Genomic DNA, 57,671 nt, shown 5'->3' with positions numbered 1-57,671 from the left:
CTTTTTGAACGAAATGATGTTGCTATATATAATTCAATCCCTACTGTTGAAGGAACAATTATGATGGCAATTCAACATACCGAATTTACGATACATGGATCAACTGTAGCCATTCTTGGTCTAGGAAGAGTTGGCATGAGTGTTGCAAGAGCATTTCATCATTTAGGAGCGAAAGTAAAGGTAGGTGCAAGAAAAACTGAACATATTGCACGTATTGAAGAAATGGCTCTTAAACCATTTCATTTAAAAGAGTTAGATTTGGAAGTGAAGGATATTGATATATGTATTAATACTGTTCCGCAATTAATTGTGAATGCCGCAGTTATTCAAAAAATGCCAACACATACGTTGATTATTGATTTGGCATCTAAACCGGGTGGGACAGATTTTCGCTACGCAGAAAAACGTGGAATTAAAGCATTATTAGCACCAAGTTTGCCAGGCATCGTTGCACCAAAAACCGCAGGGCAAATACTTGGTAACGTATTAACTCAGCTAATTGATGAAGATGTAATAAAAAGAAAGGGGAATGAACAATGAGCTTAGAGGGGAAACGAATTGGTTTTGGATTAACAGGATCCCATTGCACATATGATGCAGTTTTTCCAGAAATAGAGAAATTAGTTGAAGTAGGGGCAGAGGTTGTACCGATCGTAACGTTTACTGTTAAAAATACAGAAACGAGATTCGGAAAAGGTGAAGACTGGATTGAAAAAATTGAATCAGTCACAGGAAGAAAGGTAATTGATTCAATCGTTGAGGCAGAGCCACTTGGACCCAAATATCCTTTAGACTGTATGGTCATTTCACCATTAACAGGAAATTCAATGAGCAAATTAGCGAACGCATTAACAGATTCTCCCGTTCTAATGGCCGCAAAGGCAACGATTAGAAATCAAAAACCAGTAGTTTTAGGAATATCAACAAATGATGCACTGGGCTTGAATGGGGTAAATCTTATGAGATTAATGGCAACGAAACATATTTACTTTATTCCATATGGGCAAGATGACCCGATAAAGAAACCCAATTCAATGGTAGCAAGAATGTCCTCCTTACAAGATACAGTTAAAGCTGCACTGGAAGGACGACAACTCCAGCCTGTTATCGTCGAAAGATTTCGGGATGAATAAACTTACGAACCAGGTACAACTAAAGGCGTACCTGGTTCTTATGAATATAGACGTCAGAAAAAATCCTTTACTAAAATAATAGAAAAAAGTATAGCGCCGACCATATATATGATAAAATAAACTTTATCATTGCTTAGATGATAGAATAAGTTATAAGTGAATTTGGAAGGGGAATGTTTATGGCAACAACCGGTTTTCATGTAGCTGTTGTAGGCGCAACAGGTGCAGTTGGACAACAAATGCTTCTTACATTAGAAAAGAGAAACTTTCCAATAAGAAAGCTTACTCTTTTATCTTCCTCAAGATCAGCAGGTACAGTTTTAAAATATAAAGATGAAGATATCGTTGTTCAAGAAGCAAAACCTGATAGTTTTCAAGATGTTGATATCGCCCTTTTAAGTGCCGGCGGAAATATTTCGAAATTATTTGCACCAGAGGCTGTTAAACGTGGTGCTATTGTTATAGATAATACGAGCGCATACCGAATGGACCCTGAGGTTCCGTTAGTAGTTCCGGAGGTAAATGAAGAAGATTTAAAACTACACAATGGTATTATAGCTAATCCTAATTGCTCTACAATTCAAATGGTGGTTGCACTTGAACCTATTCGCAAAGCATATGGATTAGAGAAAGTTATTGTATCCACTTATCAAGCTGTATCCGGAGCGGGAGCCGCAGCAATAGATGAATTGAAAAATCAAACTCGTGCGATTATTGAAGGTGAAACCATTGAACCGAAAATTTTACCGGTCAAAGGTGATAAAAACCACTATCAAATTGCCTTTAATGCGGTTCCACAAATCGATAAGTTTGAAGAAAATGGTTATACATTTGAAGAAATGAAAATGATAAACGAAACGAAGAAAATCATGCATATGCCACAATTAAAGGTAGCGGCTACATGTGTGCGGTTACCTGTAGAAACTGGTCATTCAGAATCTGTGTATTTTGAAATAAACCGTGAGGGAATTGACGTAGAAAATATCCGCACATTATTAGGTGATGCCGATGGTATTATTCTTCAAGATAATCCAAATGAACAATTGTACCCTATGCCTGCATATGCTGTAGGGAAGAAGGATGTATTTGTAGGAAGAATTCGTAAAGATTTAGATGAGGAAAATGGTTTTCATATGTGGGTAGTTTCAGATAATTTATTGAAGGGTGCGGCTTGGAACTCCGTTCAAATTGCTGAAAGCTTAGTGAAACTTGGATTGGTAAAATAAAGTGGCTATTTAATAATTAGTCAGAGTTAAAGTAAAATTTAGAGGTGTTATGATGAAACTGATTGTGCAAAAATTTGGTGGTACATCAGTACGCGATGAAAATAGTCGCTTACATGCATTAAAGCATATAGAAAAAGCATTAGATGACGGCTATAAAGTTGTTGTAGTAGTATCCGCTATGGGGAGAAAAGGCGATCCATATGCAACAGATACATTTTTGTCATTAGTAAACGGTTCAAAAACATGTTTAAATAAACGTGAACAAGATTTACTTCTATCCTGTGGTGAAGTTATATCAAGTTTAGTTTTTTCAAATATGCTACAGGAGAAAGGGATTAAAGCGACGGCATTAACAGGTGCCCAAGCTGGGTTTCGAACAAATTCCGAACATACAAATGCAAAAATTATCAATATGAAGTGTGATCGTTTGCTAAAAGAACTTAAAATGCATGATGTCATCGTAGTTGCTGGTTTTCAAGGTGCCACTGCAAGTGGAGATGTGACGACAATTGGGCGTGGTGGTAGTGATACCTCTGCGGCTGCCCTTGGTGTTGCCTTAAACGCGGAGTGGATTGATATATTTACAGACGTTGATGGAATCATGACAGCGGATCCGAGAATAGCGGAAAAAGCAAGACGCTTGCCGATTGTAACCTACACAGAAGTGTGCAATATGGCCTATCAAGGTGCAAAAGTTATTCATCCACGTGCAGTAGAGATTGCAATGCAAGCAAAAGTGCCTATTAGAATTCGTTCGACGTACTCAGATGATTTAGGCACTTTAGTTACCTCCGTCAATCGGCAAAATAAAGGAACAGATATCATAAGGGAACGTCTTATTACAGGAATAGCTTATGTACCAAAAGTTGCTCAAATCAAAGTTTTAGAAAAGGATGGGCAATACAATTTACAATCTGTAGTATTTAAAGCAATGGCAAGTGAAAAAATTAGCGTAGATTTTATTAATATTTCACCGACTGGGGTTGTGTACACAGTTGCGGAAGAGCTAATTGATCGAGCTGTTATTGTCTTAAAAGATCTTGGCTATAATCCGATTGTTGAAAGAGGATGTGCAAAAGTGTCCGTTGTTGGTGCAGGCATGAATGGTGTGCCGGGAGTTACTTATAAAATCGTATCTGCACTTTCTGAAAAGGGCATTCGCATATTACAATCGGCAGATAGTCATACAACCATATGGGTGTTGGTTAAGGAGCAAGATTTAGTCGAAGCAGTTAATGCCCTTCATGATGTATTTAATCTTCAGGAGGAATTAACGGGAGTAATGAAATAAAGGAGTGAGTTGGATGGCTCATTTTGGTCGGGTTGCCACCGCTATGGTTACACCTTTCGATAAGAAAGGAAATATTGATTTCCAAAAAACTAGTCAATTAATTGAATACTTAATAGATAACGGTACAGATTCATTAGTTGTAGCTGGAACAACTGGAGAATCCCCAACTTTAACAACGGAAGAAAAATTAGCTCTCTTTCGTTTTGTTGTTAAAACAGTTAATGGGAGAATCCCGGTCATCGCAGGAACAGGAAGTAATAATACGTATGCTTCCATTGAATTAACAAAAAAAGCTGAGGAAATCGGTGTAGATGCTATTATGATTGTTGCACCATATTACAATAAACCAAATCAGGAAGGGATTTATCAACACTTTAAAACGATAGCAGAATCTACTTCCCTACCAGTTATGGTTTATAATATTCCCGGGCGGTCTGTTATTAATATTGAACCTAGCACGATTATTAAACTTTCGCAGATACCGAATATCATTGCTGTTAAAGAGGCGAGTGGAAGTTTAGATGCTATGACTGAAATCATTGCTAATACGGATGAAAATTTCGAATTATATAGCGGAGATGATGGGATAACATTACCAGTATTATCAATTGGCGGGCAAGGAATTGTATCTGTTGCATCACACGTGATTGGAAATGAAATGCAAGAAATGATTCAGTCCTTTTTAGATGGGTCCATTGAAAAAGCAGCAAAAATGCACCAAAAGCTTTTACCGATTATGAAAGGATTGTTTCAAGCGCCAAGCCCTGTACCAGTGAAAACGGCACTTCAACTTAAAGGATTGGATGTTGGTTCAGTACGTCTTCCGCTAGTACCATTAACGGAAAATGAACGACTTGAATTAACTAATTTACTAAAAAATTAATAAATGAAAAGGACTGATAAAAAAATCAGTCCTTTTTTTAATGCTTTTGTCCAAATTTCTGAAAATAATGGTAATATATATACATATACTTTTGTAGAGGAAGATAGTAGTGCAGCAGGCTTTTATTTACATATTTGCTTATTTCATCGGGCAATTATTATTTGCTCATATTATAGGAGTACTTTTCTATCGCAAAAATGTATTTCATTTAGGGAGTGGAAATCCGGGTGCAAGGAATGCTGGACGCTCATTTGGAAAATGGGGATTTCTACTTGTTCTGATTGGAGATATGCTTAAGGCATTTTTAGTATGTTTGTTAGCCGATAGAGCAGGTATAGGAATTATTGGACAATCTATCGCATTAATTCTTGTATTATTAGGGCATATGTACCCAGTAATCTATAAATTTAAGGGAGGGAAAGGAGTAGCTTCCTATATCGGGGGATTATTATATATTTCTCCTTTCTCAACTTTTAGTTTTATTGGTGTGTTTATCATATTGTTTCTTATTTATCGCTCATTTACGAAATCTGGTCTTATAGCAATCATGACGACACCAATTTTCTTATATTTGTATGAACGTAATTTATGGGTAAGTATTGCTATTACCATAATTGCAATCATCATTATATTAAGACATACAGATAAAAAAGTAATTGTGGGGGATGAACAATGAGTTATATTGTTAAGATGGCACGGGAAAAAGAAGAAGTTGATCAAATATTGAATTTAAACTATGAGACTTTTGTTGAAGAAATTCCACAACATCAAATAAACGATAAGAGAAAGCTTTTAGACCGTTTTCATGAAGAAAATGAATACATCATCTGTAAGGAAAATTCTGAAGTAATTGGAATGTTGGCCTTACGGGATACTCGTCCTTTTTCACTTGATGAAAAACTAGGTTCAATTGAAAGTCACTTAAATATTAGCTTTTCTAAACCTTGTGAAGTTCGTTTATTAGCCGTAAAGAAGCACTATCGAAATGGAAGGGTATTTGCAGCTTTAACAGGGGGATTGATTCGTTATTGTTTACAACGCGGCTATGATATTGCTTTTATTTCCGGGACAACAAGACAAAGTAAATTATACCGTCACTTAGGTTTTGAATCCTTTGCCTATTTAGTTGGATCAGAAGATGCGTTGTTTCAGCCAATGTATTTAACTAAAAAAACGTATATGAAAAACAAAAATTTACACGCATTCACACAAATTTCTTCTTATTTACCCGGACCGGTAACCATTGATGATGAAGTGAAAGCCGCCTTTGATGATCAACCAGTTTGGCATCGTTCTGAAGAACACTCTTCTATTGTTCACTCGGTAAATAAGAAATTAACAGCATTGACTAATGCTCAAAATGTTGTCGTACTAACTGGCTCAGGAACATTAAGTAATGATGCTGTAGCTGCTCATTTATCGGGATTAGGGACAAATGGGGTAATTATATCAAATGGTGAATTTGGAGAGCGATTAGTCGATCATGCTAAACGATTCCAACTACAATTTGATCATTTATCCTATCGATGGGGAGAGAAATTTGATCTTTATAAAATTGAAGAGCAGTTATCGAAAAAGAATTATGATTGGCTATGGTTTGTTCACTGCGAAACTTCTACAGGAATGGTGAATGATTATTTTTCTTTAGAAAGGCTATGTAGGAATTATTCAATCAAACTATGTGTTGATGCCATTAGTTCAATCGGAGCGGTGCCGTTAAATTTTGATTCTATTTATTTGGCTACTGGTGTATCGGGGAAAGCAATTGGAAGCTATACAGGGTTATCATTTGTGTTTTTTAATAGGCTTGAGGACACAAATTACCACGTTCCTCGTTATTTAGATATAAAGTATTATCAAAATAGTAACGGGATACCGTTCTCGCAAAATTCAAATTTATTTTTAGCGCTTAATACTGCACTTAATAAGTTTTCTAAAACGGACTTTTATAATGAGAGACGTTCCGTTTATTTTCAAGCATGTGAATTATTTAAGGAAAAGGGATTTACGTTTGTCATTGAAGAGCAAATTTCATCTCCTTGTGTGATTACGATCAAATTGCCAAAAGAGCTTTCATCACTTGCATTTGGCGAGGATTTATATTTAAATGGATTTTTAGTACATTACCGGAATCGATATTTAGTTGAAAAAAATTGGCTGCAAATTGCATTAATGAATTTTGACAGTGATTTTAAAAAAATTAACATGTTAAGCAATACGATGGAACTTCTTTTAAATGATCAATTACAGTTAATTTAAGGAATTTGTCACACCTTTCAGCTTTGCTGGGAGGTGTAGTTTTTAGTAAAAAGTTTTGAGGGATATTAAAAATTTCATAAAAACAAATAATCGTTAATATTTAAAAATTAAATTATAGATTGATGTGTAAATTCGATTTCGATTATAATGGCTATAACTGATTTAGTTCGGAAATTCATCCTAGGAGGAACAAAGTTTTGAAAAAGAGAAAAAATGAAACGATAAAAATAATACCGCTTGGAGGAGTAGGTGAAATTGGGAAAAATATGTATGTACTAGACATCGATGACGATATTTTTGTTATAGATGCGGGATTAATGTTTCCTGAGAATGAAATGCTAGGTATCGATATCGTTATACCTGATATTACATATTTGGAAAATAATAAGGAGCGTATCAAAGGTATTTTCCTTACACACGGACATGAAGATGCAATAGGTGCTTTACCATATATTTTAATGAAAATTAATGTACCTGTCTATGGAACAAAATTAACCATTGCATTAGCAAAAGAGAAATTAAAAGAAATAAAAGTAAAAAGACAGGTTGAATTTGTTATCATTCATTCCGATTCTTTATTACAATTTGAAACAGCTGATATTAGTTTTTTTAAGACAACGCACAGTATTGCAGATTCAGTCGGGATCTGTATTCATACGTCTGAGGGGAATATTGTTCATACCGGTGATTTTAAATTTGATCAAGGTGTGCAAGGTGCATATCGTGCGGAGATAGGCAAAATGGCGCAAATTGGTGAACAAGGTGTTCTCTGTCTTTTATCCGATAGTACCGAGGCTGAACACCCGGGGTTTAATATATCAGAAACATTAGTTGCTACCGAAATGTCAAATGCTTTTCACTCGGCAAAAGGTAGGATTGTATTAGCTTGTTTTGCGTCAAATCTACTTCGTATTCAACAAGTTTTTGATGCAGCATTTGAGAATGGAAGAAAAGTGGCACTTGTTGGAAAAAGCTTAGAAAGAATAAACGATATTGCATTTAAACTTGGCTATTTGCATGTGAAAGCGGAAGACCTAATTATCCCTGTCCAAGATATAGAAAAATATGATGACGATAAAATCGTTGTTTTAGCTACAGGTAATCAAGGAGAGCCATTTGCAGTTTTACAAAAAATGGCCAAGCGTAATCACAAACATATTAATATTAAACAAGGGGATACGGTTATTATTACAGCAAGTCCTTCTCCGGGTTTAGAGTTATTTATGTCCAAAACAATCGATATGTTGTATCGTGCAGGTGCAACTGTTCTATCCGGTTCAAATAAAGTGCATGTAACTGGACATGGACTGCAAGAAGATTTGAAATTAATGTTAAATTTAATCAAACCAAAATATTTTATTCCGGTTCAAGGTGAATACCGGATGTTAATTGCCCATGGTAAGCTTGCTGCACAAGTTGGAATTACGAGAGACCGCATATTCATTCCGGAAAAAGGAGAAGTTCTTGAATATAAAAATGGGAAAATGAGTGTTGGAGGAAGGGTTCCTTCAGGAAATGTATTAATCGATGGAATTGGTGTTGGTGATGTCGGAAATATCGTATTACGTGACCGTAGACTATTATCTCAAGACGGAATCCTCATTGTTGTTGTTACATTAAATAAGACGAAAAAAATGATTGCTTCAGGTCCGGAAATTATTTCACGCGGGTTTGTATATGTAAGAGAATCCGAACAATTAATGGGTGAATCAACAAAACTAGTTCGTGATATCGTTGAAAAAAATATGTCTAAAGATGCCTTTGATTGGTCCAGCATTAAACAAGAAATTCGCGATCAATTAAATTACTACCTATATGACAAAACAAAGCGCAGACCAATGATTCTGCCGATTATTATGGAAGTTTAATAAAGAATTAAAATTATCAGGTGATTATTGTCACCTGGTTTTTTTATGAATGAAAAATGAATGTCAGCAAATACTATAGTTTAATGAAATATTTGTCAATGATAAAGGAGTTTTGAGATGGAAAAAGATATTAGGATGGAACAACCATCCCCAGAAAAACAGGATGAAAATAAGGATAAATCGGCATTAGTAGATAAGATTCAACAACTTGGACAAACGAATGTTCCGCAACTTTCACAAGACACCAATATTCATTGCTTAACAATTGTTGGTCAAATTGAGGGTCATATGCAGTTACCGCCACAAAATAAAACAACTAAATATGAACATGTGATTCCGCAAATTGTAGCAATCGAACAAAATCCAAAAATTGAAGGTCTTCTAGTTATTTTAAATACGGTTGGTGGTGATGTTGAAGCTGGTTTGGCTATATCGGAAATGCTCGCCTCCTTATCAAAGCCAACTGTATCTATTGTATTAGGAGGAGGCCATTCAATCGGCGTACCGATAGCCGTCTCTTGTGATTACTCATTTATTGCCGGAACTGCGACAATGACGATCCATCCAATTAGACTAACAGGCCTTGTCATTGGAGTTCCTCAAACATTTGAATACCTTGACAAAATGCAAGAAAGAGTAATAAATTTTGTTACCAAACATTCAAATATTAATGAAGATGTTTTTAAAGAATTGATGTTTGCAAAAGGAAATTTAACGAGAGATATTGGAACGAATGTAGTAGGAATCGATGCGGTAAAAACGGGATTAATCAATGAGGTCGGTGGCGTTGGGGAAGCAATGAAAAAGCTAAATGAATTAATTGATTTGAATAAATCTCAAAACAGTACTGAAGGTATGATTCAATGATTCTTTATACGACAACACCACATGAATTGATTTTTCCATGTGATCAAACTGCATTTGAAAACTATAAAACGATTTCCTATCAAGGTGTGCCGATAGTCGTTGAACAAACAGAAAATCATTATCGAATCGTGCAAGTTTTGAGCAGTAATCCAAATGATTTTATGAAAGATGAATTGGCACCGGGACAACTAATTTCGTTCATATAATTTGCTAGAATTTCCCCTACCAAAGTAGCTTATGCTATAATAAGGAAAAATGAAAGCAGCCACGACTGGCTGCTTTCTTATATAATTTAAGGTTTTGTGAGGGTGAAATAGATGGCGAAAAGGAAAAGGCGGAGTAAAAAATCACAGCAAATAAAAACGAATATCCGTTTTGAATTGATTGGTATCATTTTAATAGCGCTTAGTTTAATTTCAATCATAAAGCTTGGAGCTGTTGGTAAATCCCTTGTATATTTTTTTCGCTTTTTTCTTGGTGAATGGTACATGGTCGCTTTAGTTTGTATGATTTTTCTTGCAGTTTATTTAATGGTTAGAAGAGATTGGCCATTCTTTTATAGTCGCAGGCTATGGGGTGTATATGTGGCGATGATAAGTTTACTCCTCTTAAGCCATGTGAAATTATTTGAACAATTAACAAGGTCAGGACATATTAAAAATCCAAGTGTTATTAAAAATACTTGGGATTTGTTTTGGCAAGAGATTAAGGGCGAGACGTCAACACCTGATCTCGGAGGTGGAATGATTGGTGCTGTTTTTTTCGCTGTTTCCCATTTTTTATTTGACTCATTAGGAACGAAAATACTCTCCATTGTTTTACTTGTTATTGGATTTGTTTTAATTACCGGTAAATCGGTTGGGGTATTATTCGAAAAAATTGGTCATCGCACAAAAGAATTTGCCGGTCAGCAATGGGAAGCATCTAAAAAGGAGTTACATGAATGGAAGGCGGAAAGAAAAGAAAGAAAAGAGCAAAAAGAACAAAAGCCTTTCGTAGATATACATAATCACGAGGAAAAACAATCTATGACTCCTGATCATGATAATGAAATCAAGCCAATCATCTCAAGTTTTACTGAAAGAGCATTTCCATTAGTTGAAGAGGAAAAAATAAAACAAGATTTATCTAAAAACGAAGCTATTCAAAAGAAAACGAATGAAGAGATAGTTGAAGATGATATTACTCCTAACATAACTTTTACAGAAGTAGAAAACGAGGATTATCAATTACCGGCAATAACTTTATTAAAAAGACCGAAAGCAACGGATCAAAGCAAAGAATATCATTTAATTCATGCGAATGCTGCAAAGCTTGAACGAACTTTTCAAAGCTTTGGGGTGAAAGCACGGGTGACCCAAGTGCATTTAGGGCCTGCAGTTACAAAATACGAAGTACACCCCGATGTCGGGGTAAAAGTAAGCAAAATAGTTAGTTTAAGCGATGATATCGCCTTAGCTTTAGCTGCAAAAGATATCCGGATGGAAGCGCCGATTCCTGGTAAATCAGCAATAGGGATAGAAGTTCCAAATTCAGAAGTAGCTGTCGTATCTTTACGTGAAGTATTGGAAGCGAAAGAGTTAGATAATCCGGAATCAAAGTTGCAAATTGGCTTAGGCAGAGATATTACCGGGGAGGCGGTCCTTGCCGAATTAAATAAAATGCCGCATCTCCTTGTTGCCGGTGCTACAGGAAGTGGAAAAAGTGTATGTATTAATGGAATCATCACAAGCATTTTAATGAGGGCAAAACCACATGAAGTTAAGTTAATGATGATCGATCCTAAGATGGTTGAATTAAATGTTTATAACGGTGTTCCACATTTGTTAGCTCCCGTTGTAACCGATGCAAAAAAAGCATCACAAGCCTTAAAAAAAGTAGTTAGTGAAATGGAAAGAAGATATGAATTATTTTCCCATACAGGGACACGAAATATCGAAGGCTATAATGATCATGTGAAGCGCCATAATGTTGAAACTGGTGAAAAACAACCGTTATTACCGTATATAGTAGTGATTGTGGACGAGCTTGCAGATTTAATGATGGTAGCCTCAAATGATGTGGAAGATTCAATTACACGATTAGCGCAAATGGCACGTGCTGCAGGAATCCATTTAATTATTGCTACACAAAGACCTTCAGTTGATGTTATTACAGGTGTTATTAAAGCAAATATTCCATCAAGAATTGCCTTTGCCGTTTCTTCGGCGACTGACTCTCGTACGATTCTTGATATGGGCGGGGCGGAGAAATTATTGGGGAGGGGGGACATGCTCTTCCTACCTGTTGGTGCCTCAAAACCGGTGCGTGTCCAAGGAGCTTTTTTATCAGATGATGAAGTTGAAGAAGTCGTTGATTTTGTCATATCTCAACAAAAAGCCCAATATCAAGAAGAAATGATTCCTGATGATACACCGGAAGTGGTTGAAACTGTCGATGACGAATTATATGATGATGCCGTTCAATTAATAGCTGAGATGCAAACTGCTTCGGTATCCATGTTACAAAGACGATTTAGAATTGGGTATACAAGAGCAGCTAGATTAATTGACGAGATGGAAGTTAGAGGAGTAGTGGGACCGTATGAAGGTAGCAAGCCACGTACGGTCCTAGTCCCTAAACCATCCGAAGAACAAAGTTCATAGTTATTTGCAAGCGGAAATAAATGATTTTCCGCTTGTTTTATTGTCTGAGTATAAACAATTTTTCCTTTAAGTCGCTTTTTTTCGACAAAACGAAAAATTTGTATTTATACTAATCGAAAAAAATGTTATAGTATTTTCGATTAGTAGGAATAATTGATCAGAGGTCTGATGTCTTAAGAAAGTTTGGTGGGTTCATTATGTTAATTAAAACAGATAGCCGACATTTATATCTGCAGGTAATTGATCGTCTAAAAAAAGACATCGAAGCAGGAATTTATAAGGAAAAAGAGAAACTGCCATCTGAATTTGATTTAGCAAAACAACTTGGTGTCAGTCGTGCAACATTGCGCGAGGCTCTCCGGATATTAGAAGAGGAGAATGTGATTACTCGCCGACATGGTGTCGGTACATTTGTTAATCCTAAGCCTATTTTCACTTCAGGAATCGAACAATTGTATAGTGTGACCGACATGATTAAACAAGGTGGAATGGAACCGGGAACCATTTTCTTAAGTTCAAAGACCCAAGTACCATCAGAGGAAGATATTCATCGTTTTTCATGCAATGAGGAAGAGGAGATTGCGGTTATTGAAAGAGTACGAACTGCCAATGGGAATCCAGTCGTCTATTGTATTGACAAAATTCCTAATAATCTTTTTCCTTGGGAGTTTTCATACAATGATGGCTCCATCTTTGATATTTTAGAACAAAAAAATGGTAAGAAGATCACACATGCCGTAACTCAAATAGAACCAATCGGGTATCACGATAAGGTATCCCAAATTTTGGAGTGTGATCCGGAAACTGCTTTATTAGTTCTAAAACAACTTCATTACAATGAAAATGATGAACCAGTTCTATACTCTGTGAATTATTTTAAAGCGGATAGTTTTAGTTTTCATGTAGTTAGAAAACGGATCTAGCTTTATTCTATTATTCTACTAAATCAAAATTATAGGGGGTTCAAAAAGTGAAAAAGCGTAAAATTGGATTCGCTCTCTCACTAGTATTAGCTGCAGGAACATTATTAGGAGCTTGCGGTACAAGTGACAAAGAAGGTACGTCAGGGAAAAATGACAAAAATGACAACTTCACTGTTGCATTAGTAACCGATGTTGGTGGTGTTGATGATAAATCATTTAACCAATCAGCATGGGAAGGTCTAAAAAAATTTGGGGAAGACAACGGGTTAAAAAAAGGTACGAAAGGTTTCGATTACTTCCAATCAAAATCTGATGCAGATTACAAAACAAATCTTAATACAGCAGTTCGTAACGGCTTCGACTTAACTTATGGTATTGGTTATAAGTTAAAACCTGCAATTGAAGAAATTGCCGGTCAACGTAAAAATAGTCACTTCGCTATTGTTGATGACGTTATTAAAGATAAAAAGAATGTTGTAAGTATTACATTTAAAGAGCATGAAGGATCATTTCTTGTTGGTGTAGTAGCTGGATTAACTACTAAAACAAACAAAGTTGGTTTCATTGGTGGAACCGATAGTGACTTAATTAATAAATTTGCTGCCGGTTTTCAAGCTGGCGTGAAGGCGGTTAATCCTAAAGCTGATATCAAAATCGATTTTGCGGGTGCATTTGACAAAGCAGACAAAGGGCAATCAATGGCATCAGCAATGTACAATTCCGGTGTTGATATTATTTATCATGCAGCTGGTGGAACAGGTAACGGTGTGTTCACAGAAGCTAAAAACATTAAACAAAAAGATCCTAATAAAAATGTATGGGTAATCGGTGTTGACCGTGACCAGGTTGATGAAGGTAAAGTTTCTGTAAATGGTAAAGATTACAATGTAACACTCACTTCCATGATCAAGCGTGTAGATTTGGCTGTTCAAGATTTGTCTAATAAAGCTAAAGACGGCAAATTCCCAGGTGGAGAACAAATTGAATACGGCCTAAATGAAGATGCTGTAGGCATTTCTCCATCAAAAGACAATGTATCGGAAGATGTGCTAAAAGCAGTAGATGAGTGGAAACAAAAAATTATTAAAGGTGAAGTAAAAGTACCATTAAAACCGACGAAATAATTTCTTATGTGGGATTGATGCATCGCTTCAATCCCACAAATAAGTTTTAACTGAAGAGTAAAAGTCTACCATTTTTACTTTTCATTTAGAACTTTGTTTTGAGTATTCCGATACAAAATTATTTAGATAAACGAAGGTTTTGCGAGGAGTGGATAGGGTGGAATTTGTCATTGAAATGCTAGGTATTCGCAAAGAATTTCCAGGTATTGTTGCTAATGATAATATTACTTTGCAAGTGAGAAAAGGCGAGATTCACGCGCTGCTTGGAGAAAACGGTGCCGGAAAATCGACTCTTATGAATGTTCTCTTTGGTTTATATCAACCGGAAAAAGGAGAAATTCGTGTTAATGGAAAGTCAGTAAAAATAACCAATCCTAATATTGCTAATGATTTAGGGATTGGTATGGTTCATCAGCATTTTATGTTAGTCGATACGTTTACTGTCACTGAAAATATTATTCTAGGAAAAGAGCCAAAATCCGGGGGAACAATCGATATTAAAAAAGCGGAGAAAGAGGTTCAGGAGATTTCGCAAAGATATGGACTAGCTGTTAACCCGAAAGCGAAAATAGCTGATATTTCAGTAGGAATGCAACAAAGAGTTGAAATATTAAAAACATTATATCGTGGTGCGGAAATTATTATTTTTGACGAGCCAACTGCGGTTTTAACACCACAAGAGATTACTGAACTCATACAAATTATGAAAACGTTAATCAAAGAAGGCAAATCTATCATTTTAATTACTCATAAGTTAAAAGAAATTATGGAAGTTTGTGATCAAGTAACGGTTATTCGTAAAGGAAAAGGAATTGGAACAGTATCAGTTAAGGAAACAAATCCGAACGAACTCGCTAACTTAATGGTTGGACGTGAGGTTGTTTTTAAAACTGTAAAAAAAGAAGCAAGTCCAAAAGAAAATGTACTTGAAATAAAAGATTTAGTCGTCAAAGATACAAGAGGGATTGAATCGATAAAAAGTTTAAATCTTAATGTACGAGCGGGTGAGATCGTCGGTATTGCCGGTGTAGATGGGAATGGACAAACGGAACTAATTGAAGCCATTACGGGATTAAGAAAATCAGAAAGTGGATCAATTAAATTAAATGGAAAAGAAGTACGAAACTTAAAGCCGAGGAAGATTACGGAAGCTGGTGTGGGACATATTCCGGAAGATCGTCATAAACATGGACTAGTACTCGATTTTCCGATCGGCGAAAATATCGTTTTACAAACGTACTATCAAAAGCCCTATTCAAAAGGGGGGATATTAAATTTTAAACAAATATACAACAAGGCATCGAAAATTATCCAAGAATTCGATGTTCGTACGCCTAGTGAATATACTTTAGCACGTTCATTATCGGGTGGAAACCAACAAAAAGCAATCATTGGGCGTGAAGTGGATCGGAATCCTGATCTATTAATTGCCGCACAACCGACTAGAGGTTTAGACGTAGGAGCGATTGAGTTTATTCATAAACGTTTAATTGAACAGCGCGATAATGGAAAGGCAGTGTTATTAATTTCCTTTGAACTAGATGAGATCTTAAATGTAAGTGATCGGGTAGCGGTAATTTATGAAGGGAAAATTGTAGCAGTTGTCGATCCAAAAGTAACAACAGAGCAAGAACTTGGATTGTTAATGGCAGGTTCTAAAGGCCGGGAAGAAGGTGAAAAAACAAATGTCTAATCGATTAGTGAATATATTGATACCTGTTGTATCAGTAATATTAGGTTTAATTGCCGGGGCTATCATTATGCTTATAAGTGGATACAACCCAATTAATGGTTACCTGTCATTATGGAACGGTGCTTTCGGGGATTCTTTCTATATTGGTGAAACATTAAGACAGGTGACACCGTATATTTTTGCTGGACTTGCAGTTGCTTTTGCATTTCGAACCGGGCTATTTAATATCGGTGTAGAAGGGCAAATGTTAATGGGGTGGATCGTATCAGTTTGGGTTGGATTAGCTTTTGATCTGCCAAAAATCATTCATTTACCACTTGCGATTATTGCTGCAGCTATAGCAGGGGCGATTTGGGGATTTATTCCCGGACTTTTAAAGGCTAAATTTCGTGTTCACGAAGTAATTGTAACAATTATGATGAATTATATTGCACTACATGTTTCAAACTATATCATTCGTAATGTTTTATCAGATCAATCTGATACAACGAAGGAAATTCCAAATTCAGCTTCATTAAAATCAGATTTCTTTCAAAGCATTACAGATTACTCGAGTCTCCATAATGGGATTTATCTTGCAATTATTGCTGCTATTATTATGTGGTTTTTACTTGAGAAAACAACAAAAGGTTATGAACTTAAATCGGTCGGATTTAACCAGCATGCATCACAATATGCGGGTATGAATGTAAATAAAAATATTATTTATTCAATGATTATTTCCGGTGTATTTGCCGGACTTGCCGGAGCGATGCAAGGTTTGGGTACATTTGGTTTTGCTTTCTTACAATCAAGTTTTTCCGGCGTAGGTTTCGATGGAATTGCTGTGGCACTTCTCGGTGGAAATACAGCATTGGGAGTAGTTATTGCTTCTATTTTATTCGGTGGTTTAAGGGTAGGTTCATTGAATATGCCAATTGAAGCGAATGTTCCGAATGAGCTTGTAGAAATCGTCATTGCATTGATAATTTTCTTTGTTGCTTCAAGTTATATGATTAAATGGATCATTACACGTTTTAAAAGGGAGGTGAAATAAGTGGATTTAATGACAGCACTTGAAATAATAGTATCTTCTTCTCTCTTAGTAGCTGCTCCACTTATCTTCACTGCATTAGGCGGCGTTTTCTCCGAACGTGCAGGTGTTGTTAATATTGGTTTGGAAGGGCTTATGATTATCGGTGCATTTAGTGCCATCGTCTTTAATTTAACATTTGCTGATACTTTCGGGGCAGCAACTCCATGGATTGCGTTAATTGTAGCGATGATTGTTGGAGTAATTTTATCATTACTCCATGCAGTTGCATCTATAACATTTAGAGCTGATCAGACTGTTAGTGGTGTTGCAATTAACTTTTTTGCATTAGGTCTTTCATTATTTTTAGTGAAAAAATGGTACAGTAAAGGTCAAACTGATTTTATTAAAGAAAATTTCCGTAAAATTGATATTCCAGTTTTAAAGGATATTCCAATCGTTGGAGATCTTTTCTTTAGTAATGTAACGTATGCATCCTATCTTGCTATTATTCTTGCATTTGTTGTCTGGTTTATCATATTTAAAACACCATTTGGTTTACGCCTTCGTTCGGTTGGAGAACACCCGGCTGCGGCAGATACAATGGGGATAAATGTGACGAAAATGCGTTATATCGGTGTCATGTTATCCGGTGTATTTGGTGGTCTTGGTGGTGCGGTATATGCCCAAACGATTACTTTAGATTTTAGTCATTCGACGATCACTGGACAAGGTTTTATGGCTTTAGCCGCTATGATCTTCGGTAAATGGCATCCGCTTGGTGCAATGGGGGCTGCATTGTTCTTTGGCTTTGCACAAAGTTTAAGTATTGTTGGAGGGGATATTCCGTTCCTCAAAGATATTCCAAGTGTATATTTGTTAATTGCTCCATATGTACTAACCATTTTAGCTTTAGCAGGATTTATCGGCCGTGCAGATGCCCCTAAAGCAAGTGGTCTTCCATATATTAAAGGTCAAAGATAAATTTTTGAGAGAGCCCAGAAATGTTTCTGGGTTTTTTTATAAGGTAAATACTTGTAGGACATTATCTTTAACATGTATAGTAAGAATAACTTCATAACAAAATAGTATTAGAAAGTAAAAGGAGGATTGGCTATGGCTGTTGCTAACGAGCAAATAATTAAGAAAAATGGTTATACATTACATATCGTGAAAACAAATAAATATAAAACGAATACACTTGTTTGGAAAATGAAGGCACCATTAACGGAAGAAACGGTAACACTTCGAGCATTATTACCAAATGTATTACAAAGTAGCACAAAGCAATATCCAACAACTACCGCACTACGAACCTATCTAGATGATTTATATGGTGCTGGATTTTTTGTTGATTTAGCAAAAAAAGGCGAATATCATATTATGTCTTTTTCAATAGATATTGCTAATGAGAAGTTCCTCAAAGATCCTACACCTTTGCTTCAAAAGGGAATCAATTTCTTGTCGGAAGTAATATTAAACCCGAATGTTGAAAATGAATCGTTCCATCCTCAAACCGTTGAAAAAGAAAAAAGAACATTAAAACAGAGAATCCAATCTATATATGATGATAAAATGCGTTATTCCAGCGTCCGGTTAGTGGAAGAAATGTGTAAAGATGAAGCTTATGCCTTTGATGCAAATGGGGTGAGTGAAAAAGTGGATGAAATCACTCCAAAAAGATTATATGACTATTACCAAAAAGCTATCAATGAGGATGAATTGCACTTATACATTATTGGTGATGTGGATGAAAAAGAAGTGGAAGTATTTTGTGAAAATCTACAATTTAAGGATCGCTCACCACTTAAATTAGAAAACAGGAATAGCGTTCAAATTGATAAAGTAAAAGAAATTAAAGAAAAACAAGATGTTAAACAAGGGAAATTAAATATTGGCTATCGAACAAACATTCAATTTGGTGATGAAGATTACTTTGCCTTACAAGTTTTTAACGGAATCTTCGGTGGTTTTTCACATTCAAAATTATTTATAAATGTTCGTGAAAAAGCCAGTTTAGCGTATTATGCAGCAAGTCGACTTGAAAGTCATAAAGGTTTATTAATGGTAATGAGTGGAATTGAAGCGAAAAATTATGATCAAGCAATTAGAATCATTCGTGAACAAATGGAAGCAATGAAGAATGGTGATTTTACCGATCAAGAAATAGAGCAAACGAAAGCAGTAATTAATAATCAGCTTTTGGAAACAACGGATACATCAAGAGGTTTGGTAGAGATACTTTATCATAATGTAATTGGTCATCAAAACTTAACTGTGGATGATTGGATAGCAGGAGTGAACAATGCTACGAAAGAAGATATTACAAAAGTAGCTGAAAAGATTGAATTGGATACAATCTATTTCTTAACAGGAATGGAGGGAAATGAATCATGAAAAAAATTGAATTTGAACAATTAAAAGAAACGCTTTATTATGAAAAAATGGAAAATGGTCTAAATGTTTATCTTTTACCTAAAGAAGGTTTTAGTAAAACATTTGCTACATTCACGACAAAATACGGTTCTATCGACAATGATTTTGTCCCATTAGATTCGCATGAATTCAAACGAGTACCTGATGGCATTGCCCATTTCTTAGAACATAAATTATTTGAAAAAGAAGATGGCGACGTATTCCAGCAATTTAGTAAGCAAGGAGCATCAGCCAATGCGTTCACTACTTTCAATCGAACAGCATATTTGTTTTCTAGCACATCCAATGTCGAAAAAAATTTAGAAACGCTAATCGATATGGTACAAAGCCCTTATTTTACTGAGAAAACAGTAGAAAAAGAAAAAGGGATAATTGGCCAAGAAATTACAATGTATGATGATAATCCGGATTGGCGCTTATATTTTGGCGTTATCGAAAATATGTATCATAATCATCCAGTTAAAATAGATATCGCAGGAACAATTGAGTCTATCACCCCTATTACAGATAAACTATTGTATGAGTGCTATCACACTTTTTACCATCCAAGCAATATGCTTATCTTTGTTGTCGGACCAATTGATCCAGATCAAATCATGACAATGATTCGTGACAATCAAAAGAAAAAGAATTATAAGGATATGTCTGAAATTAAGCGTCGTTTTGAAAATGAACCGCCGCAAGTAGCTGAGAAAAAACGAGTATTAAAAATGAATGTGCAAACGCCTAAATGTTTAGTTGGTGTTAAAGCGTTAGATGTTAATCAAAGTGGCGATGAAATGTTAAAAAATGAATTAACAATTAATATCTTACTTGATATTCTTTTCGGCAAAAGTTCTGCAAATTATTTTGATCTGTACAATGAAGGATTAATCGACGAAACATTCTCCTTTGATTACACACAAGAAGAAGGATTTGGTTTTTCGATGGTAGGAGGAGATACAGAAAAACCAGATGTTTTAGCTGACAAGTTGCAAAAAATAATGTTAGATGCTAAAAATGGTCAACATATTAGTGAGAAGGCACTTGAAAGAACGAAGAAAAAGAAAATAGGCGGATTTTTAAGGCAGCTAAACTCTCCGGATTTTATCGCCAATCAATTTACAAGATATGCGTTTAATGAAATGAATCTATTTGATGTTGTACCAACATTAGAAAAAATTACATTTGCAGACTTGCAAAATGCTGCAGAACAGTTCTTTAAAGAAGAGCGCTTTACGGTGTGTCAAGTTGTCCCAAATAAATAAACCGATTTTTGGTAAAAACTCGGATATTCCGAGTTTTTCTTTTTCAACGTTATGTGAATTAGGAGAGGAAAAATGAAAAAATTCGTATTAGTAACTGGTGCAAGCGGGGGAATAGGGAAAGCAACGGCCATTGAATTGGCGAAAAAGGGGTGGAATTTATATTTACACTACAATCGAAATACAGTGGCAATAAAGCAATTATTAAATGAACTCGAGCCATATAATGTGGAACTAATCCCCATTCAAGCAGATCTTTCAACTGATGAAGGAATTGAAAAACTTATAAATAATATATTTCACATTCATGCCATTTGCTATGTCAGCGGAATTTCCTATTATGGATTATTTATTGATACGACCGATGATATTCTTGAGAAAATGTGGAAAGTACATGTATTTGCACCTATGAAAATTATTAAAGATCTATTACCAAAATTAATGAGAAATTCATCCTCCCAAATCGTATTGGTCAGTTCGATATGGGGCCAAACAGGTGCATCATGTGAAGTTGCTTATTCGACTGTTAAAGGAGCTCAGCTTGCTTTTGTAAAAGCTTTAAGTAAAGAAGTAGCTCGTAATGGAGTACGCATCAATGCGGTTGCACCTGGTGCTGTTGACACGAACATGCTTGCTATGTTTTCAAAAGAAGAACAACAGGAGCTTAAAGATGAAATTCCGATTGGACGATTAGCTTGTCCTGATGAAGTGGCTAGTGTTAATTCCTTCTTACTTTCAGAAAAATCATCATATATAACCGGACAAGTTTTGTCCGTTAACGGTGGCTGGTACACATAAAAAATTATGTATAAAATAAACCCCCTTGAGAGAAAATAATTTGGAACTTACTATTAAGGAGGTTTGAACAATGTCAGTATTAGACAACTGGAACCAATGGAAAGATTTTCTTGGTGATCGATTAAACCAAGCTAAACAACAAGGAATGTCTCAAGAAACAATTAATCAATTGGCTGAACAAGTAGGGGATTATCTTTCACAACAAGTTGATCCTAAAAATGAGCAACAAAGAGTACTTTCTGACCTATGGTCTGTTGCTTCTCAAGAAGAACAGCAAGCAATTGCTAACGTAATGGTAAAGCTTGTTCAAAATAATGGCACACACTAATAGAATCAGAACAACATGAGGGGAAATAACCCCTCTTTTTTTATATATAAAACCGAATATAATTATATATATTGATTGAAGAAAATAACGACTGTCTAGTTATATATAATTGTTTTCAATTTTTCATTTCTTACATAATAGGCTACTTTTTCCTTTCATCTTATAGTAAAATCATTTATCATATAAGCTAGATGATTTAAAAAGATTGGTGGGGGTTTATATGGATCGTAAAGAATGGTATTTAGAATATGAAATTCAAATAAACCGACCAGGGTTATTAGGTGATATTTCATCCTTATTAGGTATGCTTTCTATAAATATTATTAGTATTAATGGCGTAGATGATGGAAGACGAGGTCTTTTGTTATTAGTGAAGAATGAAGAACAAATCGAAAGATTAGAATCAATCTTAGCGACTATGGAAACAATTAAAGTAACAAAATTACGCGAACCAAAATTACGTGACAAATTAGCTGTCAGACATGGGCGCTATATTCAAAGAGATGCTGATGATAAAAAAACCTTTCGTTTTATTCGCGATGAATTAGGATTACTTGTTGATTTTATGGCCGAGTTGTTTAAACAAGAAGGTCATAAATTGATAGGAATCAGAGGAATGCCACGTGTAGGAAAAACAGAATCTGTAGTTGCTGCCAGTGTATGCGCGAATAAAAAATGGCTATTTGTATCTTCTACATTATTAAAACAAACGATTCGAAATCAATTAATTAAAGACGAATATAGTTCTGATAATATTTTTATCCTAGATGGAATTGTTTCAACCCAACGTGCAGATGAGCGACATTGGCAACTAGTTAGAGAAATTATGCGTCTATCAGCTGTTAAGGTAATTGAACATCCTGATGTATTCGTCCAAAATACTGAATACTCATTGGAAGACTTTGACTATATCATAGAATTACGTGATATCCCTAATCAAGAAATTACATATGAAGTGATTGAAAATAATAATTTTTTTAGCGGTTCGGGTTTTGGAGGATTTGATTATTAGATTGGCAGGTGTTAATGCGTGACAGAATTAGGAAGTCGCCTGAAAGAAGCTAGGCAAGCAAAAGGTTTAAGTTTAGATGATTTACAAGAAATGACAAAAATTCAGAAGCGTTATTTAAAAGGTATTGAAGAAGGAAATTATGATATGATGCCTGGTAAGTTTTATGTCCGGGCGTTCATTAAACAATACGCAGAAGCTGTCGGACTTGAAACAGAACAAGTTTTTGATGAGTATAAAAATGAAGTTCCGGAAGTATATCACGAAGAATTGCCGGAACAAATTTCTCGTGTTCAATCGAGAAAAACCGTTCCTGTAAGTTCTTCGAAAATTCTAGATATATTTCCGAAAATATTAGTAGCTGTGTTTATAATTGCTGCAATATTTCTTATCTGGTTTTTATATACAAAATATTCGGGATCAAACAATAATGAAAAACTCGGAGGAACAAAAGAAACTCCGATCGAGTCTACTGAGGTTAAGCAAAGCAATAAGCCTGCAGAAAAGACTAACAAACAAAATAATAATAAAGATAATAACAGTGTAGAAAAAACACAAGATAAAAAAAATAAAACGGTTGAAGAACCAAAACAAAAATTAAAAGTTGTTAATACTAGCGGGAAATATTCCACATATCAATTAGTAAACACTGATAAATTTGAAGTTAAGTTATCATCCACTGGTGAAGCATGGATTGGTGTTTCAAATGACTCAGGTCATTCATATTTCAATGGAATTTTGAAAGATGGACAAAGCCAAATAATTGATTTAACTAAAGAAAAACAAGTAACCTTTAATATTGGAAAAACTCCTGAAACAGAGATTTATATTAATGGTGAAAAATTTGATTATCCAAATGATAACTATACACAAAAAATAACAATTCAATTTGAACCATCAAAAACTGAATAGTCATCAATTGATGGCTATTTTTCTTGCAAATGATCAATTTGTTAAGGGATAATATCTAAATAAGAAAAGCTTTTCCTAATGGATAAGTATAGACAACGGAGGAAAGATTTGTGAACTTACCAAATAGAATCACTGTATTACGAGTTTGTTTAATACCTATTTTTGTTATTATTATGGTTGCCCCATTAAATTGGGGAAATATTGAGCTAATCAACGCTGAAATGCCTGTTACCCATTTTGTTGCTGCGCTAATTTTTATCGTTGCATCTGTAACTGACTTTATTGATGGTCATTATGCAAGAAAACATAACTTAGTAACGAATTTAGGAAAGTTTTTAGACCCATTAGCGGACAAATTACTTGTTTCGGCAGCTTTTATTATTTTAGTCGAACTTGGTATTGCACCGTCCTGGATTATTATTATAATTATCAGTCGTGAATTCGCTGTAACCGGATTAAGAGCTATTTTAGCAGCAAGTGAGGGAGAAGTTGTAGCGGCAGCAATGCCAGGGAAAATAAAAATGTGGACTCAAACTATTGCTATTGCTTTAATGCTTCTACATAATTTTCCTTTTGGTGAAGGCGGATTTCCGTTAGCGAATATTGCCCTATGGATTTCATTATTTTTCACCATTTGGTCTGGGTGGGATTATTTATATAAAAATCGTCATATCTTTGTTAATTCAAAATAAACGTAATTTTAATAGAGAGGAAGACTTTAATGAAGGCAGAAATTATCGCAGTAGGATCAGAGCTCTTACTCGGCCAAATAGTTAATACAAACGCAAAATATATTTCAAAATGCTTAGCTGAAATTGGCGTAAATGTTTTTCACCAAACAGTTGTCGGCGATAATGCGGGTCGCTTAAAGGAGAGTATAGTAATTGCTGAAAAACGAGCGGATTTAATTATTTTTACAGGTGGACTTGGACCTACGAAAGATGATTTAACGAAAGAAACGATTGCAGCCCATATTGGTAAAAAACTCGTAACTGATTTAGAAGCAATGGAATCAATTGAACAATATTTTCAAAGAACAAAACGTGTTATGACAGAGAATAATAAAAAGCAAGCGCTAGTGATAGAAGATGCGAAAGTTTTACCGAATGAGAATGGAATGGCTCCGGGAATGTTTTTAAAAAATGGGCAGCATTTCTATATGCTCCTGCCGGGTCCACCACATGAAATGGAACCTATGTTTATAAACTATGGTAGAAATGCAATTTTAGAGATATTAGATGAACATCAAAAAATAGAATCTAGAGTTCTTCGTTTCTTCGGGATAGGGGAATCGCAGTTGGAGACGGAAATTATAGATATTTTGGATCGTCAAACAAATCCTACAATTGCTCCGTTAGCATCCGAAGGTGAAGTGACCTTGAGAATTACTGCCAAGCATCAATCAAGTAGTGAGGCGTGGAGGTTAATACAACAGACGGAGGAAGAAATTCTTCGTCGAGTTGGTGATTATTTCTATGGGTATGATGATACATCATTGATGCAAGAACTAATTACGCTATTAAATAAAAATAACCAAACGATTGCATGTGCAGAGAGCCTAACTGCTGGCTTATTTCAAGCAAATATCGGGAACTTTTCTGGAGTTAGCTCCATATTAAAAGGTGGAGTCGTTTGTTATACAAATGATGCAAAAATGAAACTAGTGAACGTTAAAAAAGAAACACTCTCCCAATTTGGCGCTGTAAGTAAAGAATGTGCGGCTGAATTAGCTGAAAATATAATGTCAATACTAGATTCTACTATTGGGATCAGTTTTACTGGAGTTGCCGGACCGGATTCATTAGAAGGAAATCCGGCGGGAACTGTATGGATTGGCATTGCCCAAAAGAATAAAACAACCAAAACCTATCTATTAGAACTAGCTAGTTCAAGAAATAGTAACCGTTTAAGAACGGTGAAATATGGCTGTCATTATTTAATTAATGAACTTACATCTTAAGAATGGCTTTGCCATTCTTTTGTTTGTTTTTTTCCTATTATTTCATTGTTAGCACCCATTTCAAGTAACTTTTTAATTTTCCTTAGGAGAAAATTTGAAAACCACCCATTTTTATTGATTAAAATAGACGAATAAATGTTCGACTTTTTACTTGGCAAACTAGTAAAAAACAGTTATAGTTAAAGAAAGTAGATTTGCATAAACAAATCCGTTTAAATTGTGCAAAGATAAGGGAGGAAATATAGTGAGTGATCGTCAAGCAGCCCTAGAAATGGCTTTAAAACAAATAGAGAAACAATTCGGAAAAGGTTCCGTTATGAAACTTGGAGAACAAACAGATAGAAGAATTTCAACAGTTCCTAGTGGTTCACTTGCACTTGATGTTGCATTAGGTGTGGGTGGATATCCAAGAGGCCGCGTAATTGAAATATACGGCCCTGAAAGTTCAGGTAAAACAACAGTAGCTCTGCATGCAATAGCCGAAGTACAAGCAAAGGGCGGTCAAGCAGCTTTTATCGATGCTGAACATGCACTTGATCCTGTATACGCCCAAAAATTAGGCGTAAATATTGATGAATTGCTTTTGTCCCAACCTGATACTGGTGAGCAAGCTCTTGAAATTGCTGAAGCTCTTGTACGAAGTGGTGCAATTGATATTATCGTTATTGATTCAGTTGCTGCACTTGTACCTAAAGCTGAAATCGAAGGGGAAATGGGAGATTCACATGTCGGTTTACAAGCGCGTCTGATGTCCCAAGCATTGCGTAAGCTTTCAGGTGCTATCAATAAATCAAAAACAATTGCGATTTTCATCAACCAAATTAGGGAAAAAGTAGGCGTTATGTTCGGTAATCCTGAAACAACACCAGGAGGACGTGCATTGAAGTTCTATTCTTCCGTACGTCTTGAAGTACGTCGTGCCGAACAATTAAAGCAAGGCAATGACATTGTCGGTAATAAAACAAAAGTAAAAGTAGTAAAAAACAAGGTTGCACCGCCTTTCCGTGTAGCTGAAGTAGATATTATGTATGGTGAAGGGATATCTAGAGAAGGTGAAATTATTGATATGGCTTCTGAACTTGATATTGTTCAGAAGAGCGGATCATGGTATTCATATAATGATGAGCGATTAGGTCAAGGTCGTGAAAATGCGAAGCTTTTCCTAAAAGAAAATCCGGCAATTCGCGATGAAGTTATGTATAAAATCCGTGATCATTATGGTTTAGATGATGAAAAAGTAGCTCCAATAGAAGAAGAACAAGAAGAGCTAGATTTATAAGGTATAATGAATGCAAAGTCGTTAAATGAGACTTTGCATTTTTTTACGCTTATTGAATAATCGCATTTTTCGTTAAAATCTCACGTTTTTTTACATATAATGTTAATAAACAAGGATAAGCCCTTGACAATAAAATGACACAACTATAAAATTAGTATGTATAATTTTATTTTTTTAAAATTGATTTTGAAGCCCTAGCGCTGTATATTGAAACCTATGTAACAATGTAGCAGCCGACATGTTTGAGACATGATAAAAGTTCATAGCAAGAGGAGGTGAAATGATGGAACCAATTAATGTAATCATCTCCATTTTGCTTGGCCTCGTCGGTGTAGTTGTTGGTTATCTTTTACGCAAATCCATTGCTGAAGCAAAAATAGCAGGAGCAAAAAATGCAGCTGAACAAATTGTTGAGGATGCAAAGCGAGAGGCGGAAGCCTTGAAGAAAGAAGCCCTGTTAGAAGCGAAGGATGAAAATCATAAACTTCGTACTGATATTGAAAGTGAACTTCGTGAACGAAGAAATGAATTGCAAAAACAAGAAAATCGATTATTGCAAAAGGAGGAGAACCTCGACCGCAAAGATGAATCTTTAGATAAGCGTGAAGCAACGCTTGAAAAGAAAGAGGACTCTCTTAATCAAAGACAACAACATATAGAAGCGATGGAAAGCAAAGTGGATGAGATGGTACAGAAACAAAAATCTGAACTAGAACGTATCTCCAGCCTTACCCGTGATGAAGCAAAATCGATTATTATCAAAAAGGTAGAGAATGAGCTTTCACATGATTTAGGAATGATGATTAAAGAAAGTGAAAATCGTGCGAAAGAAGAAGCGGATAAAAAGGCGAAAAATATCCTTTCACTTGCCATTCAACGATGTGCTGCGGAACATGTTGCAGAAACAACAGTATCTGTAGTGAATCTGCCGAATGATGAAATGAAAGGACGAATAATCGGTCGTGAAGGACGGAATATTCGAACGCTTGAAACGTTGACTGGTATTGACCTTATAATAGATGACACTCCTGAAGCGGTTATCCTTTCAGGTTTTGACCCTATTCGTAGAGAAACAGCACGTATCGCATTGGAGAAACTAGTTCAAGATGGCCGCATCCATCCAGCACGAATAGAGGAAATGGTGGATAAAGCTAGACGAGAAGTAGACGAACATATCCGAGAAATCGGTGAGCAGACTACTTTTGAAGTCGATGTACATGGTCTCCATCCAGATCTAATCAAAATTTTAGGTCGTATGAAATTCCGTACAAGTTACGGACAAAATGTATTAAAACATTCTATTGAAGTCGCTCATTTATCAGGACTTTTAGCGGCTGAATTAGGGGAAGATGAAAGACTTGCGCGTCGTGCAGGACTTCTTCATGATATTGGAAAAGCCGTTGACCATGAAGTTGAAGGAAGTCATGTGGAAATTGGTGTTGAGCTAGCAACAAAGTACAAAGAACATCCAGTAGTTATTAACAGCATAGCTTCTCACCATGGTGATACTGAACCTACTTCCATTATTTCTGTATTAGTTGCCGCTGCAGATGCATTATCGGCAGCAAGACCTGGAGCTCGTAGTGAAACATTAGAGAATTATATTCGACGACTTGAAAAGCTAGAAGAAATATCGGAATCATATGATGGTGTTGACAAATCATTTGCGATACAAGCAGGACGAGAAGTTCGAATCATGGTAAAACCGGAACAAATCAATGACCTTGAAGCACATCGCTTAGCTCGTGATATACGAAAGCGAATTGAAGGGGAATTAGATTATCCTGGACATATAAAGGTAACAGTTATTCGTGAAACAAGGGCTGTTGAATATGCAAAATAAAGTGGTGTACATTACACCGCTTTATTTTATTTTCGGATTTGTTATAAATGAAAAGTTCGTGCAATAATAGTATAAGTACATAATTTTTACATTTAAGATTTATCCAAGAGTAGAGAGGTAACACATATATGAAAATATTATTTGTAGGGGATGTAGTTGGATCCCCTGGACGAGAAATGATTTCTGAATACTTGCCTAAATTAAAATCAAAATATCGTCCTGAATTAACGATTATCAATGGTGAAAACGCTGCTGGAGGCAGGGGAATTACCGAAAAAATTTATCGGCAATTTTTAAACGATGGGGCAGATATGGTTACTTTAGGTAACCATTCATGGGACAATAAAGACATATTTGAATTTATTGACAAAGCTAAAAACTTGGTAAGACCGGGTAATTTTCCAGAAGGGACTCCCGGAACAGGATTATCTTTTATAAAAGTTAATGGAATTGAAGCGGCGGTTATTAGTTTGCAAGGGCGTACATTTCTCCCGGCAATTGATTGTCCTTTTCACAAGGCCGAAGAGCTGATTAAAAAAGCAAAAATGAAAACCAATATTATTTTTGTTGATTTTCATGCAGAGGCAACAAGTGAAAAGCAGGCAATGGGCTGGTTTTTAGATGGTAAAGTTTCCGCAGTAGTTGGTACGCATACACATGTACAAACTGCAGATAATCGGGTATTACCGAATGGAACAGCATATTTAACTGATGTAGGAATGACAGGTCCTTATGATGGGATCTTAGGTATGGAACGTGGAGCTGTTATAAAGAAATTTATAACGAGTCTTCCTGTAAGATTTGAAGTGCCAAAAGATGGTAGAAAGCAGCTTAGTGCCTGTCTAATTGACTTGGATAAGAAGACTGGTAAAGCCAATAAAATAGAAACAATTCTTATTAATGACGACCATTTATTTATATCGGAGTAAATTATTTTCATGAAAACATCCTCTTTTTTCGAACAAGCCGGAATAGAATTGATTTTGTGTGAATATAGTAGCAATGGAATGATTATACCAGGATTGTTCACACAAATTGGACATTCGGTATTGGGAAAATACAAGGAGGAGAAGAAATGGAAATATTAAAAGTTTCAGCAAAGTCTAATCCTAATTCTGTAGCAGGTGCACTTGCCGGTGTTCTTCGTGAAAGAGGTGGGGCGGAAATCCAAGCAATTGGTGCGGGGGCATTAAATCAAGCCGTAAAAGCTGTTGCTATTGCAAGAGGTTTTGTTGCACCTAGTGGTGTTGATTTAATATGTATTCCGGCTTTTACAGATATTTTAATTGAAGGGGAAGAAAGGACGGCGATTAAGTTAATCGTCGAACCAAGATAACACAAACATAAACTATTCAAGGGGCCTAGTATTTACTAAGCTCCTTTTATTTTTTCTATTATTTGACCTTTTTTCGACAAAAACCAAGTAGTATTGTGTTCATTTGCAAAAGCCTTTATACTAGAATAATGTGTATATTAGTAATTATAATGAAATGTGAAGAAAATTTTTTCATTATACAATAGAATCAACCGATAAGAAAGGGGATTTCCATGAACGAGAAGCAACGACTAGAGGGACAACAAGTAAACACTACGAATCCTGCGGACAAAAAATCCGAAAAGGATTATAGCAAGTATTTTCAATCTGTTTATATCCCGCCAAATCTTAAAGAGGCAAAAAGACGCGGGAAAGAAGAAGTTAAATATCATAAAGACTTTAATATTTCAGAAGAATTTAAAGGGATGGGTAACGGACGAAAATTTTATATCCGTACATACGGATGTCAAATGAATGAACATGATACAGAAGTAATGGCTGGAATTTTCATGCAATTAGGCTATGAGCCTACTGATTCTGTAGATGACGCAAATGTAATTCTCCTCAATACTTGCGCCATTCGTGAAAATGCAGAAAACAAAGTATTTGGTGAAATTGGACATTTAAAGCCATTGAAGTTGGAACGACCGGATTTACTAGTCGGTGTTTGTGGTTGCATGTCCCAAGAAGAATCAGTAGTTAATAAGATTCTTGAAAAACATCAACATGTCGATATGATTTTTGGGACTCATAATATTCACCGTTTGCCACAAATTTTGAAAGAAGCATATATGTCAAAAGCTATGGTTGTTGAAGTATGGTCCAAAGAAGGGGATGTAATTGAAAACCTTCCAAAAGTACGTAAAGGAAATATTAAAGCTTGGGTCAATATAATGTACGGATGTGATAAATTCTGTACGTACTGTATCGTTCCATATACACGAGGAAAAGAACGTAGTAGACGTCCTGAAGATATCATTCAAGAGGTACGCCATTTAGCTGCACAGGGCTATCAAGAAGTTACCCTTCTAGGACAAAACGTAAATGCTTACGGGAAAGATTTAGAAGGCATGAATTATGGTCTTGGAGATTTAATGGATGAATTACGAAAAATAGATATTCCACGAATTCGTTTTACTACTAGTCATCCGCGTGATTTTGATGACCGTTTAATTGAAGTGTTAGCAAAAAAAGGGAATTTAGTAGAACATATTCATTTACCAGTTCAATCAGGTTCGAGTGATGTATTAAAAATCATGGCTCGTAAATATACACGTGAACGCTACTTAGAACTTGTTGAAAAAATTAAAGAAGCGATCCCTGATGTAGCATTATCGACTGATATTATCGTTGGTTTCCCAAATGAAACAGAAGAACAGTTTGAAGAAACACTTTCATTGTATCGTGAAGTTGGGTTTGAAATGGCTTATACATTTATTTATTCACCACGTGAAGGTACCCCAGCTGCAAGAATGAAAGATAATGTACCGATGGAAGTGAAAAAAGAAAGACTGCAACGATTAAACGATTTAGTGAATCAATTATCGAAAGAAGCTCTAGAAAAGTATAAAGGACAAATCGTCGAAGTGTTAGTTGAAGGTGAAAGTAAAAACAATCCCGATGTATTAGCCGGATATACTCGAAAAAATAAACTTGTAAACTTCATTGGACCTAAATCAGCGATTGGCCAACTAGTTAAAGTAAAAATTACGGATGCTAAAACATGGTCATTGAATGGTGAAATGGTTGAACAAATAGAAGCGGTAGAGGTGAAATAATTGATGAAACGTTATACGAAAGATGAAATTGTTGAACGCGCAACAGAAGTAGCAAAGATGATCTCGGAAACAGAAGAAGTTGACTTTTTTAAACGTGCTGAAGCACAAATCAATGAAAATCAAAAAGTTCGTGAAATGATTGCAAGCATTAAGAGTTTACAAAAGCAAGCGGTAAACTTTCAGCATTATGGAAAAACAGAAGCATTAAAAATGGTAGAGGAAAAAATCGAGAAAATTGAAGAAGAGTTGGATGAAATTCCTATTGTGCAGGAATTTAAACAATCACAAGCTGATGTAAATGATTTATTACAAATTGTTGCTGCAACTATTTCAAGTACCGTAACAGACGAAATTATTACTTCTACTGGAGGTGACCTGCTAGCAGGTGAAACAGGCTCTAAAGTGAGAAACAGTACAGCAGGTAGATGTGATTAATATAGATAAGCCATCAAGTTGATGGCTTATTTTTTTTTCTATAAAACAAAAAAAGAATTAATGTACGTTAAAAACCTAGCGCCTAGAACACAACCATCCTGTTTACATATAATGAAATAACCCATAAACTTTTTAGTAATTTTACTTAGCAGAGATCTTCTAAACTAGTTGTTCACAATAAATGTACAGCAATTAGTCAGACCTAGGGAATCAAGAAATTATTCGCACAATAGACGATTGCCATGCATAGGATGAAATGAAAATAAATGAGGAGGTTTCGCTCGAATGGCAGAATATAGAGAAATAATAACTAAAGCAGTCGTTGCGAAAGGACGTAAATTTACACAGTCCAATCATACGATCTGTCCACCGCATCATCCATCGAGCATATTAGGTGGCTGGATTATAAACCATAAGTATGAAGCCAAAAAAGTTGATAAAAAGGTAGAAATAAATGGCTCATACGATATAAATGTCTGGTATTCTCATAGTGACAATACGAAAACATCTGTTGTCACAGAAAAAGTGGAATACTGTGATATTGTTAAATTGAATTATCGTGACCCGGATTGCCTTGACGATAAGGAAGTTGTTGCAAGAGTACTGCAGCAACCTAATTGTATCGAAGCAGTAATATCACCAAATGGCAATAAAGTGATTGTCAACAGTGAAAGAGAATTCCTTGTTGAAGTAATTGGGGAAACAAAAATATGTGTAGCTATTGATCCAGAGGGCCGTGACTGTGATGATGAGGATTGGGAAGATGAACTAGATGAAGAATTTGAAGAACTAAATCCAGACTTTTTAGTAGGTTCGGAAGAGGAATAAGCACGCATAATATTGAAATTAGGGCTAGGAGAAACTCTCCTAGTTTTTCTTTTTGTATGAAATTATTAAATTCTTATGACTTCCCATAAGTTTTCTGTAAGTGCATTCCTTCTGCAATAGAATTATGATATATGTAAATATATCGTAAAGGGGAGTAATATTGATGAAATTTCTTTTTAATGGTATTGATCATGTACAATTAGCTGCTCCAAAAGGTTGTGAAGAGAAAGCCAGATTTTTTTATGGTACGATCCTTGGATTACCTGAAATTAAGAAGCCGGAAATTTTAAAAGGACGTGGGGGCTGCTGGTTTCAATGCGGAAATCAAGAACTGCACATTGGAGTTGAAGAGGATTTTAGAGAAGCGAAGAAAGCTCATCCGGGATTAATTGTGACAAATCTTGAGGAACTAAAAAGGATTTTACTTGCTTATCAAATTGATATTAAAGAAGAGCCAGCCATTGAAGGTAGGTCACGTATTCATGTAAGCGATCCATTTGGAAATCGTCTTGAATTTTTGGAGTTTACTCAAGAATAAAGGTATCACTATTTGTTTCCAAATGTTGTTTTCAATAAAGAAAATAAATAGATTATGATATAATAGGAGAATCAAATAGTAAGTTGTACGGAAAGGATTATGTAGATTATGGGTCAATATACTCCGATGATTCAACAATATTTACAAGTAAAGGCAGATTATAAAGATGCCTTTTTATTTTTTCGCTTAGGTGATTTTTATGAAATGTTTTTTGAAGACGCGTTAAAGGCTTCTCAAGAGCTTGAGATTACATTAACGAGTCGTGATGGCGGTGGCAGCGAGCGAATCCCAATGTGTGGGATTCCCTATCATGCTGCTGCAAATTATATCGACATATTGATTGAAAAAGGTTATAAGGTAGCTATTTGTGAGCAGGTAGAAGATCCTAAACAATCGAAGGGAGTAGTAAAAAGAGAAGTTGTCCAGCTTATTACTCCCGGAACGAAAATGGAAGGTAAAGGTCTTAGAGAAAAGGAAAATAATTATATAGCAGCCATTTCAACTTTCGAAGATGGATACGGAATCGCTTATACAGATCTCTCGACCGGAGAGAATAGTGTAACGATAATTGAGAATCACTTTGACCTTGTATTAAATGAACTGTCAATTATTGGTGCGAAAGAGGTAGTTGTACAATCACAATTTAATGATCATTTACAAAAAATGTTACAAGAACGTTTGAATGCGACAATTTCCATAGAAGACGATATTTCCGAGAAACCGGATTATCGAAAACTACTAGCGACTATTAGCGAGCATTCAATGAGAATATCCATTATTCGCCTATTTAATTATTTGTATCGTACTCAAAAAAGAAACTTAGATCACTTACAACCTGTAGCGATTGTAGAAATCAATCAATTTATGAAAATAGATTATTATTCAAAACGTAATCTTGAAATTACAGAGACCATTCGTTCGAAAGGAAAAAAGGGTTCTTTACTTTGGTTATTAGATGAAACAATGACCGCAATGGGAGGGCGTCTAATAAAACACTGGCTTGACCGACCATTAATTAATCAAAAGGAAATTGAACAAAGACAACTGGTTGTCGAAACATTTATCGAGCACTTTTTTGAAAGGCAAGATATTAGAGAAAAATTAAAGGAAGTATATGATTTAGAACGATTGGCTGGCCGCGTAGCTTTTGGAAATGTGAATGCTCGTGATTTAATCCAATTAAAAAGTTCACTCCAGCAAATACCGATCATTCGACAATTAATAGAGCAGCTAGAATTAGATTTCGTTGAGCAATTAGATCCGTGTGAAGAGTTAGTGGATGTTCTTGAGAGAGCAATAATTGATAACCCCCCACTTTCTATTAAAGAAGGAGGGATCATTCAAGACGGCTATAATGAGGAACTAGATAAGTATCGGGACGCGAGCCGAAACGGCAAAAATTGGCTTGCTCAGCTTGAACAGGAAGAAAGAAATAGAACAGGAATAAAATCGTTAAAAATCGGTTATAACCGTGTATTTGGCTATTTTATTGAAGTAACGAAGTCAAATTTACATTTACTAGAAGAAGGACGGTACGATCGTAAGCAAACATTAGCAAATGCAGAACGGTTTATTACACCTGAACTAAAAGAAAAAGAATCATTGATTTTGCAAGCGGAAGAAAAAAGTGTTGAACTTGAATACGATTTATTCCTGCAAATCCGTGAAGTGGTAAAAGAGTACATTCCAAGGCTACAGAACCTCGCGAAAATAGTGAGCGAAATCGATGTATTACAATGTTTTGCGACGATCAGTGAGTCAAGACATTATGTTAAACCTCTATTTAATTTGGAACGGAAAGTAATGATTAAAGAAGGGCGCCATCCTGTTGTCGAGAAAGTAATGAATGCACAAGAATACGTACCAAATGATTGTTACATGGATGCGGAAAGAGAATTACTGTTAATTACGGGACCTAATATGTCAGGGAAAAGTACGTATATGCGACAAATTGCTTTGACATCAATTTTAGCTCAAATCGGTTGTTTTGTTCCGGCTCGTGAGGCGATTTTGCCAATATTTGATCAAGTCTTTACTCGTATTGGTGCGGCCGATGACTTAATTTCCGGACAAAGTACATTTATGGTAGAGATGTTAGAAGCGAAAAACGCGATTGCAAATGCTACAAAAAATAGTCTCATCCTCTTTGATGAAATTGGCCGCGGAACATCTACCTATGATGGAATGGCGCTTGCACAGGCAATCATTGAATATATTCATACGCGAATAGGAGCAAAAACATTATTCTCGACACATTATCATGAATTAACAGTATTGGCCGAAACACTCCCACAACTAAAAAATGTTCACGTTAGCGCGATTGAACAAAATGGAACGGTAGTATTTTTGCATAAAATTAAAGAGGGACCGGCAGATAAAAGTTATGGTATTCATGTTGCGGAACTTGCCGAACTGCCAAAAGAATTGATTGTGCGGGCAAATGAAATTCTTCGTCAATTAGAGAACCAAAATAATAAGCATGAGCAAGTAGCGCCTAAGAAAGAAGAACACTCATTAAAACAGCTTTCCCTTTTTGAAGAGACAGACACGAAAGTAAAAAAAGAGATTACATCAAAAGAAAAGAAAATTGTAGAAGAGCTGAAAGATATTAATCTTTTAGAATTAAATCCGTTACAAGCAATGAATACTTTATATGAATTGCAAAAAAAGTTAAAAGGTTAAGTGGTGAGATCGAGTGGGAAAAATTATTCAATTAGACGATGTATTATCAAATAAAATTGCGGCCGGGGAAGTAGTTGAAAGACCAGCATCAGTTGTTAAGGAGCTTGTGGAAAATGCGATTGATGCAGGTAGTTCCGTTGTTGAAATTGATGTAGAGGAAGCGGGTCTAAATAAAATTCGGATTATTGATAATGGATCAGGAATCGAAGAAGACGATGTATTAATTGCTTTCCAACGTCATGCAACAAGTAAAATAAAAGATGAAAGTGATTTGTTTCGGATAAAAACATTAGGCTTTAGGGGCGAAGCATTACCGAGTATTGCCTCAGTCTCCCATTTGGAAATGATCACCGCTACAGAGGAACATCCAGGGACGAAAGTAGTGATTGATGGGGGGAAAATAACAGTACATGAAAAAGCCCCTAGTCGACGCGGCACAGACATTACGATTTCAGATCTTTTTTATAATACACCGGCTCGATTAAAGTATATGAAAACGATTCATACGGAACTAGGAAATATTACAGACGTTGTGAATCGTTTAGCACTAGCCCATCCTGAAGTATCCATCCGATTACGTCATAATGATCGAACGCTGTTACAAACAAATGGAAATGGTGATGTAAGACAAGTACTGGCTGCTATTTACGGAGTCAATATTGCTAAAAATATGATTCCCATTTCCGTTAGGTCATTAGATTTTAAGATTAATGGCTATATATCTATGCCAGAAATCACAAGAGCTTCTAGAAATTATGTATCGACGATGATCAATGGGCGATTTATAAAAAATTATGCACTTGTCAAGGCGATTCAGGAAGGATATCATACATTATTACCGATCGGACGTTTCCCTATCGTCCTATTAGCAATTGAAATGGATCCTATCCTAGTGGATGTAAATGTTCATCCTGCTAAGTTGGAAGTAAGACTTAGTAAAGAACAAGAATTAAATCATCTTATTTCCGATGCAATTAAAACGGCATTCAAAAAGCGTGAGTTAATTCCAAATGGGATGTCACCTGTTGTTAAACAAACTCCAAAAGCTGAACAAACGTTCATGAATTTGGATCATTTGCCAACAACTGAAAAAGACAATATTGAACAATATAAAAAAAATAATCCATACTCTGTTCCACAAAAGGAAAAGCTTCTTCCACAAGAAGAAATGAAAAAATTATATGAACCCGTCCTAACAGTAGGAAATAACGATCAACAAATGACAAATGATGAGCCGGTTTTTCCGGAAGTAGTTGAGGAAACAAATGGGTGGAATGTATATGACGAAAGTGAACTTAAAGAAATAACTCAAGAGAGTGAAAGGATTCCTCCATTATATCCTATCGGGCAAATGCACGGTACTTATATTTTTGCTCAAAACGATAAAGGTTTATATATCATTGACCAGCATGCAGCACAAGAAAGAATTAAATATGAATACTTTCGTGAAAAGGTCGGTAGAGTTACGAATGAATTGCAGGATTTACTAGTACCTTTGACATTAGAATATTCGACTGATGAATCGATAAAGATACAAGAAAATCTGAATGAACTTGAAAAAGTCGGAGTCTTTCTCGAACCGTTTGGACATAACAGCTTTATTGCACGTTCCCACCCCGTTTGGTTTCCAAAAGGGGAAGAGCAAGAAATTATTGAAGAAATGATCGAACAGCTCCTTTCTATGAAAAAAATAGATATTAAAAAGCTGCGAGAAGAAGCGGCCATTATGATGAGTTGTAAAGGGTCGATAAAGGCTAACCATCATTTGCGAAATGACGAAATTCAAGCATTACTCGATTCATTAAGACAAGCATCCGATCCATTCACATGCCCGCATGGAAGACCGATTATAATCCATTATTCGGTTTATGATATGGAAAAGATGTTTAAAAGGGTTATGTAGGTTTTAAAAAAGGCAAAACACTAGAAATTTTAGTGTTTTGCCTTTTTATTATCAATTGATCACGATGAAGAACGAGACAAGTTATGAATGGATAACATGTAGAAACAGCTGGGGAAAATTAATGGAAAGGGGAATTTGTTTATGCTTGAACTCTGTCTTTATTTATTGTTTGGCGTTATCGTTATGCTTCTCGTCTCAAAGAAGAAAGTATGGTTCAGGATTATCCTCATATTAATTTGGCCCTTTTATTTATTATATAAATTTGTTGAGTTTACAGATGGAATTAAGGAAAGAAATCGAAAAGACAAAGAAAAAAGTAGTTAAATGAATGATGTAAAGATGAATACACATACTAACCCTTGTATTCTAGAAAGGTGATATCATGGGAAAGTGGAACGAGGAAGCAGCACCAAATAATAATTTACCTCCTAACAAATCAATTAATGAAAGCGGGAAACAACAATTTTCCGAGGAACTATCAGATGGTGGGGAGCGCAATAAAGTAATCGAACAATTACAAAAAGACAAGAAGCTGACATAAATGTCAGCTTCTTTTATAGATTCAGGGAGCTAAAAACAATAAGTTTTAGGAAACTAATTTCAACCCAACTGCTGCTGCAACGACTAATGCTATGCAGAAAATCCTTTTCCAATCTTTTTGTTCCCCGTAGAAAATCATCCCTAAAATGGCTCCGCCTGAAGCACCAATTCCGGTCCATATTGCATAAGCTGTACCCATTGGTAAAGTTTGCATTGCAAGTGATAAAAAAAGAAAACTTCCTGCGAAACCGATAAAGAGTAAGAAAAAGGAGAATATATTTCGGTCTTTATGCAATTTGTTAATGAACATTACACCGAACATTTCAAAAATACCGGCAAGAACTAAATAAATCCACGCCATTAACTATTCCCCCTTTCATGATTCGTCTCATTAGAAAAGATTTTTAAACCGATTACACCTACAAGTAGAAGAGCAATTAAAAGAAACTTTGATAGTTTAAAAGGTTCATGGAAAAAAATAATTTCGGCGATAACGGTTCCGGCTGTTCCGAGTCCGACAAAAACCGCATAAACAGTACCTACAGGCAAATGTTTTCCTGCCATAATCATTAAATAAAAACTTAAAATAATGGCAATAATCGTTCCGGACCATGTGATTAAATTATCGGCATGCTTCAGTCCCATAACCCAAATCACTTCAAAAATGGCGCCAATTACAACTTTACTCCAATGTACGTTCATTTGAATTCCTCCTACACAAAAATTGAAAAAAGCAAAATAAAAAAGCCGAAGAGATGAGGTTACATCTCCCAGGCTTTTATCCTTCCGTGACACAGCAAAAAAACTGCGGGCTTTCTCTCGGACCAGACCGTCAAAAAATACGCGGAACCCTAGAAAGCCTTTTCAATATTTAATTATTAATATTATACACTATTCTCTTAATCTGGCAACATTTTTTATGCTAATCTTTTTCCTACAACAAAATCTTTTGCTATAATTTATATATATGATAAAAAGGAGCGAAATGCATGGCATATCAGCAAGTTGAACTAAAACAAGTACATAAACCAATGACTAAATTAAAAATTTTCAAAAGAGCAATTGCTATTTGTATCGGTGCAGTATTAATGGCAGTTGGCTTGGAAATCTTTTTAGTTCCTAATAGTGTCATTGATGGCGGTATAACCGGTATATCGATTATGCTTTCTCACATAACTACCTTGCCACTTGGGATTTTTATCTTCGTATTAAACCTTCCTTTCTTTTTTATTGGAAAAAAACAAATTGGAAAAACTTTTGCGATTTCCACACTCTTCGGGATTATCATCCTATCAATTTTTACAGCGTTATTTCATCCAGTACCGGCTTTTACTGAGAATATATTTTTAGCTACAATCTTTGGCGGAATTGTCGTAGGGGCAGGAGTAGGAATTGTTATTCGTTATGGTGGAGCTTTAGATGGTACAGAAATACTGGCTATATTATTTAATAAGAAATTACCTTTTTCTGTTGGCGAAATTATTATGATTATTAACGTTTTTATTCTTGGTATAGCGGGGTTTGTTTTTTCATGGGACCGCTCCATGTACTCCATAATTGCATACGTCATAGCTACAAAAACAATTGATACTGTAGTCAAAGGGTTTGATGAATCGAAATCGATTTGGATTATTACCGATAAACATAAGGAAGTTGGGGAAGCTATACTTGCTCGATTAGGACGGGGCGTTACGTATTTGAATGGTCAAGGTGCTTACACAGAAGACGAAAAGAAAGTGATTTTTTGTATTATTAACCGTTTAGAGGAAGCTAAGCTAAATGCTATTTTAGAAGAAATTGACGATCGGGCTTTTCTCGCTGTTGGCGATATAGCCGAAGTTCGTGGAGGAAATTTTAAGAAAAAAAATATTCATTAATAGGAAAAAGACGCACCGAAACGGTGCGTCTTTTTAATTTAACAGGAAAATGCATTGTCAAGGAAAAGAGGTAAAGGTTAAACCAAAATTTATTTTTATTACGTACAATGGGTAAGTCTCAATTTGCAATTATAAAAAATAGCATTAGTAAGCTCCGCCCATATAGGATGCACCTACAATAATTAAAAGAATGAACAAGACTACGATTAATGCGAAGCCCATTCCTCCAGAATATCCGCCAGACATAATATCACCTCCGCGAAAAAAGATTAATACATTGTATGGTTAGTAACAAGCTTTGGAATGGACAAATGGTACAGTGTAAAAAAAAATGATTGAATTGTCATGTGATTTTTCGTTTCGGATCTTTTTAATTTTTTATGTTATAAAGGAACGTCTGTTTGCATACAATAAGAACTAACGTTTCTATTGGAGAGTGAGTGAACGATGAAAGGCATTTTTCTACTTGCAAAAAATACTGGCCAAACACTTGAAATTATTTATTTCTCAAAGTTAAATCAATTTAGTCAAAGAAAAATAAAAGTATTATCTATCGGGGAAAATTCAATATGTGCATTTTGCTATCTTAGAAACAAAAGGAGAGTCTTCAAATTAGAAAATATATTATCTGTTGAAATATGCAAAAAATTTTAATATGGGTGAGTGAAAAGGAAAGACTGACCAATATATAAAAGGTCAGCCTCCGATAAATGGTTATTTTTCAATTACACGATGTATACCTTTATGAATGTTCTTGGCTTCATCAAATACAGATTTAGGATCTAGTTTTTCTTTAGAAATGATTTCTTTTAACTGTTTTCCTTCTTTTTTATCCTTAATGATTTGGCTAAGATCAGTATTACTTTTTTTAGAAATAGCAGCCGCTACAATTAAAAAGTGTAAATCAACATCCTTCAAATATTTATCAAGTTCAGTTGGTGATTTACCTGTATAGGTAGCTAAATATTGGATGATTTTTGTTTTGTTCTTTTCATAAAACTGTTTATGTTTTTCGAAATGTGCTTTTTTAATTTTTTCAATATCAACATTAAAATATTTAGCCGTTTCTTCCCATGATTGCTTCTGTTTATATACTTTTAATATCGTTTCAGCATCCAACTTTTCTTTTGCATGTTTCGCAATAAAGTAAGCTTTGAAAATATCTTGTTTAGTATACCCTTTTTTCATTAAATTATTTATTTCTTGATCACTTATATGTAAGTGGATATGTCTCGCCTCAACCTGTGTGTGATTGTGGGCACTGACAGTTAATATATTTTGTGAACTGCAAAATAACGCGATACTTAAAATACTAACGAGCACATAATATTTTTTCAATTTTTCAACAACCTCCGATGAGTCAAAATGGTTTATCGAAAAATAGTATATCCATTTTTTGAAAAAAATGTAGAATGTTAAAAAAGAAAAAACATTTAATATCTTAAATTTGAAAGAAGAATTTTCATTGGTTTAAGATTATCTTTGTGATTTACGATAACCAGCTTTTTTTGCCTCATTTTCGGTGCAAAACCAAGATTCGGCTTTTGTTTGTTGATAGTTTTGTCCGTTTGGGAGATGATAGATTTTTTCACCTTTAGAATTAATATTCCCCTTAATTTTACATCCGCTAGCAGGTGGTTTTGGTGATTTGCTCGATGCTGGTGCTTGACCATTGGAGTTATAACCTCGATCTGTTGCATAATTTTCAATACTCCATATTCCAATTTCTTTTTGCCGAGCCTTATCCTGAATGCTATTAAACTCATCAACATATTTAGTGTTTGGAGGGAATATCGCTACTCTCGCAAGCCCTTTTTCTATTAAAATCCGGTTAAACATTGTACCATCCAGCCATATGTATGCAAGAAGTCGACCATATTGATCTCTTTCTTGCACATCCATTTCCAATTGAATGTTTTTATTCGTCAGCATCTTTTTAGTGAAATCCGATGCCTCTGGGCCGAATGGTTGTACGCCAATACGAGGATGCTTCGTTTCGGGGGTATCGATGAGAATCATTCGAACCGTTTCCTCTTTTCCTTTTAGGGTTACTTTCACTGTGTCCCCATCAACAACCCTTGTTACTTTAGCTGAAATTGTATTCTTCGGCATATTGGAATCGGAGTGTGAAGTAAGATTGTCCTTACTTGATTCCGTTGAAATACTTGACTTATTTGATAAATCATCGCAACCGACGAGGAAACTGCTAATAAAAAACACACTGACAAAAATTAAAAATAAATAATGTTTGTTTTTCTTTTTTGAAAGCATAATGACTCCTTATTCATATTGATTTTATTGATGTATTAAATAGTATCATATTTTAAAATCAATATGTTGATAAGGGTTGAAATAGGAAAATACAGATAATTGATTACTTTATTTAAGCATTGGTTATTAAAATTCTAGGGAGATTGTATCTAAAACTAGTAAAAATAGAAATGTAGAATTTTATATGTAGTGAATAACAATGAGGTTTTATTTTAATTGTAGTTGACGTTTTTCTAGTTCTTCACGCAGCATCTCAATAAATTCCTTCGGTAACTTTAACTTAATCGCTTTCTTATAAGTTATAAGTAGAAATTCATTGGATAACGGTATATGTCGTTCCATTTCATTTAATACTCCTTTCGACCAATTTCTTCGAAACCTATTATTTTATTGTCCAAAATAGATAAATATTAACGAATAACAAATAAAATTATAGAAAAATCAGACAGGCAAATCAACACTTTTCTGCAAAAAATTCAAAAATATCCATTTTCCCTTTCTACAGAGTATAAATATAAAAAAATAGGAAACAATTAGTAACTGTGCAATATAAAACAAAGAAAAAGTACCATCAAGTGAAATTTAGATAAAATCGATTAAAAACGGGAAGTCAATTATTTTTAAATATGGTACGATAAAGATATTCTTTTACAATGTAAAAAGGCTGTGAATAGGTTTGGAAAAGAAAAAAAAACTTATCGTACTTATCGGACCAACTGCAGTTGGGAAAACAGAATTAAGCATATATCTTGCAAAACAATTTAATGGTGAAATTATTAGCGGTGATTCCATGCAAATCTATAAAGGTATGGATATAGGAACAGCGAAAATAAAAGAAGAGGAAATGAAGGGGATTTCTCATCATTTAATAGATATTAAAGAACCCGACGAACCATTTTCTGTTGCCGAATTCCAAGAAAAAGTAAGAAAAGAAATCTACAATATTTCTCAAAAGAATAAAATGCCGATGATTGTAGGCGGTACAGGATTATACATACAGTCGGTGATTTATGATTATCAATTCAGTGATGCACCCGGTGATGCAACAATACGGGCTCAATATGAAAAACAAGCGAAAGAAGAAGGAAATGAAAGTGTCTATCAATTGCTGGAGAAAATGGATCCTGAAAGTGCAAAAAAAATCCATCCTAACAATATTAGACGAGTGATTAGGGCATTGGAAGTTATTCATTGTACCGGGAAAACAGCAACAGAGTATCAGAAACAACAAGAAACTGACTTATTATATGATGTGGCAATAATTGGTCTTACCATGGAACGAGATAAATTGTATGAACGAATTAATCAACGGGTGGATATCATGGTTAATGAAGGACTAATTGACGAAGTAAAAGGTTTATATGATAGAGGAATTCGAAATGTCCAGTCCATACAGGCAATTGGGTATAAAGAACTGTATGATTATTTTGATGGGAAAATCACTTTAGATGAAGCAATTAATCAATTGAAACAAAATTCAAGAAGATATGCCAAAAGACAATTAACTTGGTTTAGAAATAAAATGGATGTAACCTGGTTTGATATGACAAATGAAATGGAAAGAAAGAAAAAAATAAACGAAATATCACAATTTGTTGCAGGAAAGCTTCGATTAAAATCGAATTAATAATTATAGAGATAGAGGAGGAGGATTTTTATGAAACAGGCAATTAATATTCAAGATCAGTTTTTAAACCAATTACGTAAAGATGGCACTTCAGTAACAGTATTTTTATTAAATGGATTTCAACTTCGTGGACAAATAAAAGGCTTTGACAATTTCACAGTATTATTTGAGTCAGAAGGGAAACAACAGCTTGTCTTTAAACACGCAATATCAACCTTCTCTCCTTTAAAAAATGTCCAAATAAATTTTGAAGAACAATAATGATTAAATAGAAAAAAGCATGTTTAACACTGAACAGTTAAACATGCTTTTTTCATTTCGATAATTTTTGAAAAGGACAAAGTAATGTTTACTTGTAGAAGGGAATAGAATGTGGAGAGGGAAAACGAAAAGACCTATTGGGGCATTTGAAAATATTAGTATAGAATCAAATTCACAATAATGAATGCCTAAAAGTATTCATACTATTTAAAAATAGGTGATTAAAAAAACGCTTGGACCTGGGCGTTTGTCACACTTTTTTACCTCTTGGCGTATACTGTTTTCAGATTGTGAGGTGAACGCTTTGGATCAACCAATACGCATGAAAAATAATGGCCAAATAAGTATTGTCCTCGGTGCGCAACAAAGAGAATCCTCAAAAACTCATCCAAAGGAAGTTGTTCAAAAGAGAGTATCAACAACAGAGCATGAGGCACTCAGGGAAATTGAAGAAGAATTAAGTGCTCTTGTTGGAATGGATGAAATGAAAAAGATGATTAAGGAAATATATGCTTGGATATATATTAATAAGAAACGGGAATTAGCAGGTCTAAAAACTGGTAAGCAGGCGCTTCATATGATGTTCAAAGGTAATCCGGGAACAGGGAAAACAACTGTAGCAAGATTGATTGGCAAACTTTTTCAAAAAATGAATGTATTAACAAAGGGGCATCTAATAGAAGCCGAACGGGCAGATTTAGTAGGTGAATATATTGGTCATACTGCACAAAAAACACGTGATTTAGTTAAAAAAGCGATAGGAGGAATTCTTTTTATTGATGAAGCATACTCCCTTGGCAGGGGGGGAGAAAAGGATTTCGGTAAAGAAGCAATTGATACACTGGTCAAGCATATGGAGGATCGGCAGCATGAGTTTATTTTAATATTAGCCGGATACTCGAGAGAAATGGATTATTTTCTTAGCTTAAATCCCGGTCTTCATTCTAGATTTCCGTTAGTATTCCATTTTCCTGATTACAATGTCGAACAGTTGATGGAAATAGGTAAGCGGATGTTGTACGAAAAAGAATATGTGCTAAGTCATGATGCGGAAAGAAAATTAAAAGACCATTTATCATATGTAAAAATGATGAATCCGACTAGTTTTTCAAATGGAAGGTATGTCAGAAATGTAATCGAAAAATCGATTCGTTCACAAGCTATGAGATTGCTAAATAATCATCATTTTGATCGACATGATTTACTAACAATCAGAAGTAATGATTTATTGTTTCCAGATAACCAATAATAAAAACGGTTAGTCATGATGACTAGCCGTTTTTATTCCAGTTTTATTTGGAAGTTTCCACTTAAAGATATAGGATAGCACACGCAGCATTGTGATAATAGCAAATAATAAATAGAGTTCAATCGGTTCCTTTGCCAAACCTAGCCCGATAGCAAATCCACAAAGAATTGCCCAAACAGCATATATTTCGGATTGTAATACGAGCGGTTTCCTCTTCGCAAGAACATCACGAATAATTCCTCCGCCACTTCCGGTTAATACAGCTGCAACGATTATTGCACTTAATGGGTGCCCCATTTGTTTTGCATATAATGCTCCTTGGATAGCAAATGCGGCAAGTCCCATTGCATCGAAAAAATTCCCCCAACGCTGCCAATGACGTAATAAATTATGAGGGAATAAGAAAATAATTGTAATAGATAGTAACGCGATTTGGAAAAGGAGGCTTTGCTCCCAAAGTGCTGAGACTGGAACTCCAATGAGAAGATTACGAATTGCCCCTCCGCCAAAAGCCGTTACGATTCCTAATATATATGTTCCCAATATGTCATACTCTTCCTCCATTGCAATGATTGCGCCAGAAACGGCAAAAGCAATGGTGCCAATAATACTTAGAATTTCCCAAGTCATTGGGTTTACCTCCTAGAAGTATAGATAATCTATGATGATATGAAAAAATTAGGCTCTAAAATTACTAATATGTATGTTTATTATTTTCATCACAAATTTGATTTTATCACGATAAAACAGACTTACAAGAAAAATTTTTTTGTTTCATATTTTTCTGTTAAGATGAAATTACACATTCTCTTTATAAGTAAGAAGGGTAATGGCTAATATCAGATTTTAAAGGAGCAACAAGATGTTACAGTATTTAACTAATGGTGAGAAATTAAAGCCAATTATTGAAGAAGTTGAACAACAAATTAAACCAATTCACGAAAAAATAGATCAACGAATTGAAGAAAATCAGTTTAGGGTATTACAAAGTTTTCAAGCGAATCGTGTAAGTGATTCGCATTTTAATCCTTCTACAGGTTATGGCTATGACGATATCGGAAGGGATACCATCGAAAAAATTTATGCTGACGTATTTGGTGGAGAAGCAGGGCTAGTTCGTCCACAAATTATATCGGGAACACATGCAATTTCTATCGCTTTATTTGGCGTGCTTAGACCAGGAGATGAATTATTATATATTACCGGCAAGCCATACGACACGTTAGAAGAAATAGTCGGGATTCGAGGAAATGGTGTTGGTTCTTTAAAAGAATTTCAAATAGAATACAATACTGTTCTTTTAACAAGTGAAGGTACGATTGATTATGAGGGAATCAGAAAATCCATTAAATCGAATACAAAAATGATTGGTATCCAACGTTCAAAAGGATATGCAAATCGCCCTTCTTTTACAATTGAAGAAATCGAAAAAATGATCAAGTTTGTTAAAGAAATTAAACCGGATGTGGTTGTTTTCGTTGATAATTGTTACGGGGAATTTGTTGAAAACATTGAGCCCTGTCATGTTGGGGCAGATTTAATGGCTGGATCCTTAATTAAAAATCCGGGCGGGGGAATTGTAAAAACAGGTGGATATATCGTTGGCAAGAAGCAATGGGTGGATGCCTGTTCCTATCGCATGACATCACCTGGTATTGGTGCTGAGGCGGGTGCCTCACTTTATTCTTTACAAGAAATGTACCAAGGATTTTTCCTAGCACCTCATGTAGTTGGACAAGCATTAAAAGGGGCAGTTTTCACATCCGCAATTTTAGAAAAGTTTTGTTTAAATACACATCCAAAATGGGATGCGAAACGAACCGATCTTATTCAGTCTGTTCAATTTGAAGATCCGAATAAAATGATTGAGTTTTGCCAAGCAATTCAATTTGCTTCACCAATCAATTCGTATGTTACCCCATATCCTAGCTATATGCCCGGGTATAAAGATGATGTGATTATGGCAGCGGGAACATTTATTCAAGGAGCAAGTATTGAATTATCCGCAGATGGTCCGCTGAGACCACCATACACTGCATATGTACAAGGCGGATTGACATATACTCATGTGAAAATTGCTGTCTGTTTAGCATTAGACCGTTTATTAACGAAGAATTTAATATAAATGGAGCATTGAAAGCGTGTGAACCTTAGATTTCACGCGCTTTTTTATTTTTAGGCTATGTTATGTAGATAGTTAATTGGAGCTAAAACAACAGACTTTTAACAAAAGAAATTTGTTAAAAAAAGTTATGTAAGAAAATCTAACATTCTATTGACAATTAATCTAACATATATTAAAGTACTTATATAGTAAATATGAAAGGCGGAGTTTTTAATGAGTGGTAATCAAATTCGTCGTTCAATGCCAATCTTACCGATTGGTACAGTGATGCAATTAACCGATTTAACAGCCCGTCAGATCCGATACTATGAAGAACATAGTTTAATCCATCCGGCTAGATCAGATGGGAACCGCCGGCTATATTCTTTAAATGATGTCGATCAATTATTAGAAATTAAAGATTTGTTAGATCAAGGCATAAATATGGCGGGAATTAAGAAAATATTAGTTATGAAAAATGAACCAACTCCAACAGAAACAACTACAACAAAACAGGAAGTATCTAACGAAGAAGTGAGAAAAATATTAAGGGAAGAACTATTACAAGCAGGGAGATTTCAACGCCCTGGAATGCAAAATGAAAGACCGAGATTTTTTCACTAATTGACAGTTGATTTAAAAAATAGGACCCATAGGGAGGAAATTGTTTATGTCAAGGTATAATCGTAGTGACATTGAAAGAATAGCAGAAGAGCAAAATGTGAAATTTATTCGTCTTCAGTTTACTGATATATTAGGAACGATTAAAAATGTTGAGATTCCGATTAGCCAGCTTGGAAAAGCGTTAGACAATAAAATGATGTTTGATGGTTCTTCAATTGAAGGTTTTGTTAGAATTGAAGAATCTGATATGTATTTATTCCCTGATTTAGATACATGGGTAGTATTTCCTTGGACAGCTGAAAAAGGGAAAGTGGCCCGCTTAATTTGCGATATTTATAATGCTGATGGAACACCATTTGCGGGAGATCCACGAAATAATTTGAAACGTGTATTGAAGGAAATGGAAGAGTTAGGTTTCACTGATTTTAATCTTGGGCCTGAACCTGAATTTTTCTTATTTAAATTAGATGAAAAAGGGGAACCTTCATTAGAATTAAATGATAATGGGGGATACTTTGACCTTGCACCAACCGATTTAGGTGAAAATTGTCGTCGGGATATCGTATTAGAACTTGAGGAAATGGGATTTGAAGTCGAAGCTTCACACCATGAAGTAGCACCTGGTCAACATGAAATTGATTTTAAATATGCGCATGCATTAAAAGCATGTGATGATATACAAACATTTAAGCTCGTTGTTAAAACCATTGCCCGAAAGCATGGTCTGCACGCAACATTTATGCCTAAACCATTGTTTGGTGTAAGTGGATCCGGTATGCACTGCAACTTATCACTGTTCAAAAATGGTGAAAATGCTTTCTTCGATCCAAATGGTAAAATTGAATTAAGTGAAACGGCATATCAATTTATTGCTGGCGTAATTAAACATGCAACGAATTTTACCGCGGTCACCAATCCGACTGTAAACTCTTATAAACGTTTAGTCCCTGGTTATGAAGCACCATGTTATGTTGCTTGGTCTGCTAGAAACCGTAGTCCATTAGTGCGAATTCCGGCTTCACGTGGATTAAGCACACGCATTGAAGTCCGTAGTGTCGATCCTGCAGCAAACCCATATTTAGCAATGGCTGTTTTATTAAAATCAGGATTAGATGGTATTAAAAATAAACTTAAAGTTCCAGCACCGGTTGACCGAAATATTTATGTTATGAATAAACAAGAACGTGAGGAAGCAGGAATTATTGACCTTCCTGGAACATTGAAACAAGCATTGGAAAATTTAATTTCCGATGAAGTAATGACAAGTGCTCTTGGTGAACATATTCTTGAACATTTCCTAGAAGCAAAAGAGATTGAATGGGATATGTTTAGAACAACCGTCCACCCATGGGAACGCGAGCAATATATGCAAATGTATTAATAGTGAAACCCCTTGATACCATTGGTATAAAGGGGTTTTATTTTTTCCTCTTTTACCCCATTGAAGAAATCTAATCATCTCCTTAAATGGTAACCACCTCTAGTAACGATAAAATCGTTGCTCTTTTTTTGTTCATACGCCTTTCCGAAAATTAATGAGTTTTCATATTAATGAATAAGGAGATGATTTTATGAAAATTAATCAAAAATTTATCCCTGCTTCAAATACATTTACCCGGCCCGGGATTAAAATGGATCCGGAGTATATCACAATTCATGAAACTGACAATACGAGTAGAGGTGCTGACGATGTTGCGCATGCGAATTTACAATATAATGGAAATACGAGACAAGCTTCTTGGCATTTTCAAGTAGATGAAGATTCTATTTATCAATCCTTACCTACAAATGAGGTAGGATGGCATGCAGGTGACGGATATGGACTAGGGAACATGAAATCTATAGCTATAGAAATCTGTGTTAACAGTGATGGTGACTTTAAAAAGTCGGTAGAAAATGCTGCATGGTTAACTAAACACTTAATGAACGAACACAATATTCCATTATCGAACATCGTTCAACATAATCATTGGAATGGGAAAAACTGTCCACGATATTTAAGAAGTGGTGAAAAGGGAATTACTTGGAAAAACTTTTTAGACAAGGTGGAAGGAACACCTTCCCCAACTAAACCAGTCGAGGAACCAAAACCTTCTGCACCTTCCCCATCTAATGACAATTCATTTATAGGAAAACGAGTTGAAAGTATCTATAGCGGTTCTGATGGGGTAAATTTCTATTCTAAAGCAACATTTGATACCAATTATAAAGTTGGTATTTTACGAAAAGGTGATGGATTTCCGGAAGTACTGCAGAAAGTTAAGGTAGGCAGTGAATACATGTACAAAGTAAAAAATAGTAAAGGTGCTGTTTACTATGTAACAGCATCCCCAAGATATGTGAAGTTAGAAGGGGGATCTAAAATTGAAACAAAGCCGGGGTCAGGCTCCCCTCCGAAAACCAAAAAAGTTTATCTTCCGAAAACTGATTCAAGTTGGAGAGTTTACCCACTCAATAAAGCACCTGTAAAAGGAAATGAAGTTGGTTTTTTAAACCCTAAAAAGTTTGGAGGTTTATCATACGATATTTTAGGAAATCCCCAAAAGGATGTATATACAATTAAGACGGATGACTTTGGTAAGGTAAATATTTATGCTGCACCATCTACTGGTGCGGTAATTAAGTAATATAATTTAATTGCAACCTAAGCATAATAATTGGTTCAATTTTTATCATATTGATAAGCCTTTCGCAAACGAGTGAGGCTTATTATTTTGACTCACAATATATAAAAAATTAAGCTTTATTTAGAAGATCGTTAAAGTAAAAGTACCGATAAAAAAACATCCAAGTTTTGGGTAACATGACCGAAATCTGGATGTTTTTATTTTTGTTGAAAATCTTGCTTAATGAATGATGTGACGGTAAAGGCCAATAACTTTTCCTAAAATAGAGACATTATTTAAAATGATTGGAGCCATAGTTGAATTTTCTGGTTGAAGGCGAAAAAAATCTCTCTCCTTAAAGAAACGTTTTACTGTGGCTTCATCATCTTCTGTCATAGCAACGACGATATCCCCATTATTAGCTGTTTGTTGTTGGCGGACAATTACGTAGTCACCATTTAAAATACCAGCTTCAATCATACTTTCACCGACAATTTCTAACATAAAGATATTCTCATCAGCGGGTGCTAATTGTTCCGGTAATGGGAAAAACTCTTCGATATTTTCAATGGCAGTTATAGGCATACCAGCGGTAACTTTACCTAATAAAGGAACATTCACGACGTTCTGCTTAGGAATGCTTTCTGATTCAAAATCGAGAATTTCAATTGCCCGTGGTTTAGTAGGATCTCTTCTGATTAATCCTTTTGTTTCTAATCTTGATAGATGACCGTGTACAGTAGAACTCGAAGCAAGTCCAACAGCTTCGCCTATTTCGCGTACAGATGGCGGATACCCTTTTGCTTTAACTTCTTGCTTTATAAAATCCAGTATATCCTGTTGCCTTTTTGAAAGTTTTGTCATTATACACACCCCGACTATTTCGTAACTTTTAGATTAATTTCATTATAGCATTTCTCTACCAACTATACAAACATAAGTTCGAAAAAAACTGTTGACTAAAAACAAGTGTTCGCATTATAATAAAAATAAATAAACGAACATACATTCGAAGGTGGTTTTTTTATATGCTTATTCTATGGAAAAAATACTCTTATGTTATTATGTTAATTGTTCTATCATTAGTTATAGGTTTATATGCAATGAACACTTTTATAGATGACAAAAACTACCAGCAAATCACTGTATCCAAAGGACAATCACTTTGGGAAATTGCTCATATGTATTCAGAAGAGCATTCAATGAATCCTAATGATTTCATTGAATGGGTAACGAATAAAAATCATTTAACAAGTAGTAATATAAAAGCTGGAGATAAAATTGTCATCCCTGTTAAAATGAAAAAACAGTTGGATGACAGTAATCAATATGCTTTAGATTTGGAGTAATAGAAATGATGAAAGCAGTAATTTATTGTCGTGTTAGTACAACAAAACAAACCCAAGAAACATCACTTGAAAGGCAAGAGGCTGAACTAATCGAGATGGCTAAAATTTATAGATTCGATGTTGTTCAAGTGATTCATGATCAAGAAAGTGGCTATCATTTAGATCGTCCGGGGATTATAGAAATTCTTGACCTTATAAAAGAAAAAAGCATTGATGTGCTATTAATTCAAGACGAGACGAGATTAGGCAGAGGGAATGCAAAAATTGCTCTTTTACATTGTCTTTTTAAAGAAGGCATTAAAGTTTATAGTATTTCTCATCAAGGTGAATTAGAATTGTCCGAATCAGATTCCATGGTTCTAAATATTGTTAGTATGGTGGAAGAATACCAAAGGAAATTACATAATTTAAAAATAAAAAGAGGGATGAAACGGGCAGTTGATAAAGGATATCGTCCAGAATTGAATTTAAAAGATCATGGGAATATTCAAGGGCGTGATCGAAAGGAAATGCCTATCGATGAAATAGTCCGTTTGCGAAAGAATAACCTTACATTTGCTGAAATAGCAGCAACACTTAGAGGATTTGGATATGATGTTTCAAAAGCAACAGTGCATAGAAGATATCAAGAATATGTAAAGCAAGAATAACTACGAATGAAAGCTTAAGCTCTTTTCTTGATAACAAAGTATTTATCTAGTACTATTACTGTATCTTATACTGGAAAAGATAGTAGTTTCTATAGAAAAGGAGTAGCTATATGCTTTCTAAAGATAAAATAGCAAGAATTAATGAACTATCGAAAAAGTCTAAAGGAAAAGGACTAACTAATGAGGAAGCTAAGGAACAATCTCGTCTTCGACGCGAGTATTTAGAAAGTTTTCGTTCATCCATGAAAAATACGATTGAAACGGTACGCGTGATTGATCCGGAAGGAAACGATGTAACTCCTCAAAAAGTCCGCAATATCCAAGCGAATAAAAGATTACATTAATAATTAAATTAGTTCTTTTGATAAGGCTGACCAATCAGCCTTTTTTCGTGTATATATAATAATTCATTTAAATAAAAGATAAAAAACTATACTTTTCTTTAGTTGAGTTATAATATAAACATGTTTAATATTAATATTGGACTATATGATAGAGAGGATGTATAAAATTGTTTGACAATACAGACCAATTAGCAGTAACTACGATAAGAACACTTTCTATTGATGCGATTGAAAAAGCCAATTCAGGTCATCCGGGATTACCTATGGGCGCCGCACCGATGGCTTACACACTTTGGACTAGATTTATGAACCATAATCCGAAAAATCCGGAATGGTTTAATAGAGATCGGTTCGTTTTGTCAGCTGGACATGGTTCAATGTTACTATATAGCCTACTTCACTTGGCAGGATATGGTTTAAGCATTGATGATCTTAAACAATTCCGTCAATGGGGAAGCAAAACACCTGGACATCCAGAATTTGGACACACTAAAGGAGTCGAAGCAACTACCGGTCCATTAGGACAAGGAATTGCGATGGCTGTTGGCATGGCAATGGCTGAACGTCATTTAGCAGGTGTTTACAATAAAGATAAATTCGATATAGTTAATCACTATACATATGCACTTTGTGGTGATGGAGATCTCATGGAGGGGATATCCAGTGAAGCTGCATCATTAGCCGCACATTTAAAACTAGGTCGTTTAGTTGTATTATATGATTCAAATGATATTTCACTAGATGGTGATTTAGATAAATCATTTTCAGAAAGTGTGGAAGGACGATTTAAATCATATGGATGGCAATATCTTCGTGTAGAAGATGGAAATGACTTTGAAGCCATTTCTAGAGCACTTGAGGAAGCAAAATCCGATGTTACTCGCCCAACTATGATTGAAGTTAAGACAGTGATTGGATATGGTTCACCTAATAAATCCGGAAAATCTGCAGTCCACGGTTCTCCGCTCGGAGCAGATGAATTAAAGCTAACGAAAGACTATTATAAATGGACATTTGAAGAAGATTTCCACGTTCCGGCTGAAGTTTATGATCGTTTCAATGAAAAAATCGTAGAACCAGGTATTGAAAAAGAACAACAATGGGAACAACTTTTTGCAGAATATAAAAAGCAATACCCAGAGTTGGCTGCACAATTAGAACATGCCATCAAAGGAGAACTTCCGGAAAATTGGGATAAAGATATTCCTGTTTATGAAGAAGGAAAGAGTTTAGCAAGCAGAGCTTCCAGTGGTGAAGTTTTAAACGCCATTGCAAAAAATGTTCCAACCTTTATTGGCGGTTCAGCCGATTTAGCTGGTTCAAATAATACAATGATTAAAGGTGAAAAAGACTTTACACCTGAAAATTATGATGGACGGAATATTTGGTTTGGTGTTCGTGAATTTGCGATGGGTGCTGCAATGAATGGAATGGCATTACATGGCGGATTACAAGTTTATGGAGGAACGTTCTTCGTATTCTCTGATTATTTACGACCAGCAATCCGTTTAGCAGCGTTAATGAACCTGCCAGTAACCTATGTATTTACACATGATAGTATTGCGGTAGGTGAAGATGGCCCTACGCACGAACCAATTGAGCAATTACCATCTTTACGAACAATGCCTAATCTTTCTGTTATTCGCCCAGCGGATGGGAATGAAACAGCTGCAGCATGGAAACTCGCATTGACATCTAAGGATAAACCGACTGCACTTGTTTTAACACGACAAGGTTTACCTACGATTAAATCAACTGCAGAAAATGCTCAAGAAGGTGTCGCAAAAGGTGCTTATGTAGTGTCTCCATCTGAAAATAATCAAGCGGACGTAATTTTATTAGCTTCTGGCTCAGAAGTTAATCTTGCAATTGAAGCTCAAAAAGCATTATTAAATGATGGGATTCAAGCATCAGTAGTAAGTATGCCATCATGGGATCGTTTCGAAGAACAGACGAAGGAATATAAAGAGTCAGTTATTCCAAAATCAGTGAAAAAACGCCTTGCTATCGAAATGGCAGCTCCATTTGGCTGGGAACGTTATGTTGGTGATGAAGGAGAAATTTTAGCCATTAACGGATTCGGAGCATCTGCACCCGGTGCAAAAGTGATGGAAGAATACGGATTTACTGTAGAAAATGTAGTATCGCGAGTTAAAGCGTTACTTCAACAATAAAAAGTTTGGGAGGATAACCTTGTTATCCCCCTTTTTTAATACTTTATTTTCTTTCCGTTGTAATAAAAAATTGCTTTTCGACAAAAAAATCACCTATTTGAAACAGTTTTTGACAAAAAAATCAGAAATATTAGTCTAGAATAATAGGAAAGGATAAAAACTCGGGAGTGAAGTATCATGCGTGCCTATCAAATCTATTTAATAGAGGATGAGGTTGCAGAGTATTATTACGGACGGGAAAGAATGTTTTTTGATTTATTTTTGGAATACTATCAAGTAAAAGGTATTCTAAAACAAATTTTAGGTAAGCAAATAGAGTATATAACGAAACCAATACCTGTATTACATATCCATCATTTACTTGGACAAGCTTTTTCAAAGAAAAAGGATTTTGAACATAATAATAATTTTTATCGTTACATCGAAAATGACCTGTTCAATGGAGTAGAGTTATTTGTCGATGATTATATGCTTAGGCTGAATGCATGGGGGAACTATGACTCGGAATCGGCCTTTTTAGAAGTTTTGCGAAAATATGATGGACGATTACTTGCGATGGACCTCGAAAATGAGAGATTTGGCTGGTTGAAACCAATAAAAGAAAGAAAATTCGTTTGAAACATAATTGAAATATTGTATAATGATTGAGGATTTAGTACACTGTAAGATAGACAACATGAAGGAGGATTATTATGGCTTGGTATGTATACATTATCATACTTGTAGCTCTATTAGCTGGAGTTGCACTAGGATTTTTCATAGCACGTAAATATATGATGAACTACTTAAAGAAAAATCCGCCAATCAACGAACAAATGCTAAAAATGATGATGACTCAAATGGGTATGAAACCATCTCAAAAGAAAATCAATCAAATGATGAATGCGATGAATAAACAACAAATGAAGTAAGCCCTTGATACATAAGGGGTTATGGACTCATCATAGCATAAATTTAGATGGATTTTTAAATCAAAAGTTGAATTAGTGAATTTTTCTCAATAAATATTTATATATAATTGGTGAATCTTTCACTTATTATAAAAAGACCATTCTTTTCGGTTAGAAACTTAACCAGAGAGGAGTGGTCTTTTTATGTTACTGGAAGATGTAATAAGGGAGTATGACTATCATTGTTTGGCAAAAGGGTTTACAAAAAAGACGATGATAAATAAACGACAAGAGTTAAAACAAATGAAGAAATTCCTCTTAGAAAAGCGTGGAATTACAGAGTTAGAAGGTGTATCCGTCCACGACTTAAAAGCCTATGTGAGACTAAAACAACAAAGTGGATTACAACCGCAATCTATTGTTTCGATGTTCAAAATGATTAAAGCGTTCTTTAATTGGTGTTCTAAGGAAGAATACTTAAGTGAAAATATTGCAAGGAAAGTTGAAATTCCAAAAGTACCTAAAAAGGTATTAAAGGGATTTACATTACAAGAAGTTGACAAAATGATTAATAGTTTCTCTTATAAAAACTACTTTGAAGCGAGGAATAAAGCCATTATTGCCATGCTTTCAGATTGTGGACTACGAGCAAAAGAATTAAGGGAGTTGGAAACACTCAATGTAAAAGAAACTACTATTCTAGTTAATGGAAAAGGCAATAAGGAACGCTATATATTCATTAGTCCTGCATTAAAGAAGATTCTAATTCGATACGAAAGACTTAGGAAGGAATACTTTCATAATAAATACTATAATCCAAACTATTATTTCTTATCTTACAAAGGTGATTTAATATCACATGTTGGTTTAGATACTCTATAGCCCCTAAATGA

59 protein-coding genes and 1 riboswitch (1 of these 60 running past the window's edge) are annotated in these 57,671 nt (G+C 35.1%); of the genes, 51 read left to right on the top strand and 8 right to left on the bottom strand.

Going from position 1 to position 57,671, the window contains the following annotated elements:
• From dpaA to B5V89_RS20020, 36 genes are all read left to right on the top strand, one after another.
• Window positions 1-540 carry the 3' portion of a dipicolinic acid synthetase subunit A gene (gene dpaA, locus B5V89_RS04115; RefSeq protein ID WP_108070615.1) on the top strand. It extends 363 nt beyond the left edge of the window, so the window shows 540 of its 903 coding nt (coding positions 364-903); its start codon lies beyond the left edge, outside the window; its stop codon occupies window positions 538-540.
• Window positions 537-1,133, top strand: coding sequence for a dipicolinate synthase subunit B (dpaB, locus tag B5V89_RS04110; RefSeq protein ID WP_066233188.1), 597 nt, complete (start codon window positions 537-539; stop codon window positions 1,131-1,133). The genes dpaA and dpaB overlap by 4 nt, the downstream gene beginning before the upstream one ends.
• A gap of 179 nt (window positions 1,134-1,312) precedes the next feature.
• Window positions 1,313-2,359 carry an aspartate-semialdehyde dehydrogenase gene (asd, locus tag B5V89_RS04105; RefSeq protein WP_108070612.1) on the top strand — a complete coding sequence of 349 codons (1,047 nt, stop codon included), beginning with the start codon at window positions 1,313-1,315 and terminating at the stop codon, window positions 2,357-2,359.
• Window positions 2,360-2,411: 52 nt separating this feature from the next.
• On the top strand, window positions 2,412-3,650 hold the full coding sequence (gene dapG, locus B5V89_RS04100; protein WP_108070609.1) for an aspartate kinase: 1,239 nt from the start codon (window positions 2,412-2,414) through the stop codon (window positions 3,648-3,650).
• Between the two features lie 13 nt (window positions 3,651-3,663).
• Window positions 3,664-4,533, top strand: coding sequence for a 4-hydroxy-tetrahydrodipicolinate synthase (gene dapA, locus B5V89_RS04095; protein WP_108070607.1), 870 nt, complete (start codon window positions 3,664-3,666; stop codon window positions 4,531-4,533).
• Window positions 4,534-4,642: 109 nt separating this feature from the next.
• Window positions 4,643-5,209, top strand: a complete 567-nt coding sequence (locus B5V89_RS04090; protein WP_181294605.1) for a glycerol-3-phosphate acyltransferase — start codon at window positions 4,643-4,645, stop codon at window positions 5,207-5,209.
• On the top strand, window positions 5,206-6,792 hold the full coding sequence (locus B5V89_RS04085; RefSeq protein WP_108070603.1) for an aminotransferase class V-fold PLP-dependent enzyme: 1,587 nt from the start codon (window positions 5,206-5,208) through the stop codon (window positions 6,790-6,792). The genes B5V89_RS04090 and B5V89_RS04085 overlap by 4 nt, the downstream gene beginning before the upstream one ends.
• 197 nt (window positions 6,793-6,989) lie before the next feature.
• Window positions 6,990-8,660 (top strand): ribonuclease J, encoded by a 1,671-nt coding sequence (locus B5V89_RS04080; RefSeq protein WP_066233205.1) that lies wholly within the window; start codon window positions 6,990-6,992, stop codon window positions 8,658-8,660.
• 117 nt (window positions 8,661-8,777) lie between these two features.
• On the top strand, window positions 8,778-9,527 hold the full coding sequence (locus B5V89_RS04075; RefSeq protein WP_066233209.1) for a ClpP family protease: 750 nt from the start codon (window positions 8,778-8,780) through the stop codon (window positions 9,525-9,527).
• The gene (locus tag B5V89_RS04070; protein WP_066233212.1) at window positions 9,524-9,733 is read left to right on the top strand and encodes a YlzJ-like family protein; all 210 of its coding nucleotides are present in this window, start codon (window positions 9,524-9,526) and stop codon (window positions 9,731-9,733) included. The genes B5V89_RS04075 and B5V89_RS04070 overlap by 4 nt, the downstream gene beginning before the upstream one ends.
• Before the next feature lie 111 nt (window positions 9,734-9,844).
• Entirely contained in the window at window positions 9,845-12,172 is a 2,328-nt protein-coding gene (locus B5V89_RS04065) for an FtsK/SpoIIIE family DNA translocase (RefSeq protein WP_108070602.1), read from the top strand.
• Window positions 12,173-12,369: 197 nt separating this feature from the next.
• Entirely contained in the window at window positions 12,370-13,095 is a 726-nt protein-coding gene (locus B5V89_RS04060; protein ID WP_066233220.1) for a GntR family transcriptional regulator, read from the top strand.
• A gap of 47 nt (window positions 13,096-13,142) precedes the next feature.
• Window positions 13,143-14,219, top strand: a complete 1,077-nt coding sequence (locus tag B5V89_RS04055; RefSeq protein WP_108070600.1) for a BMP family lipoprotein — start codon at window positions 13,143-13,145, stop codon at window positions 14,217-14,219.
• A 157-nt stretch (window positions 14,220-14,376) separates the two neighbouring features.
• Window positions 14,377-15,912, top strand: a complete 1,536-nt coding sequence (locus tag B5V89_RS04050) for an ABC transporter ATP-binding protein (RefSeq protein WP_066233225.1) — start codon at window positions 14,377-14,379, stop codon at window positions 15,910-15,912.
• On the top strand, window positions 15,905-16,948 hold the full coding sequence (locus B5V89_RS04045; protein WP_107919915.1) for an ABC transporter permease: 1,044 nt from the start codon (window positions 15,905-15,907) through the stop codon (window positions 16,946-16,948). Before B5V89_RS04050 ends, B5V89_RS04045 begins: the two co-directional genes overlap by 8 nt.
• On the top strand, window positions 16,949-17,908 hold the full coding sequence (locus B5V89_RS04040) for an ABC transporter permease (protein ID WP_066233232.1): 960 nt from the start codon (window positions 16,949-16,951) through the stop codon (window positions 17,906-17,908). It abuts the gene before it with no gap.
• Window positions 17,909-18,040: 132 nt separating this feature from the next.
• Window positions 18,041-19,321 (top strand): EF-P 5-aminopentanol modification-associated protein YfmF, encoded by a 1,281-nt coding sequence (yfmF, locus tag B5V89_RS04035; RefSeq protein WP_108070598.1) that lies wholly within the window; start codon window positions 18,041-18,043, stop codon window positions 19,319-19,321.
• Window positions 19,318-20,607: an EF-P 5-aminopentanol modification-associated protein YfmH gene (gene yfmH / locus B5V89_RS04030; protein ID WP_108070596.1), complete on the top strand. Its 1,290-nt coding sequence runs from the start codon at window positions 19,318-19,320 to the stop codon at window positions 20,605-20,607. The genes yfmF and yfmH overlap by 4 nt, the downstream gene beginning before the upstream one ends.
• A gap of 72 nt (window positions 20,608-20,679) precedes the next feature.
• Complete coding sequence (gene ymfI, locus B5V89_RS04025; protein ID WP_108070594.1) at window positions 20,680-21,402, top strand: elongation factor P 5-aminopentanone reductase; 723 nt, start codon at window positions 20,680-20,682, stop codon at window positions 21,400-21,402.
• A gap of 70 nt (window positions 21,403-21,472) precedes the next feature.
• The gene (locus B5V89_RS04020) at window positions 21,473-21,730 is read left to right on the top strand and encodes a DUF3243 domain-containing protein (protein ID WP_066233246.1); all 258 of its coding nucleotides are present in this window, start codon (window positions 21,473-21,475) and stop codon (window positions 21,728-21,730) included.
• A 220-nt stretch (window positions 21,731-21,950) separates the two neighbouring features.
• Complete coding sequence (locus B5V89_RS04015; RefSeq protein WP_066233250.1) at window positions 21,951-22,742, top strand: DUF3388 domain-containing protein; 792 nt, start codon at window positions 21,951-21,953, stop codon at window positions 22,740-22,742.
• Between the two features lie 18 nt (window positions 22,743-22,760).
• On the top strand, window positions 22,761-23,651 hold the full coding sequence (locus B5V89_RS04010) for a helix-turn-helix domain-containing protein (RefSeq protein ID WP_108070592.1): 891 nt from the start codon (window positions 22,761-22,763) through the stop codon (window positions 23,649-23,651).
• Window positions 23,652-23,761: 110 nt separating this feature from the next.
• Window positions 23,762-24,343: a CDP-diacylglycerol--glycerol-3-phosphate 3-phosphatidyltransferase gene (pgsA, locus tag B5V89_RS04005; protein WP_066233255.1), complete on the top strand. Its 582-nt coding sequence runs from the start codon at window positions 23,762-23,764 to the stop codon at window positions 24,341-24,343.
• A gap of 29 nt (window positions 24,344-24,372) precedes the next feature.
• Window positions 24,373-25,611 (top strand): competence/damage-inducible protein A, encoded by a 1,239-nt coding sequence (locus B5V89_RS04000; RefSeq protein WP_066233258.1) that lies wholly within the window; start codon window positions 24,373-24,375, stop codon window positions 25,609-25,611.
• 244 nt (window positions 25,612-25,855) lie between these two features.
• Complete coding sequence (gene recA, locus B5V89_RS03995; RefSeq protein WP_066233261.1) at window positions 25,856-26,890, top strand: recombinase RecA; 1,035 nt, start codon at window positions 25,856-25,858, stop codon at window positions 26,888-26,890.
• A 283-nt stretch (window positions 26,891-27,173) separates the two neighbouring features.
• Window positions 27,174-28,733 carry a ribonuclease Y gene (gene rny, locus B5V89_RS03990; protein WP_066233264.1) on the top strand — a complete coding sequence of 520 codons (1,560 nt, stop codon included), beginning with the start codon at window positions 27,174-27,176 and terminating at the stop codon, window positions 28,731-28,733.
• 128 nt (window positions 28,734-28,861) lie between these two features.
• Window positions 28,862-29,662 (top strand): TIGR00282 family metallophosphoesterase, encoded by an 801-nt coding sequence (locus B5V89_RS03985; protein WP_108070590.1) that lies wholly within the window; start codon window positions 28,862-28,864, stop codon window positions 29,660-29,662.
• A gap of 146 nt (window positions 29,663-29,808) precedes the next feature.
• Window positions 29,809-30,069, top strand: coding sequence for a stage V sporulation protein SpoVS (gene spoVS, locus B5V89_RS03980; RefSeq protein ID WP_058002725.1), 261 nt, complete (start codon window positions 29,809-29,811; stop codon window positions 30,067-30,069).
• A 212-nt stretch (window positions 30,070-30,281) separates the two neighbouring features.
• Entirely contained in the window at window positions 30,282-31,826 is a 1,545-nt protein-coding gene (gene miaB / locus B5V89_RS03975) for a tRNA (N6-isopentenyl adenosine(37)-C2)-methylthiotransferase MiaB (RefSeq protein WP_108070588.1), read from the top strand.
• A 3-nt stretch (window positions 31,827-31,829) separates the two neighbouring features.
• Entirely contained in the window at window positions 31,830-32,261 is a 432-nt protein-coding gene (locus B5V89_RS03970) for a YlbF/YmcA family competence regulator (protein ID WP_066233275.1), read from the top strand.
• A 285-nt stretch (window positions 32,262-32,546) separates the two neighbouring features.
• A complete protein-coding gene (locus B5V89_RS03965) occupies window positions 32,547-33,089 on the top strand; it encodes an outer spore coat protein CotE (protein ID WP_108070586.1) in 543 nt (180 codons plus the stop codon).
• 163 nt (window positions 33,090-33,252) lie between these two features.
• Window positions 33,253-33,627, top strand: coding sequence for a VOC family protein (locus tag B5V89_RS03960; RefSeq protein ID WP_108070584.1), 375 nt, complete (start codon window positions 33,253-33,255; stop codon window positions 33,625-33,627).
• Between the two features lie 108 nt (window positions 33,628-33,735).
• Window positions 33,736-36,309 carry a DNA mismatch repair protein MutS gene (mutS, locus tag B5V89_RS03955; RefSeq protein ID WP_181294604.1) on the top strand — a complete coding sequence of 858 codons (2,574 nt, stop codon included), beginning with the start codon at window positions 33,736-33,738 and terminating at the stop codon, window positions 36,307-36,309.
• A 13-nt stretch (window positions 36,310-36,322) separates the two neighbouring features.
• Window positions 36,323-38,212 carry a DNA mismatch repair endonuclease MutL gene (mutL, locus tag B5V89_RS03950; RefSeq protein ID WP_108070580.1) on the top strand — a complete coding sequence of 630 codons (1,890 nt, stop codon included), beginning with the start codon at window positions 36,323-36,325 and terminating at the stop codon, window positions 38,210-38,212.
• A gap of 141 nt (window positions 38,213-38,353) precedes the next feature.
• A complete protein-coding gene (locus B5V89_RS03945) occupies window positions 38,354-38,536 on the top strand; it encodes a hypothetical protein (RefSeq protein WP_066233290.1) in 183 nt (60 codons plus the stop codon).
• Between the two features lie 58 nt (window positions 38,537-38,594).
• Complete coding sequence (locus B5V89_RS20020) at window positions 38,595-38,753, top strand: hypothetical protein (RefSeq protein WP_181294603.1); 159 nt, start codon at window positions 38,595-38,597, stop codon at window positions 38,751-38,753.
• Between the two features lie 45 nt (window positions 38,754-38,798).
• Here the strand turns inward: B5V89_RS20020 and B5V89_RS03940 are convergent, their stop codons facing one another.
• Entirely contained in the window at window positions 38,799-39,113 is a 315-nt protein-coding gene (locus tag B5V89_RS03940; RefSeq protein ID WP_108070578.1) for a DMT family transporter, read from the bottom strand.
• Window positions 39,113-39,454 (bottom strand): DMT family transporter, encoded by a 342-nt coding sequence (locus tag B5V89_RS03935; protein ID WP_108070576.1) that lies wholly within the window; start codon window positions 39,452-39,454, stop codon window positions 39,113-39,115. Before B5V89_RS03935 ends, B5V89_RS03940 begins: the two co-directional genes overlap by 1 nt.
• 63 nt (window positions 39,455-39,517) lie before the next feature.
• A riboswitch (guanidine-I (ykkC/yxkD leader) is annotated at window positions 39,518-39,618 on the bottom strand.
• A 123-nt stretch (window positions 39,619-39,741) separates the two neighbouring features.
• On the opposite strand from B5V89_RS03935, the gene B5V89_RS03930 reads away from it, so the two are divergent.
• Window positions 39,742-40,629 carry a YitT family protein gene (locus B5V89_RS03930; protein ID WP_108070575.1) on the top strand — a complete coding sequence of 296 codons (888 nt, stop codon included), beginning with the start codon at window positions 39,742-39,744 and terminating at the stop codon, window positions 40,627-40,629.
• Window positions 40,630-40,773: 144 nt separating this feature from the next.
• Here the strand turns inward: B5V89_RS03930 and B5V89_RS03925 are convergent, their stop codons facing one another.
• From B5V89_RS03925 to sda, 4 genes are all read right to left on the bottom strand, one after another.
• Window positions 40,774-40,875: a YjcZ family sporulation protein gene (locus tag B5V89_RS03925; protein ID WP_084347739.1), complete on the bottom strand. Its 102-nt coding sequence runs from the start codon at window positions 40,873-40,875 to the stop codon at window positions 40,774-40,776.
• A 468-nt stretch (window positions 40,876-41,343) separates the two neighbouring features.
• Window positions 41,344-41,967, bottom strand: coding sequence for a hypothetical protein (locus tag B5V89_RS03915; protein ID WP_066233308.1), 624 nt, complete (start codon window positions 41,965-41,967; stop codon window positions 41,344-41,346).
• A 138-nt stretch (window positions 41,968-42,105) separates the two neighbouring features.
• A complete protein-coding gene (locus B5V89_RS03910; protein ID WP_108070573.1) occupies window positions 42,106-42,900 on the bottom strand; it encodes a thermonuclease family protein in 795 nt (264 codons plus the stop codon).
• A 207-nt stretch (window positions 42,901-43,107) separates the two neighbouring features.
• Window positions 43,108-43,242 carry a sporulation histidine kinase inhibitor Sda gene (sda, locus tag B5V89_RS03905; protein ID WP_084347741.1) on the bottom strand — a complete coding sequence of 45 codons (135 nt, stop codon included), beginning with the start codon at window positions 43,240-43,242 and terminating at the stop codon, window positions 43,108-43,110.
• Between the two features lie 334 nt (window positions 43,243-43,576).
• On the opposite strand from sda, the gene miaA reads away from it, so the two are divergent.
• The 3 genes from miaA (at window position 43,577) to spoVK (ending at window position 46,037) form a co-directional block, all read left to right on the top strand.
• On the top strand, window positions 43,577-44,527 hold the full coding sequence (gene miaA, locus B5V89_RS03900; RefSeq protein ID WP_066233313.1) for a tRNA (adenosine(37)-N6)-dimethylallyltransferase MiaA: 951 nt from the start codon (window positions 43,577-43,579) through the stop codon (window positions 44,525-44,527).
• A gap of 30 nt (window positions 44,528-44,557) precedes the next feature.
• Complete coding sequence (gene hfq, locus B5V89_RS03895; protein WP_066233316.1) at window positions 44,558-44,788, top strand: RNA chaperone Hfq; 231 nt, start codon at window positions 44,558-44,560, stop codon at window positions 44,786-44,788.
• Between the two features lie 304 nt (window positions 44,789-45,092).
• A complete protein-coding gene (spoVK, locus tag B5V89_RS03890) occupies window positions 45,093-46,037 on the top strand; it encodes a stage V sporulation protein K (RefSeq protein ID WP_066233319.1) in 945 nt (314 codons plus the stop codon).
• Between the two features lie 9 nt (window positions 46,038-46,046).
• Here spoVK and B5V89_RS03885 read toward each other — a convergent pair whose 3' ends face one another.
• A complete protein-coding gene (locus B5V89_RS03885) occupies window positions 46,047-46,667 on the bottom strand; it encodes a trimeric intracellular cation channel family protein (RefSeq protein ID WP_066233322.1) in 621 nt (206 codons plus the stop codon).
• A 232-nt stretch (window positions 46,668-46,899) separates the two neighbouring features.
• On the opposite strand from B5V89_RS03885, the gene B5V89_RS03880 reads away from it, so the two are divergent.
• The 4 genes from B5V89_RS03880 (at window position 46,900) to B5V89_RS20360 (ending at window position 51,392) form a co-directional block, all read left to right on the top strand.
• On the top strand, window positions 46,900-48,162 hold the full coding sequence (locus B5V89_RS03880) for a methionine gamma-lyase family protein (RefSeq protein WP_066233324.1): 1,263 nt from the start codon (window positions 46,900-46,902) through the stop codon (window positions 48,160-48,162).
• Window positions 48,163-48,375: 213 nt separating this feature from the next.
• Window positions 48,376-48,765, top strand: coding sequence for a MerR family transcriptional regulator (locus tag B5V89_RS03875; protein ID WP_066233327.1), 390 nt, complete (start codon window positions 48,376-48,378; stop codon window positions 48,763-48,765).
• A gap of 46 nt (window positions 48,766-48,811) precedes the next feature.
• Complete coding sequence (glnA, locus tag B5V89_RS03870; RefSeq protein WP_066233329.1) at window positions 48,812-50,146, top strand: type I glutamate--ammonia ligase; 1,335 nt, start codon at window positions 48,812-48,814, stop codon at window positions 50,144-50,146.
• A 190-nt stretch (window positions 50,147-50,336) separates the two neighbouring features.
• Window positions 50,337-51,392 carry a peptidoglycan recognition protein family protein gene (locus B5V89_RS20360; protein WP_244913437.1) on the top strand — a complete coding sequence of 352 codons (1,056 nt, stop codon included), beginning with the start codon at window positions 50,337-50,339 and terminating at the stop codon, window positions 51,390-51,392.
• A gap of 219 nt (window positions 51,393-51,611) precedes the next feature.
• Here the strand turns inward: B5V89_RS20360 and lexA are convergent, their stop codons facing one another.
• On the bottom strand, window positions 51,612-52,235 hold the full coding sequence (gene lexA, locus B5V89_RS03860) for a transcriptional repressor LexA (RefSeq protein WP_108070571.1): 624 nt from the start codon (window positions 52,233-52,235) through the stop codon (window positions 51,612-51,614).
• 164 nt (window positions 52,236-52,399) lie between these two features.
• On the opposite strand from lexA, the gene yneA reads away from it, so the two are divergent.
• The 7 genes from yneA (at window position 52,400) to B5V89_RS03825 (ending at window position 57,660) form a co-directional block, all read left to right on the top strand.
• Window positions 52,400-52,720, top strand: coding sequence for a cell division suppressor protein YneA (yneA, locus tag B5V89_RS03855; protein ID WP_108070569.1), 321 nt, complete (start codon window positions 52,400-52,402; stop codon window positions 52,718-52,720).
• 8 nt (window positions 52,721-52,728) lie between these two features.
• Window positions 52,729-53,370 (top strand): YneB family resolvase-like protein, encoded by a 642-nt coding sequence (locus B5V89_RS03850; RefSeq protein WP_108070729.1) that lies wholly within the window; start codon window positions 52,729-52,731, stop codon window positions 53,368-53,370.
• 110 nt (window positions 53,371-53,480) lie between these two features.
• The gene (locus B5V89_RS03845; protein ID WP_066233338.1) at window positions 53,481-53,714 is read left to right on the top strand and encodes a DUF896 domain-containing protein; all 234 of its coding nucleotides are present in this window, start codon (window positions 53,481-53,483) and stop codon (window positions 53,712-53,714) included.
• Window positions 53,715-53,881: 167 nt separating this feature from the next.
• Window positions 53,882-55,888: a transketolase gene (gene tkt / locus B5V89_RS03840; protein WP_108070567.1), complete on the top strand. Its 2,007-nt coding sequence runs from the start codon at window positions 53,882-53,884 to the stop codon at window positions 55,886-55,888.
• Between the two features lie 177 nt (window positions 55,889-56,065).
• A complete protein-coding gene (gene sirA / locus B5V89_RS03835; protein ID WP_066233345.1) occupies window positions 56,066-56,506 on the top strand; it encodes a sporulation inhibitor of replication protein SirA in 441 nt (146 codons plus the stop codon).
• A 74-nt stretch (window positions 56,507-56,580) separates the two neighbouring features.
• Complete coding sequence (locus tag B5V89_RS03830) at window positions 56,581-56,799, top strand: YneF family protein (RefSeq protein WP_066233348.1); 219 nt, start codon at window positions 56,581-56,583, stop codon at window positions 56,797-56,799.
• A gap of 183 nt (window positions 56,800-56,982) precedes the next feature.
• Window positions 56,983-57,660 carry a tyrosine-type recombinase/integrase gene (locus tag B5V89_RS03825; protein WP_108070565.1) on the top strand — a complete coding sequence of 226 codons (678 nt, stop codon included), beginning with the start codon at window positions 56,983-56,985 and terminating at the stop codon, window positions 57,658-57,660.
• The last annotated feature ends 11 nt before the right edge of the window (window positions 57,661-57,671 follow it).

This window comes from Heyndrickxia sporothermodurans (assembly GCF_003055045.1).
Lineage (GTDB): Bacteria > Bacillota > Bacilli > Bacillales > Bacillaceae_C > Heyndrickxia > Heyndrickxia sporothermodurans.
This window is presented reverse-complemented; position numbering and strand designations above follow the sequence as displayed.

Coding starts and splice junctions, on each gene's coding strand:
- yfmH (WP_108070596.1), top strand. CDS start 19,318: ATGAAAAAAATTGAATTTGAACAATTAAAAGAAACGCTTTATTATGAA.
- B5V89_RS04085 (WP_108070603.1), top strand. CDS start 5,206: ATGAGTTATATTGTTAAGATGGCACGGGAAAAAGAAGAAGTTGATCAA.
- B5V89_RS03945 (WP_066233290.1), top strand. CDS start 38,354: ATGCTTGAACTCTGTCTTTATTTATTGTTTGGCGTTATCGTTATGCTT.
- B5V89_RS03925 (WP_084347739.1), bottom strand. CDS start 40,875: ATGTCTGGCGGATATTCTGGAGGAATGGGCTTCGCATTAATCGTAGTC.
- yneA (WP_108070569.1), top strand. CDS start 52,400: ATGCTTATTCTATGGAAAAAATACTCTTATGTTATTATGTTAATTGTT.
- miaB (WP_108070588.1), top strand. CDS start 30,282: ATGAACGAGAAGCAACGACTAGAGGGACAACAAGTAAACACTACGAAT.
- B5V89_RS03960 (WP_108070584.1), top strand. CDS start 33,253: ATGAAATTTCTTTTTAATGGTATTGATCATGTACAATTAGCTGCTCCA.
- mutS (WP_181294604.1), top strand. CDS start 33,736: ATGGGTCAATATACTCCGATGATTCAACAATATTTACAAGTAAAGGCA.
- B5V89_RS04065 (WP_108070602.1), top strand. CDS start 9,845: ATGGCGAAAAGGAAAAGGCGGAGTAAAAAATCACAGCAAATAAAAACG.
- B5V89_RS04000 (WP_066233258.1), top strand. CDS start 24,373: ATGAAGGCAGAAATTATCGCAGTAGGATCAGAGCTCTTACTCGGCCAA.
- B5V89_RS03985 (WP_108070590.1), top strand. CDS start 28,862: ATGAAAATATTATTTGTAGGGGATGTAGTTGGATCCCCTGGACGAGAA.
- dpaB (WP_066233188.1), top strand. CDS start 537: ATGAGCTTAGAGGGGAAACGAATTGGTTTTGGATTAACAGGATCCCAT.
- spoVS (WP_058002725.1), top strand. CDS start 29,809: ATGGAAATATTAAAAGTTTCAGCAAAGTCTAATCCTAATTCTGTAGCA.
- B5V89_RS20020 (WP_181294603.1), top strand. CDS start 38,595: ATGGGAAAGTGGAACGAGGAAGCAGCACCAAATAATAATTTACCTCCT.
- B5V89_RS03875 (WP_066233327.1), top strand. CDS start 48,376: ATGAGTGGTAATCAAATTCGTCGTTCAATGCCAATCTTACCGATTGGT.
- dapA (WP_108070607.1), top strand. CDS start 3,664: ATGGCTCATTTTGGTCGGGTTGCCACCGCTATGGTTACACCTTTCGAT.
- lexA (WP_108070571.1), bottom strand. CDS start 52,235: ATGACAAAACTTTCAAAAAGGCAACAGGATATACTGGATTTTATAAAG.
- B5V89_RS04045 (WP_107919915.1), top strand. CDS start 15,905: ATGTCTAATCGATTAGTGAATATATTGATACCTGTTGTATCAGTAATA.
- B5V89_RS03910 (WP_108070573.1), bottom strand. CDS start 42,900: ATGCTTTCAAAAAAGAAAAACAAACATTATTTATTTTTAATTTTTGTC.
- B5V89_RS03940 (WP_108070578.1), bottom strand. CDS start 39,113: ATGGCGTGGATTTATTTAGTTCTTGCCGGTATTTTTGAAATGTTCGGT.
- B5V89_RS03830 (WP_066233348.1), top strand. CDS start 56,581: ATGGCTTGGTATGTATACATTATCATACTTGTAGCTCTATTAGCTGGA.
- B5V89_RS04015 (WP_066233250.1), top strand. CDS start 21,951: ATGGATCGTAAAGAATGGTATTTAGAATATGAAATTCAAATAAACCGA.
- rny (WP_066233264.1), top strand. CDS start 27,174: ATGGAACCAATTAATGTAATCATCTCCATTTTGCTTGGCCTCGTCGGT.
- sda (WP_084347741.1), bottom strand. CDS start 43,242: ATGGAACGACATATACCGTTATCCAATGAATTTCTACTTATAACTTAT.
- yfmF (WP_108070598.1), top strand. CDS start 18,041: ATGGCTGTTGCTAACGAGCAAATAATTAAGAAAAATGGTTATACATTA.
- B5V89_RS03930 (WP_108070575.1), top strand. CDS start 39,742: ATGGCATATCAGCAAGTTGAACTAAAACAAGTACATAAACCAATGACT.
- B5V89_RS03965 (WP_108070586.1), top strand. CDS start 32,547: ATGGCAGAATATAGAGAAATAATAACTAAAGCAGTCGTTGCGAAAGGA.
- B5V89_RS03935 (WP_108070576.1), bottom strand. CDS start 39,454: ATGAACGTACATTGGAGTAAAGTTGTAATTGGCGCCATTTTTGAAGTG.
- asd (WP_108070612.1), top strand. CDS start 1,313: ATGGCAACAACCGGTTTTCATGTAGCTGTTGTAGGCGCAACAGGTGCA.
- B5V89_RS03850 (WP_108070729.1), top strand. CDS start 52,729: ATGAAAGCAGTAATTTATTGTCGTGTTAGTACAACAAAACAAACCCAA.
- glnA (WP_066233329.1), top strand. CDS start 48,812: ATGTCAAGGTATAATCGTAGTGACATTGAAAGAATAGCAGAAGAGCAA.
- B5V89_RS03970 (WP_066233275.1), top strand. CDS start 31,830: ATGAAACGTTATACGAAAGATGAAATTGTTGAACGCGCAACAGAAGTA.
- B5V89_RS04070 (WP_066233212.1), top strand. CDS start 9,524: ATGATTCTTTATACGACAACACCACATGAATTGATTTTTCCATGTGAT.
- B5V89_RS03885 (WP_066233322.1), bottom strand. CDS start 46,667: ATGACTTGGGAAATTCTAAGTATTATTGGCACCATTGCTTTTGCCGTT.
- B5V89_RS04075 (WP_066233209.1), top strand. CDS start 8,778: ATGGAAAAAGATATTAGGATGGAACAACCATCCCCAGAAAAACAGGAT.
- B5V89_RS03845 (WP_066233338.1), top strand. CDS start 53,481: ATGCTTTCTAAAGATAAAATAGCAAGAATTAATGAACTATCGAAAAAG.
- dapG (WP_108070609.1), top strand. CDS start 2,412: ATGAAACTGATTGTGCAAAAATTTGGTGGTACATCAGTACGCGATGAA.
- B5V89_RS03880 (WP_066233324.1), top strand. CDS start 46,900: ATGTTACAGTATTTAACTAATGGTGAGAAATTAAAGCCAATTATTGAA.
- B5V89_RS04020 (WP_066233246.1), top strand. CDS start 21,473: ATGTCAGTATTAGACAACTGGAACCAATGGAAAGATTTTCTTGGTGAT.
- hfq (WP_066233316.1), top strand. CDS start 44,558: ATGAAACAGGCAATTAATATTCAAGATCAGTTTTTAAACCAATTACGT.
- ymfI (WP_108070594.1), top strand. CDS start 20,680: ATGAAAAAATTCGTATTAGTAACTGGTGCAAGCGGGGGAATAGGGAAA.
- B5V89_RS04060 (WP_066233220.1), top strand. CDS start 12,370: ATGTTAATTAAAACAGATAGCCGACATTTATATCTGCAGGTAATTGAT.
- B5V89_RS20360 (WP_244913437.1), top strand. CDS start 50,337: ATGAAAATTAATCAAAAATTTATCCCTGCTTCAAATACATTTACCCGG.
- sirA (WP_066233345.1), top strand. CDS start 56,066: ATGCGTGCCTATCAAATCTATTTAATAGAGGATGAGGTTGCAGAGTAT.
- B5V89_RS03825 (WP_108070565.1), top strand. CDS start 56,983: ATGTTACTGGAAGATGTAATAAGGGAGTATGACTATCATTGTTTGGCA.